57 protein-coding genes and 2 tRNA genes (1 of these 59 running past the window's edge) are annotated in these 54317 nt (G+C 64.7%); 35 read left to right on the top strand and 24 right to left on the bottom strand.

Going from position 1 to position 54317, the window contains the following annotated elements; all coding sequences use genetic code 11:
- From QUV25_RS02755 to QUV25_RS02725, 7 genes are all read right to left on the bottom strand, one after another.
- Nucleotides 1–1055, bottom strand: partial view of an integrase arm-type DNA-binding domain-containing protein gene (locus tag QUV25_RS02755; protein WP_300861121.1) — the 5' portion only. It extends 169 nt beyond the left edge of the window; the window shows 1055 of its 1224 coding nt (coding positions 1–1055); its start codon is at nucleotides 1053–1055; its stop codon lies beyond the left edge, outside the window.
- Nucleotides 1056–1229: 174 nt separating this feature from the next.
- A tRNA-Arg gene (locus QUV25_RS02750) sits at nucleotides 1230–1304 on the bottom strand.
- Nucleotides 1305–1365: 61 nt separating this feature from the next.
- Nucleotides 1366–5610 (bottom strand): translocation/assembly module TamB domain-containing protein, encoded by a 4245-nt coding sequence (locus QUV25_RS02745; protein ID WP_300861119.1) that lies wholly within the window; start codon nucleotides 5608–5610, stop codon nucleotides 1366–1368.
- Nucleotides 5610–7589: a BamA/TamA family outer membrane protein gene (locus QUV25_RS02740; RefSeq protein WP_300861118.1), complete on the bottom strand. Its 1980-nt coding sequence runs from the start codon at nucleotides 7587–7589 to the stop codon at nucleotides 5610–5612. The genes QUV25_RS02745 and QUV25_RS02740 overlap by 1 nt, the downstream gene beginning before the upstream one ends.
- 7 nt (nucleotides 7590–7596) lie before the next feature.
- Nucleotides 7597–8784, bottom strand: coding sequence for a VWA domain-containing protein (locus tag QUV25_RS02735; protein WP_300861117.1), 1188 nt, complete (start codon nucleotides 8782–8784; stop codon nucleotides 7597–7599).
- 22 nt (nucleotides 8785–8806) lie between these two features.
- The gene (locus QUV25_RS02730) at nucleotides 8807–9400 is read right to left on the bottom strand and encodes a GNAT family protein (RefSeq protein WP_300861116.1); all 594 of its coding nucleotides are present in this window, start codon (nucleotides 9398–9400) and stop codon (nucleotides 8807–8809) included.
- Nucleotides 9397–10239, bottom strand: a complete 843-nt coding sequence (locus tag QUV25_RS02725; RefSeq protein WP_300861115.1) for a MoxR family ATPase — start codon at nucleotides 10237–10239, stop codon at nucleotides 9397–9399. The genes QUV25_RS02730 and QUV25_RS02725 overlap by 4 nt, the downstream gene beginning before the upstream one ends.
- Nucleotides 10240–10435: 196 nt before the next feature.
- Between QUV25_RS02725 and QUV25_RS02720 the strand changes: the two genes are divergently transcribed.
- On the top strand, nucleotides 10436–11047 hold the full coding sequence (locus QUV25_RS02720; protein WP_300861113.1) for a c-type cytochrome: 612 nt from the start codon (nucleotides 10436–10438) through the stop codon (nucleotides 11045–11047).
- Nucleotides 11048–11208: 161 nt separating this feature from the next.
- Here QUV25_RS02720 and QUV25_RS02715 read toward each other — a convergent pair whose 3' ends face one another.
- Nucleotides 11209–11643 carry a DUF1841 family protein gene (locus QUV25_RS02715; protein ID WP_300861111.1) on the bottom strand — a complete coding sequence of 145 codons (435 nt, stop codon included), beginning with the start codon at nucleotides 11641–11643 and terminating at the stop codon, nucleotides 11209–11211.
- Between the two features lie 73 nt (nucleotides 11644–11716).
- On the opposite strand from QUV25_RS02715, the gene QUV25_RS02710 reads away from it, so the two are divergent.
- The 3 genes from QUV25_RS02710 to QUV25_RS02700 all read left to right on the top strand — a co-directional run bounded on the left by QUV25_RS02710 (nucleotide 11717) and on the right by QUV25_RS02700 (nucleotide 13671).
- Nucleotides 11717–12466 carry a sulfite exporter TauE/SafE family protein gene (locus tag QUV25_RS02710; protein ID WP_300861997.1) on the top strand — a complete coding sequence of 250 codons (750 nt, stop codon included), beginning with the start codon at nucleotides 11717–11719 and terminating at the stop codon, nucleotides 12464–12466.
- Between the two features lie 50 nt (nucleotides 12467–12516).
- Nucleotides 12517–13134, top strand: coding sequence for a ParA family protein (locus QUV25_RS02705; protein WP_300861109.1), 618 nt, complete (start codon nucleotides 12517–12519; stop codon nucleotides 13132–13134).
- Between the two features lie 81 nt (nucleotides 13135–13215).
- Nucleotides 13216–13671 carry a MaoC family dehydratase gene (locus QUV25_RS02700; RefSeq protein WP_300861107.1) on the top strand — a complete coding sequence of 152 codons (456 nt, stop codon included), beginning with the start codon at nucleotides 13216–13218 and terminating at the stop codon, nucleotides 13669–13671.
- Nucleotides 13672–13684: 13 nt separating this feature from the next.
- Here QUV25_RS02700 and QUV25_RS02695 read toward each other — a convergent pair whose 3' ends face one another.
- From QUV25_RS02695 to QUV25_RS02685, 3 genes are all read right to left on the bottom strand, one after another.
- On the bottom strand, nucleotides 13685–14008 hold the full coding sequence (locus QUV25_RS02695; RefSeq protein WP_300861105.1) for a hypothetical protein: 324 nt from the start codon (nucleotides 14006–14008) through the stop codon (nucleotides 13685–13687).
- A 148-nt stretch (nucleotides 14009–14156) separates the two neighbouring features.
- Nucleotides 14157–14630, bottom strand: coding sequence for a tRNA (uridine(34)/cytosine(34)/5-carboxymethylaminomethyluridine(34)-2'-O)-methyltransferase TrmL (gene trmL, locus QUV25_RS02690; protein WP_300861103.1), 474 nt, complete (start codon nucleotides 14628–14630; stop codon nucleotides 14157–14159).
- 170 nt (nucleotides 14631–14800) lie between these two features.
- Entirely contained in the window at nucleotides 14801–15403 is a 603-nt protein-coding gene (locus QUV25_RS02685; protein ID WP_300861101.1) for a ComF family protein, read from the bottom strand.
- 312 nt (nucleotides 15404–15715) lie between these two features.
- On the opposite strand from QUV25_RS02685, the gene QUV25_RS02680 reads away from it, so the two are divergent.
- From QUV25_RS02680 to QUV25_RS02645, 8 genes are all read left to right on the top strand, one after another.
- Complete coding sequence (locus QUV25_RS02680; RefSeq protein ID WP_300861099.1) at nucleotides 15716–16510, top strand: biotin synthase; 795 nt, start codon at nucleotides 15716–15718, stop codon at nucleotides 16508–16510.
- A gap of 166 nt (nucleotides 16511–16676) precedes the next feature.
- Nucleotides 16677–17159, top strand: a complete 483-nt coding sequence (locus QUV25_RS02675) for a DUF2244 domain-containing protein (RefSeq protein WP_366945623.1) — start codon at nucleotides 16677–16679, stop codon at nucleotides 17157–17159.
- Between the two features lie 106 nt (nucleotides 17160–17265).
- Nucleotides 17266–18471, top strand: coding sequence for a cytochrome c oxidase subunit II (gene coxB, locus QUV25_RS02670; RefSeq protein ID WP_300861097.1), 1206 nt, complete (start codon nucleotides 17266–17268; stop codon nucleotides 18469–18471).
- A gap of 44 nt (nucleotides 18472–18515) precedes the next feature.
- Nucleotides 18516–20135: a cytochrome c oxidase subunit I gene (ctaD, locus tag QUV25_RS02665; RefSeq protein WP_300861095.1), complete on the top strand. Its 1620-nt coding sequence runs from the start codon at nucleotides 18516–18518 to the stop codon at nucleotides 20133–20135.
- Nucleotides 20136–20150: 15 nt separating this feature from the next.
- Nucleotides 20151–20264 carry a cytochrome oxidase small assembly protein gene (locus tag QUV25_RS02660; RefSeq protein WP_300861094.1) on the top strand — a complete coding sequence of 38 codons (114 nt, stop codon included), beginning with the start codon at nucleotides 20151–20153 and terminating at the stop codon, nucleotides 20262–20264.
- Nucleotides 20265–20298: 34 nt separating this feature from the next.
- Nucleotides 20299–20907 carry a cytochrome c oxidase assembly protein gene (locus QUV25_RS02655; RefSeq protein WP_300861093.1) on the top strand — a complete coding sequence of 203 codons (609 nt, stop codon included), beginning with the start codon at nucleotides 20299–20301 and terminating at the stop codon, nucleotides 20905–20907.
- A complete protein-coding gene (locus QUV25_RS02650; RefSeq protein ID WP_300861092.1) occupies nucleotides 20904–21113 on the top strand; it encodes a DUF2970 domain-containing protein in 210 nt (69 codons plus the stop codon). Before QUV25_RS02655 ends, QUV25_RS02650 begins: the two co-directional genes overlap by 4 nt.
- Nucleotides 21114–21176: 63 nt before the next feature.
- Nucleotides 21177–22058, top strand: coding sequence for a cytochrome c oxidase subunit 3 (locus QUV25_RS02645; protein ID WP_300861091.1), 882 nt, complete (start codon nucleotides 21177–21179; stop codon nucleotides 22056–22058).
- Nucleotides 22059–22143: 85 nt separating this feature from the next.
- Here the strand turns inward: QUV25_RS02645 and QUV25_RS02640 are convergent, their stop codons facing one another.
- Complete coding sequence (locus QUV25_RS02640; protein WP_300861090.1) at nucleotides 22144–22386, bottom strand: twin transmembrane helix small protein; 243 nt, start codon at nucleotides 22384–22386, stop codon at nucleotides 22144–22146.
- A gap of 45 nt (nucleotides 22387–22431) precedes the next feature.
- Between QUV25_RS02640 and QUV25_RS02635 the strand changes: the two genes are divergently transcribed.
- From QUV25_RS02635 to QUV25_RS02615, 5 genes are all read left to right on the top strand, one after another.
- Nucleotides 22432–23169 (top strand): SURF1 family protein, encoded by a 738-nt coding sequence (locus QUV25_RS02635; RefSeq protein WP_300861089.1) that lies wholly within the window; start codon nucleotides 22432–22434, stop codon nucleotides 23167–23169.
- Nucleotides 23153–23833, top strand: coding sequence for a hypothetical protein (locus QUV25_RS02630; protein WP_300861088.1), 681 nt, complete (start codon nucleotides 23153–23155; stop codon nucleotides 23831–23833). Before QUV25_RS02635 ends, QUV25_RS02630 begins: the two co-directional genes overlap by 17 nt.
- Before the next feature lie 59 nt (nucleotides 23834–23892).
- Entirely contained in the window at nucleotides 23893–25047 is a 1155-nt protein-coding gene (locus tag QUV25_RS02625) for a heme A synthase (RefSeq protein WP_300861087.1), read from the top strand.
- Nucleotides 25044–25943 carry a heme o synthase gene (gene cyoE / locus QUV25_RS02620; protein ID WP_300861086.1) on the top strand — a complete coding sequence of 300 codons (900 nt, stop codon included), beginning with the start codon at nucleotides 25044–25046 and terminating at the stop codon, nucleotides 25941–25943. Before QUV25_RS02625 ends, cyoE begins: the two co-directional genes overlap by 4 nt.
- Before the next feature lie 101 nt (nucleotides 25944–26044).
- A complete protein-coding gene (locus tag QUV25_RS02615; RefSeq protein ID WP_300861085.1) occupies nucleotides 26045–26647 on the top strand; it encodes an SCO family protein in 603 nt (200 codons plus the stop codon).
- A 73-nt stretch (nucleotides 26648–26720) separates the two neighbouring features.
- Here QUV25_RS02615 and QUV25_RS02610 read toward each other — a convergent pair whose 3' ends face one another.
- Entirely contained in the window at nucleotides 26721–27686 is a 966-nt protein-coding gene (locus tag QUV25_RS02610; protein WP_300861084.1) for a tripartite tricarboxylate transporter substrate binding protein, read from the bottom strand.
- 175 nt (nucleotides 27687–27861) lie between these two features.
- The gene (locus tag QUV25_RS02605; RefSeq protein WP_300861083.1) at nucleotides 27862–28893 is read right to left on the bottom strand and encodes a CDP-6-deoxy-delta-3,4-glucoseen reductase; all 1032 of its coding nucleotides are present in this window, start codon (nucleotides 28891–28893) and stop codon (nucleotides 27862–27864) included.
- Nucleotides 28894–29002: 109 nt separating this feature from the next.
- Here QUV25_RS02605 and QUV25_RS02600 point away from each other — a divergent pair, with 109 nt between their 5' ends.
- Nucleotides 29003–29923: an NAD-dependent epimerase/dehydratase family protein gene (locus QUV25_RS02600; protein WP_300861082.1), complete on the top strand. Its 921-nt coding sequence runs from the start codon at nucleotides 29003–29005 to the stop codon at nucleotides 29921–29923.
- Between the two features lie 4 nt (nucleotides 29924–29927).
- On the opposite strand, the gene QUV25_RS02595 is transcribed toward QUV25_RS02600, so the two are convergent.
- Nucleotides 29928–30902, bottom strand: a complete 975-nt coding sequence (locus QUV25_RS02595) for a calcium/sodium antiporter (protein WP_300861081.1) — start codon at nucleotides 30900–30902, stop codon at nucleotides 29928–29930.
- 103 nt (nucleotides 30903–31005) lie between these two features.
- On the opposite strand from QUV25_RS02595, the gene QUV25_RS02590 reads away from it, so the two are divergent.
- Nucleotides 31006–31743 carry a glycoside hydrolase family protein gene (locus QUV25_RS02590; RefSeq protein ID WP_300861080.1) on the top strand — a complete coding sequence of 246 codons (738 nt, stop codon included), beginning with the start codon at nucleotides 31006–31008 and terminating at the stop codon, nucleotides 31741–31743.
- A gap of 21 nt (nucleotides 31744–31764) precedes the next feature.
- Here QUV25_RS02590 and QUV25_RS02585 read toward each other — a convergent pair.
- A tRNA-Leu gene (locus QUV25_RS02585) sits at nucleotides 31765–31849 on the bottom strand.
- Nucleotides 31850–31889: 40 nt separating this feature from the next.
- Between QUV25_RS02585 and cysM the strand changes: the two genes are divergently transcribed.
- The 4 genes from cysM to QUV25_RS02565 all read left to right on the top strand — a co-directional run bounded on the left by cysM (nucleotide 31890) and on the right by QUV25_RS02565 (nucleotide 34888).
- Complete coding sequence (gene cysM / locus QUV25_RS02580) at nucleotides 31890–32792, top strand: cysteine synthase CysM (RefSeq protein WP_300861079.1); 903 nt, start codon at nucleotides 31890–31892, stop codon at nucleotides 32790–32792.
- A gap of 146 nt (nucleotides 32793–32938) precedes the next feature.
- Entirely contained in the window at nucleotides 32939–33547 is a 609-nt protein-coding gene (locus QUV25_RS02575; protein WP_300861078.1) for an NUDIX hydrolase, read from the top strand.
- A gap of 24 nt (nucleotides 33548–33571) precedes the next feature.
- On the top strand, nucleotides 33572–33799 hold the full coding sequence (locus QUV25_RS02570) for a sulfurtransferase TusA family protein (RefSeq protein WP_300861077.1): 228 nt from the start codon (nucleotides 33572–33574) through the stop codon (nucleotides 33797–33799).
- Nucleotides 33800–33847: 48 nt separating this feature from the next.
- Nucleotides 33848–34888 (top strand): NAD(P)-dependent oxidoreductase, encoded by a 1041-nt coding sequence (locus QUV25_RS02565; protein WP_300861075.1) that lies wholly within the window; start codon nucleotides 33848–33850, stop codon nucleotides 34886–34888.
- Between the two features lie 21 nt (nucleotides 34889–34909).
- Here QUV25_RS02565 and QUV25_RS02560 read toward each other — a convergent pair whose 3' ends face one another.
- Nucleotides 34910–37795 (bottom strand): valine--tRNA ligase, encoded by a 2886-nt coding sequence (locus QUV25_RS02560; RefSeq protein WP_300861074.1) that lies wholly within the window; start codon nucleotides 37793–37795, stop codon nucleotides 34910–34912.
- A gap of 139 nt (nucleotides 37796–37934) precedes the next feature.
- On the opposite strand from QUV25_RS02560, the gene QUV25_RS02555 reads away from it, so the two are divergent.
- The 7 genes from QUV25_RS02555 to queF all read left to right on the top strand — a co-directional run bounded on the left by QUV25_RS02555 (nucleotide 37935) and on the right by queF (nucleotide 44812).
- Nucleotides 37935–39062 carry an SMP-30/gluconolactonase/LRE family protein gene (locus QUV25_RS02555; protein ID WP_300861072.1) on the top strand — a complete coding sequence of 376 codons (1128 nt, stop codon included), beginning with the start codon at nucleotides 37935–37937 and terminating at the stop codon, nucleotides 39060–39062.
- A 462-nt stretch (nucleotides 39063–39524) separates the two neighbouring features.
- Nucleotides 39525–39947: a rubrerythrin family protein gene (locus tag QUV25_RS02550; RefSeq protein ID WP_300861071.1), complete on the top strand. Its 423-nt coding sequence runs from the start codon at nucleotides 39525–39527 to the stop codon at nucleotides 39945–39947.
- A gap of 183 nt (nucleotides 39948–40130) precedes the next feature.
- The gene (locus QUV25_RS02545) at nucleotides 40131–41480 is read left to right on the top strand and encodes a heterodisulfide reductase-related iron-sulfur binding cluster (protein ID WP_300861069.1); all 1350 of its coding nucleotides are present in this window, start codon (nucleotides 40131–40133) and stop codon (nucleotides 41478–41480) included.
- Nucleotides 41481–41595: 115 nt separating this feature from the next.
- A complete protein-coding gene (locus QUV25_RS02540; protein WP_300861067.1) occupies nucleotides 41596–42186 on the top strand; it encodes a DUF3501 family protein in 591 nt (196 codons plus the stop codon).
- Between the two features lie 84 nt (nucleotides 42187–42270).
- Entirely contained in the window at nucleotides 42271–43047 is a 777-nt protein-coding gene (gene yaaA, locus QUV25_RS02535) for a peroxide stress protein YaaA (protein WP_300861066.1), read from the top strand.
- Between the two features lie 29 nt (nucleotides 43048–43076).
- A complete protein-coding gene (locus QUV25_RS02530; RefSeq protein WP_300861065.1) occupies nucleotides 43077–43958 on the top strand; it encodes a 2OG-Fe(II) oxygenase in 882 nt (293 codons plus the stop codon).
- A gap of 8 nt (nucleotides 43959–43966) precedes the next feature.
- On the top strand, nucleotides 43967–44812 hold the full coding sequence (gene queF / locus QUV25_RS02525; RefSeq protein WP_300861995.1) for an NADPH-dependent 7-cyano-7-deazaguanine reductase QueF: 846 nt from the start codon (nucleotides 43967–43969) through the stop codon (nucleotides 44810–44812).
- Nucleotides 44813–44814: 2 nt separating this feature from the next.
- Here the strand turns inward: queF and QUV25_RS02520 are convergent, their stop codons facing one another.
- The gene (locus QUV25_RS02520) at nucleotides 44815–45498 is read right to left on the bottom strand and encodes a Crp/Fnr family transcriptional regulator (protein WP_300861063.1); all 684 of its coding nucleotides are present in this window, start codon (nucleotides 45496–45498) and stop codon (nucleotides 44815–44817) included.
- A 128-nt stretch (nucleotides 45499–45626) separates the two neighbouring features.
- On the opposite strand from QUV25_RS02520, the gene QUV25_RS02515 reads away from it, so the two are divergent.
- On the top strand, nucleotides 45627–46157 hold the full coding sequence (locus QUV25_RS02515) for an Mpo1-like protein (RefSeq protein ID WP_300861993.1): 531 nt from the start codon (nucleotides 45627–45629) through the stop codon (nucleotides 46155–46157).
- Between the two features lie 9 nt (nucleotides 46158–46166).
- On the opposite strand, the gene QUV25_RS02510 is transcribed toward QUV25_RS02515, so the two are convergent.
- From QUV25_RS02510 to QUV25_RS02490, 5 genes are all read right to left on the bottom strand, one after another.
- Complete coding sequence (locus QUV25_RS02510) at nucleotides 46167–46946, bottom strand: anti-sigma factor (RefSeq protein WP_300861062.1); 780 nt, start codon at nucleotides 46944–46946, stop codon at nucleotides 46167–46169.
- 10 nt (nucleotides 46947–46956) lie between these two features.
- Nucleotides 46957–47529, bottom strand: coding sequence for a sigma-70 family RNA polymerase sigma factor (locus tag QUV25_RS02505; RefSeq protein ID WP_300861060.1), 573 nt, complete (start codon nucleotides 47527–47529; stop codon nucleotides 46957–46959).
- A 68-nt stretch (nucleotides 47530–47597) separates the two neighbouring features.
- The gene (locus QUV25_RS02500; protein WP_300861058.1) at nucleotides 47598–48269 is read right to left on the bottom strand and encodes a plastocyanin; all 672 of its coding nucleotides are present in this window, start codon (nucleotides 48267–48269) and stop codon (nucleotides 47598–47600) included.
- Nucleotides 48266–48745, bottom strand: a complete 480-nt coding sequence (locus tag QUV25_RS02495; protein WP_300861057.1) for a group 1 truncated hemoglobin — start codon at nucleotides 48743–48745, stop codon at nucleotides 48266–48268. The genes QUV25_RS02500 and QUV25_RS02495 overlap by 4 nt, the downstream gene beginning before the upstream one ends.
- A 28-nt stretch (nucleotides 48746–48773) precedes the next feature.
- Nucleotides 48774–49724, bottom strand: a complete 951-nt coding sequence (locus tag QUV25_RS02490; protein WP_300861056.1) for a DUF3034 family protein — start codon at nucleotides 49722–49724, stop codon at nucleotides 48774–48776.
- 261 nt (nucleotides 49725–49985) lie between these two features.
- Between QUV25_RS02490 and QUV25_RS02485 the strand changes: the two genes are divergently transcribed.
- Together QUV25_RS02485 and QUV25_RS02480 are read left to right on the top strand one after the other, a co-directional pair.
- On the top strand, nucleotides 49986–50585 hold the full coding sequence (locus tag QUV25_RS02485; RefSeq protein ID WP_300861054.1) for a ferritin-like domain-containing protein: 600 nt from the start codon (nucleotides 49986–49988) through the stop codon (nucleotides 50583–50585).
- Nucleotides 50586–50654: 69 nt separating this feature from the next.
- Entirely contained in the window at nucleotides 50655–51212 is a 558-nt protein-coding gene (locus QUV25_RS02480; protein WP_300861053.1) for a DUF3455 domain-containing protein, read from the top strand.
- Nucleotides 51213–51364: 152 nt separating this feature from the next.
- Here QUV25_RS02480 and QUV25_RS02475 read toward each other — a convergent pair whose 3' ends face one another.
- On the bottom strand, nucleotides 51365–52426 hold the full coding sequence (locus QUV25_RS02475; RefSeq protein ID WP_300861052.1) for a histone deacetylase family protein: 1062 nt from the start codon (nucleotides 52424–52426) through the stop codon (nucleotides 51365–51367).
- A gap of 199 nt (nucleotides 52427–52625) precedes the next feature.
- Between QUV25_RS02475 and QUV25_RS02470 the strand changes: the two genes are divergently transcribed.
- The gene (locus tag QUV25_RS02470; RefSeq protein ID WP_300861051.1) at nucleotides 52626–53843 is read left to right on the top strand and encodes a 6-phosphofructokinase; all 1218 of its coding nucleotides are present in this window, start codon (nucleotides 52626–52628) and stop codon (nucleotides 53841–53843) included.
- Between the two features lie 15 nt (nucleotides 53844–53858).
- Nucleotides 53859–54257, top strand: a complete 399-nt coding sequence (locus QUV25_RS02465) for a DUF1161 domain-containing protein (protein ID WP_300861050.1) — start codon at nucleotides 53859–53861, stop codon at nucleotides 54255–54257.
- Nucleotides 54258–54317 lie beyond the last annotated feature (60 nt).

Below are 54317 nucleotides of genomic sequence, written 5' to 3'. Positions count from 1 at the left end.
ACACGTTCGTTCAACACCTCGTCCATGATCGTGCGGGCGGTCGCGCGAAAGCCGTGGCCTGTGTGGGTCTCGGCGCTGTAGCCCATGGCGCGCAATGCGGCGTTCACCGTGTTCTCGCTCATTGGGCGCTCGCCAGTGCGCAGGCTTGGGAACACGTAGCGACCATGCCCGGTGACTGGTTGCACGCCACGCAGAATTTCAACAGCCTGGCGGGACAGTGGCACGATGTGATCGTGTTTCATTTTCATTTTGGCACCGGGCATGCGCCACTCGGCGGCATCGAGGTCGATTCCGGCCCACTCCGCCGTGCGCAGTTCTCCGGGCCGCACGAACACCAGCGGGGACAGCTTCAAGGCGGCCAGAGTGCATGGATGGCCCTTGAAGTCCTGGATGGAGCGCAAGAGCTCGCCCAGCAGTCTGGGGTCGGTGATGGCGGCGTGGTTGGACTTGGTCTTGGCGGTCAGCGCGTCGCGCAAGTCGGCTGTGACGTCGCGCTCCGTAAGCCCGGTGACCACGGCGTAGCGGAACACCTGGCCGCACAGCTGTTTCAGACGGTGCGCGGTGTCGATCGCGCCGCGAGCTTCGAGCTTGCGCACTACTCGCTCCAGCACGTCGCGCGGGCCGATGGTGGCGATGGGCATGTTGCCGATGAAGGGGAAGGCGTCCTTCTCCAGCCAGGTCTGGACCTTCACCTGGGTGATTTCCGCGCGCTTGGCCGATGTGCGCGCCAGCCAGTCCCGAGCCACGGCCTCAAATGTGTTCGCTGCCTCGGCGATCTTGGCCTGTTTTTCCTGGCGCTTCGCAGTGCTCGGGTCGACGCCGTCGGCCAGCAAGGCTCTGGCCTTGTCGCGCCGCTGTCTGGCCTGGGCCAGTGTGACGGCGGGGTAGACGCCCAGCGCAAGCGTTTTGCGCGCCCCAGCGAAGCGGTAGTTCATGCGCCAGTACTTTCCGCTGGCCTTGACCAGCAGGTACATAGCCCCGCCATCCGTGTGTTTGTCGCCCGCAGCCGCACCGCTGTGTTTGGCGGCTCTGACGAAAGTGTCGGTGAGTCCCATACAACCCCCTTGGCGGTATCTCCGCTGGCCAAGTTTTTCGATACCGCCAGAAGTGCCACTTTTTGGGCGGTATGTAATGGTATGTCCTGGCACCCAGTGAGACAAGAAAAAACCCGCAATGCCAGTGAAGATGCGGGTTTCAAGAGCTTTCTGGGACTTTCTGGGATCTTGATCTGGTACCACCAACAGGAATCGAACCTGTATCTAGCGCTTAGGAGGCGCTCGTTCTATCCATTGAACTATGGCGGCGAAAGCAGCGGGGGATTGTAAGGCGGGGGCTCATCGAACGCAGCGCGCGTTGCCAGCGCGCTCAGTCGTACCGGAGCGTGAAGATCAGATCGATCGCGTTTTCCTCACCCGCCCGTGCGCGCAGCGTCAGGCGCCGTGAGACGTCGTAAAAGATGGAGACGGTGCCCAGCGTGCTGATGACGCTGCGCTCGTAGCTCAGGTAGAGCTTGTTCGAGATCTGCTTGCCCAGCGTGAGGGCGGCGGCGCTGGTGCTGCCGTCGGCGTTGGTGCCTTCACCGCGGAAACCGAGCTCATCCAGACCCAGGGCGCTGGCCAGTCCGCCGTCGAGCTGGCCCCCATTGCGTGCCAGCAGCGCCAGCGCGGCCTGTTGCAACACCGCAGCTTCAGCGCCAGCGCCGGTGGCGGGCCTGCCCAGCACCAGCCAGGCCAGCTTTTCGCTGTCGGGCAGCTCGGGGTCGGAGAACAGGCGCACGCGCGGCGCCTGGGCGCTTCCGGTGATTTGCACACCCACGCGCTGACCCTCGCCGATCTGCGGACGGATGGCGGTGATGTCCAGCGTGGGATCGTCGTAGGGGCCGGTGAAGCGCAACACCCCGGTTTCGATGATGAGGTTCTGACCGTAGGCGCGGTAGGTGCCGCTGACGGTGCGCACCTCGCCGAGCACGCGAGGTGTGGGCTGCAGGGGCGTGGCCCGCACCGTGACCTCGCCCCTCAGCCGGGTCTTGAGTCCGCGTCCGCGGACCTCGAACTGCCGTCCGAGGTTGAGCACGACTTCGATGTCGGGCTGCACCTGCACCGTGCCCGTTCCCTGCGGCAGGTTGCGCCCGCCGCGCACGATCACGTCGGCTCCCAGTGTGGGGGCGAGTTCGTCGGGCAGGATGATGAGGGCCGAGTCGGTGGTGAGCTGGCCGCGCAGCTGCAGGCGCGGACCCGCCAGCTGGGCCTTGACCGTGCCCGAGAGGGTGAGGCGCCGGTCGGGCCGGTTGGACACGCGCAACTGATCAGCGCTCACCTCCAGGTCGATCAGCGGCTCGCGGGGTGCGCCTGGTGTCGGGGCCCGCCACTGGGCTTGGCCCTTGGCCTGCAGTTGGCCGCCTGATTCGCGCCCGCCGGGACCCTCGAGGGTGAGCTGCTCGATGGTGATGCGCTCCTCTTGCAGCGTCGCGCGCAACCGGCCGTTCGAAAATTCAAAGCCGTCGACCACCGAGCGCAAAGCCAGCTCTTCGGCTTGTAGACTGCCGCGCCAATTGGGCTGACCGCGTGTGCCGCTGATGGCGGCCTCGGCCTTGAGCGTGCCGCGCATGCGCCAACCTGGCGGCGCCAGCGCCGACCACACGCCCACTTGCGGCAGCTCGGCCTGGAGCGTGCCACTGATCGGCGTGCTGGCGGGCCACCAGGCGTCCAGCGGGGAGGTACCGGGCGCCGGCTGTGCGTTGGCGTTGAAGCTGGTGCGGACATCGGCACGGGCCTGACCCAGCCGCTCGCTGTCCCAGCGCAGGCTGGCTTCGACCTGATTGCCTTGCGCGCTGATCGCCAGCTGCGCTGTTTTCACGCCAGCACTCAGCGACTCGCGCGCACCACCGTTCGCAGAGGCGCCAGTTGCGGTGTCGGTTTGCACGGAAAGGTCGCCTGTGCGCCGCTGCAGCTGCGCGGTCAAGCGAAGGGGTGCGGCATCAGCGGCACCGGGCTCGGGCAGCAACACATCCCAGTCGCCGTCGAACACCAACTCGCCCCGCACGCCAGCCAGAGCCAACGGTCCGGCCGATGCGCCCGGGGCGGTGGCCAGCGCGTCGATCCACGACAGCGGCAGGCCGCGCAGCTGGCCTCGCGTCTGCAGCGCCTTGGCTTGCCAGCGCAGTGTGTCCCAGGCCAGCGTCATCGGGCTGGTGGCGGGTGGGTTGGGCGCGATGCGGCTGGCTGCGCGGCCGGCAGGCGCGGCAGCGGGCGAGAACGTGGGCAGCAGACTCAGCCGACCGGGCCCGGCCAGCACGCTGGGCCCGGTGGCCGCGGTGGACCAGGTGATCGAGACCGCCTGTTCGCTGCGCAGCAGCCAGTCCACCGGGCGCAGGGGTTGGGAGGCATCTTGCAGCTGCAGTTCCAGCTGGGTGAGGTCGATGCCGCTGCTGTCGCTGCCGCGAGGACTGGGCCCCTGTCCGCTCATCCCCGCGAGCGCATTCTTCAGACGCGCCGCGGTCGAAAACTGTGCGCGCCAGGGGGCCAGCGCGGCTTCGCCTTGCAAATTGAGCGCGAGGTCGGCCAGGCGGCCGTCCGCCTTCAGTCGCAGATCGCGCACAGACCAGGCGCTGGTGCCTGCTGCGCTCACGCTGGTGGCAGGCGTGCTGGCGGTGGACGCCTTGGAGACCGCGGGCAGGCGGCCCTCCAGGCGCGCCACGGTCAGGCTCACCTGCAGCTGCAAAGGCTTGCCACGGGCTGGCGGCGCGCTCGCCGGGCTCGGCGCGGGAAAGCCCAGCTCGCCCAGGCCGCCTTGCCAGGTGGCGCTGAGCTGGGCACTCCCTTGGGCCTGCAGGTCGCGCAGCGCGGGCTGCGCCTGCAGCCAGGTTTGTAGGGCGGGGCCTGCCACTGGCAAGGCTTCAAGACTGCGCACCCAGGCCAGCACCTGCGCAGCGTTGTCGACTTTGAGTGAAAGCTCACCCGAGCCTTGTGCGTGCGCCACCTCGCCCTTGAACGCGCCCTGGGCGCCGGGCAGTTGCAAAGCCACCGCTCCGTTGAATGCTTTGCTCGCCACGTCCAGGCGCCCCTGGCTGTTCAGGCTCAGGTCAGTGGCTTTCAGCAAAGCCTCTTGCCACGCAAATACACCGGCTTGCCCGGTGTTGGCCAGCCATTGGCCTTCCATCCGCACTTCGCGCAGGCGAATACCCGCCTGCGCTCGAGAAGGCTGCGAGGCCGATGGCACGATGCGCGCCCGTAGGGCGATGGTGTCGGTCTGGCTGGTGGTGCTGGCGCTGAGGTCGGCGTCCAGCGCCAGCGGCGCCAGCGTGCTCCAGAGCAACTCGGGGTTCAGGCCCGCTGCTTTGAGCGTGCCATTCCAGGTGGCCGTCTTTTGCGTGGTGGCCGGATCGAAGTCGCCCTGGGCCACCAGCTCGGCCCCTCCCACACGCGCTGTCAGGCTGGGCACCAGCCAGCGGCTGCCGCGCTGCTCCAGCTCGACTTGCAGGCGGTCGATCGGCAGACGTTTGAGGTCCCAGGGCCCGCTGGCACGGTTGCTGAGCTGGGCTCGGGCGATCCAGGCACCGTCCTGGGGCGCGGCTTGCACATCGCCCGAGAGCGCGGTGACCGGCGCCTGTGGCCAGAGCTGGGACAGGTCCAGCTGGTGCGCCACCGCGTTGACCTGAACGACGGGCTGCGCAGCCCAGGGCGAGATGCGCGCAGTGGCCTGCAGGGTGGGGCTGGCCTGGGCAGCGCGGGTGTCCCGCACCTGGGCGCTCACGTCCAGCGAGGCGCTGGCCCCGGCCAGGATGCCCGTTGCCTCGGCTGTGGCGGACAGGGTCAGGGCTTCGCCGCCGGGCACCGTGGCGCTCACTTCACCTTGGGCGCTGAGCTTGATTGGCATGGGCGCGGCGGCGCCGAGCACGAGCTGGGCGCGGTAGCGGCCTTGGGCCAGTTGCAGCGAGTCGAGTGTGAGCTGGTGCGCTGCGTCCACACCAGGCATCAGACCCTGGCTGGGGGGACTGTCCGGGGTCAGCAGGCCGTAGTGGTACAGGCCTTTGAGTTCGCTCAGTATCAGGGTCGAGTTGCCTGCCAGCTCGAAACGACCCACCGACCACGGCAGGGTGATGTCGATGGGCAAGCTCAGCGACTGCAAAGGCTCGGTGGGCTTGGGCGCCCGCTCATCCCGGACCAGCAGGCTACCGATGGCCAGTTCCTGCAACGCCACGCCTTGACCTCGCAGCGCGGCGAGCCAGACGCCCTTGCCCCAGCGCAGGCGGACCGCGTCGGCCTCCACCGTCAGCCCCGGCTGGGTCCAGCGCAGGCGCTCGATCTGCCCACCTTCGCGCAGCGTGCCTTGCACGCCCTGGGTATCGAGCCGGCCTGCCTCGGCGGGCTGCTCCTGCATCCAGTCCTGGGTCCAGGCCAGCGCCTGCGCCAGTGAGCCAGATGTGCCGCTCCAGACCCAGAGCACGATCAGGGCCGCCAGCAGCAGGGCCAGCAGGGCCCCGGGTAACCACACCAGCAGCCAGCCCAGGCCTCGGGCGCCGCCGAGCGCGTGACGGCCGAGGGCTCCGCGCTTGACCTGCGCTGGAGCCGGGTCTGCCGCTGGGCGCGGTTCGTTGGAGGCGGGTGTCATCAGAACGTGAAACCCACGCTCAGGTGCAGGCGCAGGCGCTTGTCATCGAGGCCGTAGGCCAGGTCGACCTGCAGCGGACCGACCGGACTTTTGTAGCGCAGGCCGGTGCCCACGCTCCAGCTCGGACGCAGATCTCCCGGCTGGTCGGCCACCGCGCCGCCGTCGACAAACAGCACCGACTCCCAAGGCGTGCGCACGCCCTGGCGGACCAGCGGTCGCTGCCACTCCAGACTGGCCACAGCGAGGTATCGACCCGGCCGCACGCCGCCATCGGCTTGTGCGATGCCGATGTCGCGCAGGCCGTATCCGCGCACCGTGCCGTCTCCGCCAGTCAGAAACAGCTGGGTTTCGGGCACGGGTGCGTCTTTCTGCGCCCAGACCGCACCCCCCTCCAGGCGCAGCGCGAGGCGACCCGCGTTGCTGGAAGAGGGTGCGGGCCGGGCTTCTCCCAACGCCACTTCGGCCGTCTGAATCGTGTCATCGCTGGCCGAGCCGAGTGGCCAGTAGCCGAGCCAGCGCAGATGGCTGCGCACAAACGGCCGGCGAATGGGCGACAACGTGGTACCCACACCCAGGTCGATGCCCAGGCCATGGCCGCTGTTGGGCTGCACCAGATCGTCGAAGCGCCGACGCGTCCAGGCATAGTTGCCGGTGAGTGAGGACTCCGCCACACCCGGCCCGAGCGAACGGATCAGCGAGTTTTTCGAGATGGCCCGGTCGTACTGCAGGAAAAAGCTGCGGTCGAGCGCCAGGTTGTCTTGCGCCTGGCCCAGGCGCAGACGCTGGCTGGTGGTGGTGTCGAAGCCATCGATCTGGCGCGCGACCTGGGCGCCAGCGATCCAGCGCCAGCCCCGACGGTCGACCGGCGAGGTCCAGTCGGTGGCGATCAGCTGGTCATCGCGCTCGATCAGCAGCCTGTTCATCACCCGCCAGTCGATGCCTGGAACACGATGGTGGGTGTGCTCGATGGACAGGCGAGCGCCGTTGTCGGTGCTGGCGCCGATGCCGAACACCAGTTTCTGGCGCGGGCTTTCCCGCACCTGCACCCGCACCGGCGCCACCTGTTGGTCAGCACTGGGCTCGACGTAGACGAACACCGAGTCGTAGTAGCCGGTCTCGGCGATGCGCCGCTGGGCTTCCTGCAACTGGCGCAGGTCGTAGTCGCTGCCCTCGACCAGTCCCGAGAGGCGAACCAGGTTTTCTGCCGCTTCGCTGTCGTAGCGCTCAGCGCCTTCCATGCGCACCTCGCCAATGCGCACCGGCTCCCCCGAGTCGAGCTCCAGGGCCAGGCGCACGGTCTGGCTGCTCGGGTCGATATCGGCTAGGCTGCCGTCGATGCGGCCAGCAGGGTAGCGGGTGGCGGTGAGGGCGCGCAGGGCGGCGGCCTTGGCGCTGTCCCAGTCGGCCTGGGTGAAGCGGTCACCGGCCTTCATGGAAAACGCGTTTCGAATCGCGGCGCGCTGCTCGGCGGCCTGTGGCGAATCAGCGATCTCGCCCCGAAACGCGATCAGCACCGATTCGACCCGGGTCAAGGGGCCGGGCTCGACCTGGATCACCACGCGCCCCAGCGGCGCGGTCACCTCGCCACCCGACGGGAAGGCCTGCACCGCCACCACAGGGTTGAAGTGGCCCAGCGTGCCCAGCAGGTCGCCGAGGTTGTCGGGCACCTGATCGACCAGGCGACTCAGTTCGCTGTCGTCGAGGTCGGGCAGCTCACGAAAGCGCTGCAACTCGATGTGACGCAGGAGAAAGTCGCGCAGCTCATCGGACTCGGTCTGGACTTCGATGTCGAAACGCGCCGTCGTGCCCGTGGCCGCGGCGTTTGAGATGGTTGAAGCCGTTGCGGTGTGGGCAGTCGAGCTGCTGACGCTCGCAGCCGTTGGCGGGGCCTGGGCAAAAGCCAGCACCGGCAGGCAAAGAGCGCACCCCAGCAGGTACCGCCGCGCCCGCAGGACGCGGCGCAGAAGGAAAGAGTTCATGCAACAGCTATTTCGAGAGCATTCGCATCGCGTCCTCCAGCCCTTTGAGGGTCAGCGGGAACATGCGCTGACTCACCAACTGCTGGATGATGCTGATGCTCTGTCGATACTGCCACACGCCTTGTGGTTCCGGGTTGATCCAGGCAAATCTCGGAAACGCGTGGGTGAGGCGCTGCATCCACTCTGCGCCAGCCTCTTCGTTGTTGTATTCCACGCTGCCGCCGGGCTGCAGGATCTCGTAGGGGCTCATGGTGGCGTCGCCCACGAAGATCAGCTTGTAGTCCTTGTTGTACTTGCGGATGATGTCCCAGGTGGGAAACTTCTCGGCGTAGCGGCGCCGATTGTTCTTCCACATGAAGTCGTAGACGCAGTTGTGGAAGTAATAAAACTCCAGGTGCTTGAACTCGCTCTTGACGGCAGAAAAAAGCTCTTCGACGCGCTGGATGTGCTCGTCCATGGTGCCGCCCACGTCCATCAGCAGCAGCACCTTCACGTTGTTGTGCCGCTCCGGAATCATCTTGATGTCCAGCCAGCCCGCGTTGGCCGCGGTGCTGCGGATGGTGTCGGGCAGGTCGAGCTCCAGCTCATTGCCCTCGCGCGCGAACTTGCGCAACCGACGCAGCGCCACCTTGATGTTGCGCGTGCCCAGCTCCTGCGTGTCGTCGTAGTCGCGGTAGGCGCGCTGCTCCCAGACCTTCACCGCGCTCTTGTTGCCGCCCTTGCCGCCGATGCGCACGCCTTGCGGGTTCTGGCCGCTGTTGCCAAAGGGCGATGTGCCGCCGGTGCCGATCCACTTGCTGCCGCCTTCGTGGCGCTCTTTCTGCTCTTCCAGCCGCTTCTTGAGCGTTTCCATGAGCTCGTCCCAGTCCATCTTGGGCGCGTTGGCCTTCTGCTCTTCGGACAGGATGCGTTCGATTTCCTGGCGCAGCCAGTCGGCCGGAATGGGCTTGGTGAAGTCCGCGACCATCTCCACGCCCTTGAAGTAGGCGGCGAATGCGCGGTCGAATTTGTCAAAGTGCTTCTCGTCCTTGACCAGCGCGGTGCGGCTCAGAAAGTAGAAGTCGTCCATGCTGCAGGCATCGGGGTTGCGCGGCCCGACCACATCGGCCTGCAAGGCCTCCAGCAGCATCAGGTATTCCTTGACCGAAACCGGCAACTTGGCAGAGCGCAGGGTGTAGAAAAAATCGATCAGCATGGTGATCTCCTGTTGCGCTGGGTCAGGCGTGGCGCGCGCGCCGGTACAGCAACTGGGCCTTGGCCTCGGGCCACTCGCCCGCGGTCATGCTGTACATGACGGTGTCACGGATGGTGCCGTCGCGCCGCAAAGCATGACCCCGGATTACGCCGTCTTTGCGCGCGCCCAGGCGCTCGATCGCCTGCTGCGAAGCGAAGTTGAAGTTGTCGGTGCGCCAGCCCACGGTTCGGCAGTCCAGGGTGTCGAAGGCGTGGCCCATCATGAGCAGCTTGCAGGTGGTGTTGACATGGCTGCGCTGCATGCGCTTGGCGTACCACGTGTAGCCAATCTCCACCCGCTTCACCGCCGGCAGGATGTCGTGGTAGCTGGTGCTGCCCAGGACGTTGCCCGAGGCCTCGTCGATCACAGCGAAGGCGAAGCGCTCTGCGGCTTCGCGCATCGCCAAGGCGGTTTGGATGTAGGCACGGGTTTCGTCAGGCGCAGGCACCGAGGTGATGCGCAAGTTCCACAACTCGCCGTCGGCCGCCGCCTCGCTCAGACCCGCTTCGTGCGACAGGGTCAACGGCTCCAGGCGGATACCGTCATCACTCAGAACAATCGGTTGAACGAAGCTCACCGGTTTCTCTGGTTCATGAACACCAGCTTCTCGAACAGCGAGGTGTCCTGCTCGTTTTTCAACAGGGCGCCCACGAGCGGCGGGATGCTGACTTTGCTGTCGGCACTCTGCAGCGCCTCGAGGGGAATGTCTTCGGCCATCAGCAGCTTGAGCCAGTCGAGCAGTTCGCTGGTGCTGGGCTTCTTTTTCAGACCCGGCAGATTGCGCACATCGAAGAAGGTCTTCATGGCGGCGGCCAGCAATTCCTTTTTCAGTTTGGGGAAGTGCACGTCGACGATGCGCTGCATGGTCTCGGCGTCGGGGAACTTGATGTAGTGGAAAAAGCAGCGGCGCAAGAAGGCGTCGGGCAGCTCTTTTTCGTTGTTGGAGGTGATGAACACCAGCGGACGGTGTTTGGCGCGCACCAGCTCGCGGGTTTCATAGCAGTAGAACTCCATGCGGTCGAGTTCGCGCAGCAAGTCGTTTGGAAACTCGATGTCGGCCTTGTCGATCTCGTCGATCAGCAGCGCCACGGGCTGGTCTGCGGTGAAGGCCTGCCACAGCACGCCCTTGACAATGTAGTTGTGGATGTCCTTGACTTTCTCGTCGCCCAGCTGCGAGTCGCGCAGGCGGCTCACCGCGTCGTATTCGTAAAGGCCTTGCTGGGCTTTGGTCGTGCTTTTGATGTGCCACTGCAGCAGCGGCATGTCCAGCGCCTGCGCCACCTCCTCGGCCAGCATGGTCTTTCCGGTGCCGGGCTCACCCTTGACCAGCAACGGACGCTTGAGGGTGATGGCGGCGTTCACAGCCAGCATCAGGTCCTGGGTGGCGATGTAGTTCTCGGAGCCTTGGAATTTCATGGTGGGTGTGCGGTGAGGTCAACTGGGTGGGGCGGCGGCCGCCGGTGCCCGTGGCGGGGGCATTGCGGGGAGACTCCGGAACGGGTCTATATAATCACAGATTGATTTTTATCAACGTCCATCCCATTGTGCTAGCAAAATGATCCACCTGTTGACTGCCACCGTTCGTACCCTTGTCACAGCCGCGACGCTCGCGATGATGGGCACTTCCGCCATGGCCCAGGGCGCAACGGGCGACGTGCAGGCCGGCAAGCAGAAAGCCGAGATGTGCATCGGCTGCCATGGCATCCCGGGCTACCAGAACAGCTTTCCGGAAATTCACAAAGTGCCCAAAATTTCGGGCCAGTCGGACAAGTACATCGTGGCCTCGCTGGTGGCCTACAAGAAGGGCGATCGCAAGCACCCGACCATGCGCGGCATAGCCGCCGCACTGTCTGAGCAGGACATGGCCGACCTCGCCGCGTTCTACGCATCTCACGCCGACAAGACTGCGCCTGAGACACCGAAGGCCGCCAGTGTGAAGACGGCGGCGCTGCTCGAAAAGGGTGCTTGCGCTTCCTGCCATGGAGCCAACTTCAGCAAGCCGATCGACCCGAGTTATCCCAAGATTGCGGGCCAGCACGCCGACTATTTGTACGTGGCGCTCAAGGCCTACACGGTCGAAGGCAACCAGGTGGTGGGTCGCAACAACGCCATCATGGCCGGCATTGCCAAGCAGTATTCCCATGCCGAGATGCGCGAGATGGCCAAGTACCTGTCCACCCTGGAGACCGAGCTTTCGGTGGTGCCTCAGTCGCGTTTCCGCTGATAGCTCTAGCCTGAAATAAAAAGCCGCTCTTTGAGCGGCTTTTTTCTTGGGAGGAATGGCGCTTTTCCGGACCCAGATGTCATGACCCGGATCACCGCTGATCCGTCGCCGTCGGACCGCAGGTGATGCCTCCTGGGGGTGCCGAGAAGCGGCGCGGAGGGTTAGTCTTTGGTGGCGCGCTGGCGCACCTGTTCGATGTAGGACTCGCCGTCCGGGGGGCGACCTGCGCGCTGGCTTTCCCACAGCATGCGGCCCAGGCACTCCATCACCTCGTGGTGGGCGGCGTGCAGATCGCCGCGCCGCGCCGCCAGCAGCTCCACCGCCTGGCGGATGCCGGGCGGCTGATCGATGCTGCATTGCTCGCTGATCGACAAGTGCATGGACAGATGCAGGAACGGGTTGTCGGAGGCGGTCTGGGCCTCGCCCACGCGCTCGAGAGCAGAGGCCTCGTCGGCCAGTTCGGGGTGGTAGGCAGGGTGTTCGGCGATCCATTGGCCTGCCAGGGTTTCGATGGCCTGCATGGGCTCGGCGCCGATTTGCTTGCGGTAAACGCCGCAGAAGAAACGCCGGACGTCGGCCTGGGACGGATTGAACATGGCCAGTATTGTGGTCCATGGGGCGTACCCGGTGGGCTACGCGACGCGCCTGGCCCGCTATGCTCGCGCCACGATGCTGATCAACACCGATCCGTTTTTCTACGCCGTGGCAGTCCCTGCGGTGCTGCTGCTGGGCATCAGCAAGAGCGGCTTTGGCGCGGGTTTTGGCTCGCTCGCCGTGCCCATGATGGCCATTGCGGTCACGGTGCCGCAGGCGGCGGCGATCCTGATGCCGGTGCTGTTGCTCATGGATCTGCTTGGCATGGCAGCTTTCCGCAACAACGTGGACCGTGAGTTGCTGAAGTTCCTGTTGCCTTACGGCCTGGTCGGCATCGTGATCGGTGCTGGACTGTTCAAGTTGCTGGAGCCGAGTTGGGTGGCAGGCATCGTGGGCGTGTTCACGCTGCTCTTTCTGGCGCAGCGTCTTCTGTTTCCGCCTCAGTCGGATGCGCCGCCGCCTCCGAAATGGCTTGGCCGCCTGCTGAGCGTCACCTCGGGCTTCACCAGCTTCATCGCCCACGCTGGCGGACCGCCGCTCAATGCCTACGTGATTCCGCTCAAGCTCTCGCCGCTGCTGTTCACCGGCACCATGGCCTTCTTCTACTTCTTCATCAACCTGGCCAAGTGGATTCCCTATGCCTGGCTGGGTTTGCTCGACATGCAGAATATGCTGACTTCGCTGGTTTTGCTGCCGCTGGCGCCACTGGGTGTGTGGCTGGGGGTGCGGATCGCTCACCGAATCCAGCCCCGCCTGTTCTACCGGCTGCTGTACCTGGGCATGTTCCTCACCGGCCTCAAGCTGATCTGGGACGCGTTTCGCTGAGGCACAAGGCGTAACATCACGCTTCATTCCCAGTTTCCGAGGAGCTTGATATGCCGGTGGTGGTGGTGGCCAATCCCAAGGGAGGCGTGGGCAAGTCCACGCTGTCGACCAACGTGGCGGGTTACTTTGCCAGCCAGGGTCACGCGGTGATGCTGGGCGATGCCGACCGGCAGCAGTCCTCGGCCCTGTGGCTCAAGCTGCGTCCGCCGCAGGCGCGATCGATCAACACCTGGGCGGTTTCGGCCGATCTGATTGCCCGCCCGCCCAGAGATACCACCCATGTGGTGCTGGATACCCCGGCTGGCCTGCACGGTTGGCGCTTCAAGGACGTGCTCAAGCTGGCCGACAAGATCCTGGTGCCGCTGCAGCCCAGCATCTTTGACATCTACGCCACGCGCGCCTTTCTGGACGAGTTGGCTGAATCACGACATGCCGACAAGCTGAAGGTCGGTATCGTGGGCATGCGGGTCGATGCGCGCACCATCGCGGCCGACAAGCTGCACGAGTTTGTGGACAGCCTGGGCCTGCCCGTGCTGGGCTACCTGAGAGACACGCAAAACTACATCCATCTCGCCGCACGTGGGCTCACCTTGTTCGATGTGGCGCCGAGCCGGGTCGAGAAGGATTTGCTGCAGTGGCAGGGCATTCGAGAGTGGCTGGACACATAGGGCCCTCATGGTCCACCGCTTCGCGGGTCGCTGTCCCGACCCAGACAGGCCGGTGCTCCAACCGCCACTAGAGTTGGGCCCATGAAAACCTTTGAAACCCTGGCCGATCTGGCCGCGTGTGTCGGTCAGGAAGTGGCGGTGAGCGACTGGGTCACGATCACTCAGGAGCAGGTCAACCAGTTTGCCCAGGCCACAGGTGATCACCAGTGGATCCATGTGGACGTGGCGCGGGCGCAGCAAGGACCTTTCGGCGCGCCGATCGCGCACGGCTTTCTGACGCTCTCGCTCTTGCCTGTGTTTTTTGAATCGGCGCTGACGGTGCGTCAGTCCGCCTTGGGCGTGAACTACGGGCTCAACAAGGTGCGGTTCACCGCCCCGGTGCCGGTGGGCAGCCGCTTGCGCGCGCGCATGACGCTGTTGACGGCTCAGCCCATTGAGGGCGACGGGATTCAGATGACGTGGGGCGTGGCGGTGGAGCGTGAAGGCGTGGACAAGCCGGTTTGCGTGGCCGAGTCGCTGGTGCGTCGTTACCCCTGAGCGGGTCCGCGCATTAGCCGATGCGCACCAGCTGTTTCGGATCGACCCAGCCTTCGAAGTGCTCAATAAGCGCGTTGATGCGCTCGGCCGCAACGGTCTGGTTGTGTCGCTGGGAGATCAGCTGGTAAGCATCGTTGCGCAGCATCCAGAGTTCTTGCGGCGTCTGGGTGTGGTCGATCTTGTGGCGAAGGCGTGAGGAGGCGGTGGTGTCGCAGTCGCTGATGCAAGTCAACATGGCTTGCCGGATTGCAAGCAAGTTCTTCAGGCTGGGCGCACTGCGCAATGGTGGCTGGGCGTTGGGCTGAATGCCGAGCATTCGGGCAAGGGTAGCGATCAAGACAGTCTCCGCGCGGCTGGGTAAACCGCTGTTGGGTGGGTATCGTCCGTGGGTTGTGACGGACGGCACGCCGTGAATTCAACTCGTATTTTCGGGCCGGATGTGTTCGGATGGTTGGGCGAGCTCCCCAGTGCAACAGTGTGTTTTCTCACGCTTTACCCTCTTGGAAGCGTTGTTGGCGCCACGCTTCAAATGCCGTGACCGCCACGGCATTGGACAGGTTGAGGCTGCGCTGTCCCGCGCGCATGGGCAGGCGCAGGCGCTGTTCGGCAGGGAACTGCTCACGCACCGAGTCGGGCAGGCCCTGGGTTTCGGATCCGAAGACCAGCCAGTCACCTGCCTGGAAGCGGATGTCAAAGAGGTTTTGGCTGCCGCGGGTGGTGAGCGCAAAGCGCCGCTGCGGATCGGGCTGTTCGGTCGCGAGCAGCGCATCCCAGCTGCTGTGCCGCCTGATCTCGGCGTACTCGTGGTAGTCGAGGCCTGCGCGGCGCATCTGTTTGTCGTCCATCGAGAAGCCCAGCGGCTCCACGAGGTGCAGCGTGCAGCCAATGTTGGCGCACAAGCGGATCACATTGCCCGTATTGGGCGGGATCTCGGGTGCAACAAGGACGATGTGGAACATCGGGCAGGGCGGTGGCGGGCCGGTGGCCCGTGGTCAGCGCGGATCCGTCATCGGAACTTCTTGGCTCTCCCTGTGAAAAGAATGATACCGCCGGATGTATGGCCCAGGCGGCCCTTGTGGCGTCAGATCTGACAGGGTGTCGGTTCGACCCTGCGCGGGGCGTCCTGGTGTCAATGGGGCAGGGTGCGCGCGATCACCAGGGCCTGGACCTGTGCGGCGCCGGCCTGGCGCAAGGCAAAGGCGGCGCTGCGCAGCGTGGCGCCGGTGGTGCTCACGTCATCGACCAGCAGCACTTTGCGGCCAAGCAGGCGGGCGACATGGTCGGGATGTGCCGCGAACGCGCCGCGCAGGTTGCGCAGCCGCTGCTCGCGCGGCAGGCTGTGTTGGTCTGGTGCGTCACCGAGTCGCACCAGTGCATTGGCCAATCCAGGTGGCGAATCAGGCTGCAGGGCTCGCAAGGCCTTGACCAGTTCCCAGGCCTGGTTGTAGCCGCGGCTGGCGAGTCGACCGGGGCTCAAGGGCACTGGCACCAGCCAGTCGCTGGAGCGCAACAAGGCCGGCGTGTCCGATGCCTGCGACATCAGTTGAGCCAGGGGTCTGGCCCAGCCGGGCCCGTCGCGAAACTTGAAGCGAGCGATCAGGTTGTCCCACGGGTACGCGTAATCCATTGCCGCCACGCAGCGACACAGCGCGAGCGATGGGTCGCGCGTCTGGCAGGCGCCGCAAAGCGTCTCGGTCCGGCTCAGCGGGGCGGCGCAGGTGATGCAGCGCATGCGCGGCGTGCCGAACCGGCGCACGCAGCCATCGCAAATGGGCTGCGCCGGCCAGCGGCCACACACCTGACAAATCCCTGGTCCCATGCCTGCCGCTTGCCACAAGGTCTTTAACATCGGACCAACAATAGCGGTCAGCTCGCTCTCAAGCGTGTTGCACGCCCCATCTCATACCCCATCCGGATAGTCCGCTTGCCCTCGCCCACCGAAATCGAACCGCCAGTCCCGGATCTCGACGTATTGGCCGCGCGCCGATGGCGCTGCTTGCCGCGCACGCGAAGTCCCTGGTTGCATGAAGAGGTGGCCTCACGCATGGCCGATCGGCTGCAGTGGTTCCGCCAGTCACCTGAAAGCTGGTTGCACTGGGAGCCGCTGCTGGGCGGTATCGAGGCGCATCAGCGCCTGCTTGATTTGTATCCCGGCGCTGCCTGTTGGATCGCGGCGGACGCCGCGCCGGCTGCTCTGAAAGCCTTGCAGACGGGGGGGCGCCGCTCATGGAACCCGCTGGAGTGGGGTCGGCGCCGGGCGCCGGCACTCGCCAAAGCAGAGACCCGGGTCGACATGTTGTGGGCCAATATGGTTTTGCACCTTGAGCCGCACCCCCAGCGGCTGTTGCGTCAATGGAACAGTCACATCCGGACCGACGGATTTCTGATGTTCTCGTGCTTAGGGCCTGACACCTTGCGCGAGTTGAGAACGGTGTTCAGCCAGCAGGGTTGGCCGATGCCCCACCACCCGTTCACCGACATGCACGACTGGGGCGACATGCTGGTGCACAGCGGGTTTGCCGAGCCAGTGATGGATATGGAGCGGCTGACGCTCACCTACAGCACGGGCCAGGCGGTGCTGGACGATCTGCGCGAGCTCGGGCGCAACCTGCATGCCGCCCGCCATCCGGGCCTGAGGCCGCGCTGCTGGCGCCAGGCGCTGGTGATTGCCCTCGAAACCGGTTTGCCGCGCGATGCCGATGGCCGGCTGGTGCTGACGGTGGAACTGATCTACGGTCATGCCTTCAAGGCTGCTCCCAAACCGTCCAGAGGCCCGGCGGGTGAAGCGGCGGTGACGATGGAAGAGATGCGCGCGATGTTGCGATCGGGCCGGCGCTGAGCGGGCGTTTTGCGACATCTCACCTTGTCCTACTCGGGAGTGGAGCCTTTGCGGTCCGGCTGGTCGATGACGCTCGCTACAATTGTCGGAAATCAACGCAGATGGGGCATCTTCCCTGATCAACGCCGTCCGCCCATTCAGGTGCGAGGCGCCTTGACTGGAGTCGGTGGTGGTTCAAGCCAGCAATTCGTTCCGATTGGCAACAGCATCTGCAGACGGCTTGCACTGGATCCTGAGACGCAACTGTTCAGTCAGCCCAGCCCAGCTGGGCTTGACCTTCGGGTTGCTGAGCACCTTGTCGCTGTCGGTGGCACTGTTCTTCTGGTTTCAGGGGGCGGTGTTGGTGCTGCCCTTTGCGGCGCTGGAGCTGATGGCACTTGCCACTGCGTTTCTGGTTTACGCGCGCCACGCGGCCGACGGAGAGCGCATCAGCGTTCACGGAGGCCGGCTGGTCGTGGAACTGGAGACTGCCGGGCGCACCGAGCGTTGTGAGTTCGCGCGTGACTGGGTTCGCGTCGAGCCATGCACCGGGCACGGCCTGGTGGAACTGCACGCTGGAGGTCGCTCGGTGCGGGTCGGTCGCTACTTGCGGTCTGACCTGCGCCCTGTGCTGGCGAGGGAGATCCGGCAGGCGTTGAGAATGGGGTGAGGTTGGGGAAACGCGTTCGGCGCTGGCGGGTTTGGCTGGGCGAGGGCAGAAAAATTTGTTCTAATCGGTGTTGATATAAATCAATACTTATATTGAGGCGGAAAACGTGAGCAAGACCATGAAGACGGTGGTGAACCCAGGGAATCAAGGCGCGACTTGGCGCTCGGCAGGCATCGCGCTGGCGGCCACACTTGGCGCCTGGGGCACTGCCCTGGCGCAGAAGGTCAATGACCTGCCAGGCGGTCCGGCCGTCAACCAGCTCAACTTTGCTCCAGCGGTGACCAAGATCGCCGAAGAACAGCACTGGCTGCACTGGTTCATGATGGTCATTTGCGCTGTGATCTTTGTGGTCGTTTTCGGCGTGATGTTTTATTCCATCCTGAAACACCGCAAGTCGGTAGGTCACAAGTCTCAAGTGCTGGCCGAGCCGATCTGGGTCGAGCTGGGCTGGACCATCGTGCCGCTGTTGATCGTCATCGGCATGGCGTTGCCCGCGACCAAGGTGCTTGTAGCCCAGAAGGACACCACCAACAGCGACCTGACCATCAAGGCCACGGGCATGCAGTGGAAGTGGGGTTACGACTACATCAAGGGCGAAGGCGAGGGCATTGGTTTTCTCTCCACCCTGGACAACAGCCACCGCCTGATGTCGAGCAGCGGCAAGCCACCGCCTACCGACGACTACCTGCTCAAGGTGGACAATCCGATGGTGGTGCCCGTGGACAAGAAGGTTCGCATCATCACCACCGCCAACGATGTGATCCACGCTTGGATGGTGCCAGCCTTTGGCGTCAAGCAAGACGCGATCCCCGGCTTTGTGCGCGACACTTGGTTCCGCGCCGAAAAGACCGGCGACTACTATGGTCAGTGCGCCGAGCTGTGCGGCAAGGAGCATGCCTACATGCCCATCCACGTCAAAGTGGTGACGGCGGAGGAATACACCGCCTGGGTCGACGCCCAGAAGAAAGCCATGGCCGCTGCCGCGGACGACCCGACCAAGGTCTGGAACCTGGCCGACCTGGTGCAGCGTGGCGAGTCGGTGTATGCCGCCAACTGCCTGGCCTGCCACGGTGCACAAGGCAAAGGCGCCGGCCCAATCAAGGCGCTGGACGGCTCGGCCCTGGTGGTCAATATGGACAAGTCCCCAATGATCAACGTATTGCTCAATGGTCAAAACAACGGCGCCATGCCGGCCTGGAAACAGCTGTCCGACACCGAGCTGGCGGCCGTGATGACCTACACCAAGAACAGCTGGTCGAACCAGACCCAGCGGCTCGTGCAACCGGCCGAGGTGCTGGCTGCTCGCCAGTGATCCGTCGACAGCACAACACATACTGAGCATCAAAGGAATCGATCATGAGTGCAGTTCTCGACCACCACGACGCCCACGGCCATGACCACGATCACCATGCCCCCGCGGGCTGGCGTCGCTGGGTCTATGCGACCAACCACAAAGATATCGGTACGCTGTATCTGCTGTTCGCCTTCACCATGCTCATGGTGGGCGGTGTGCTGGCGCTGGGCATCCGTGCCGAGCTGTTCCAGCCTGGCCTGCAACTGGTGAACCCAGGGCTGTTCAACCAGCTGACCACGATGCACGGCCTGATCATGGTGTTCGGCGCCATCATGCCGGCCTTCGTGGGCTTCGCGAACTGGATGGTGCCGCTGCAGATCGGCGCGTCCGACATGGCGTTTGCGCGCATGAACAACTTCAGCTTCTGGCTGATGATCCCCGCCGCGCTGATGCTGGTGTCCTCGTTTTTCATGCCCGGTGGTGCACCCGCTGCAGGCTGGACGCTGTATGCACCGCTGACGCTGCAAATGGGTCCGTCGATGGACGTGGCCATTTTCGCGCTTCACATCCTGGGCGCGAGTTCCATCATGGGCTCGATCAACATCATCGTGACCATCCTGAACATGCGTGCCCCCGGCATGACGCTGATGAAAATGCCGATGTTCTGCTGGACCTGGCTCATCACCGCCTACCTGCTGATCGCCGTCATGCCGGTGCTGGCCGGCGCCATCACCATGACGCTGACCGATCGCCATTTTGGCACCAGCTTCTTCAATCCCGCTGGCGGCGGCGACCCGGTGATGTACCAGCACATCTTCTGGTTCTTTGGTCACCCCGAGGTCTACATCATGATCCTGCCGGCCTTCGGCATCGTGAGCCAGGTGATCCCGGCGTTTGCCCGCAAGAAGCTCTTCGGCTACGCCTCCATGGTCTACGCCACCGGTTCGATCGCCATCCTGTCTTTTGTCGTGTGGGCGCACCACATGTTCACCACCGGCATGCCGGTGACCGGTCAGCTGTTCTTCATGTACTCGACCATGCTGATCGCGGTGCCCACGGGCGTGAAGATTTTCAATTGGATCGCGACCATGTGGAAAGGCTCGATGACTTTCGAGACCCCCATGCTCTGGGCCGTGGGTTTCATCTTCGTGTTCACGCTGGGCGGCTTCACCGGTCTGATCCTCGCGGTGGCTCCGATCGACATCCAGATGCAGGACACCTACTACGTGGTGGCCCACTTCCACTACGTGCTGGTGGCAGGCTCGTTGTTTGCCATGTTCGCTGGCATCTATTACTGGCTGCCCAAGTGGACCGGTGTGATGTACAGCGAGACCCGCGGAAAAATCCACTTCTGGGTGTCGATGATTTCGTTCAACATCACCTTCTTCCCGATGCACTTCCTGGGTCTGGCCGGCATGCCCCGCCGCTACGCCGACTACCCGATGCAGTTCGCCGATTTCAATGCGATCGCGTCGGTGGGCAGTTTCGTCTTCGGCATTGCCCAGGTCTATTTCTTTGTCGCCGTGATCATTCCCGCCATGCGTGGCAAGGGTGAAAAAGCGCCTCAGAGCCCGTGGGAAGGTGCCGAAGGTCTGGAGTGGGAAGTGCCCTCGCCAGCGCCGTTCCACACCTTTGAGAACCCGCCGAAACTCAACGCAGCCGCTACCAAAGTGGTGGGTTGATTGGCATCGACAACCATGAAACCGAACGAGCAGAAGAAGCACAACCTGCGCCTGGCGCTGATCCTGGCTTCGGTGGCCGCAGCTTTTTTTCTTGGTTTCGTGAGCAAGATGACCCTGTTCGGCGGCTGAAGTCCGGCGAGCCCTTTTAACCAGAGCATTGACCATGGGATTGAAACGCGAGAATTTCAAAATGGTGGGCAAGCTCGGCGTGATCACGCTGGGCATGTTCGCCTTCGGTTATGCGCTGGTCCCAATCTACCGCGCCATCTGCGAGGTGACGGGCATCAACATCCTGGCCTTGTCCGAGCGTGATGTGCCCGGCCGTTCCAAGGCGCCCGCCAACACCCAGGTGGACCGCTCGCGCACCATCACGGTGGAGTTCGACGTCAATGTGCGTGGACCCTGGCACTTCAAGCCCGAAGTGCGTTCTTTGCAGGTGCATCCGGGTGAGCTGACCACGGTGCTTTACGAGTTCCAGAACATCCAGAACCGCACCATGGCGGCGCAGGCTATTCCCAGCTACGCGCCCAAACAGGCCATGGCGCATTTCAACAAGCTCGAGTGCTTCTGCTTCACGCAGTACACCCTGGCACCTGGCGAAAAGAAAGAGTGGCCGGTTGCATTCGTGATCGACCCCAAGCTGTCCAAGGACGTGTCGACCATCACGCTCTCGTACACCTTCTTTGAAGTCGGTGGCAAGGTGCCAGCGGCGCCTCAGGAAGTGGCGGTCACACCCGTACAGTTGCCCAAAGCGGTGGAGGGGGCGGTGTGAGCGATCTGCCGATCCACCTTCGCAAGGGCTCGATTGTGGGCACGGTCAAGGCCGTGCTCTGGGGGTTTCTCGGTGTGCGTCGCCAAGCAGACTACCAAAAAGACATCGCCAGCCTGAACCCGATTCACATCATCGTGGTTGGCGTGGTCATGGCCTTGTTGTTTGTGGGCGGGCTGATCGCGCTGGTCAACTGGGTGGTTCGCTGATTGCGGATCATCGCAACTCTCGGTATTTTTAATCTAACAAGCGACAAGCGTTTAGGAGTGAGCATGTCTTCAGCCGCACACGGCACCACGCCGTACTACTTCGTCCCGGGCCCTTCGCGCCATCCGGTGATGGCAGCCATCGGCCTGTTTTTCGTCATCATGGGGGCGGGGCAGTGGGTGAACGGGGTGGGTTGGGGCGCCTACTCGGTCGCTTTTGGCCTGGCGTTCTGGTCAGTGGTGACCTACCAGTGGTTCCGCGATTCGGTCAGCGAAAGCCAGAGCGGTCTCTACGGCCGCAAGATTGACCTGTCCTATCGCTGGAGCATGAGCTGGTTCATCTTCTCCGAGGTGATGTTCTTTGGCGCCTTCTTCACCGCACTTTGGTGGGCTCGCACCCACTCGGTACCGGCCCTTGGCAACATCGAGAACGCGCTGCTCTGGCCCGACTTCAGCTCAGTCTGGCCCAGCGTTCAGGCGGGTGCCACGGCTTCACCGGCCGGCATCGTTGACCCGTTCCAGACCATGGGTCCGTTCTGGCTGCCCACGATCAACACCGCGTTGCTGCTCACCTCGGGCGTGACGCTGACCATTGCGCATCACGCCCTGCAGGCCGGCCAACGCGCCAAGACCATTGGCTTCATGTGGATCACGGTGTTGCTGGGCATCGTGTTCCTGGGCGTACAGGGCTACGAGTACTACCACGCCTACACCGACCTGAACCTCAAACTCAGCTCAGGCATCTTCGGCTCCACGTTCTTCATGCTGACCGGCTTCCATGGGTTCCATGTGTTTGTGGGCATGTTGATGCTGCTGTTCATCACCCTGCGCCTGCAAAAAGGCCACTTCACCGCCAAGAGCCATTTTGGCTTCGAAGGCGCAGCCTGGTACTGGCACTTTGTGGACGTGGTGTGGCTGGGGCTTTACATCCTGGTCTACTGGATGTGATGACCGGGGCGCCCCGGCGTCCTCTTGGCCCAGGAAAAAAAGCGCCGACCGGCGCTTTTTTCTTGAGATGGGCCCGAACGCCAGTTCAGGGCTGTACCGGCAATCCGGTGGGCTGGATCCAGCCCATCCAGTAACTGATGAGCACGACCACAAACAGCAGCACCGAAAGCCCGACTCGAAACGCCAGGGCGCGCGCCATGCCGTTGCGGGGAGGGGTCTGGGTGTCGGCGTTTTCGTCATCGTGCTGGCCACCCCGCATCATGAAGACCAGCGCCGCGCCCAGACTGCCGATAATGGCCACGAAGCTGGCGATAACAAAGTATTTCATGACCACCATTATCGGTGCCGTGCCCGTTCGCATGGGGACGTGGTCATGAGTCACCGAGGGCGGCGCTTCTGGATCGTCACCGCAGCCACCGTGATCACCCTGGCGATCACCGCTTCGCTGGGTCGCTGGCAACTGGACCGGGCGGCGCAGAAGGAAGCGCTGCAGGCCACGGTAGATCAGCGATCCGCTCTCCCAGCCCTCAATGAGCAGGCCGTGCTTGCTTCGAGTGACTTGCAGGATGAGATTCACCGGGCTGTGCGCTTGCGCGGCCATTGGCTGCCGCAAGCCAGCGTGTTCCTAGACAACCGCCAGATGAATGGCCGCACCGGCTTTTTCCTCATCACGCCGCTGCAGCTGACCGGCAGCGATCAGGCCGTACTGGTGCAGCGGGGCTGGGCACCGCGAGACTTCACCGACCGCAGCCGGGTACCCACCGTGCACACGCCCACTGGCGAAGTGGTCATCGAAGGCCGTTTGGCCCCGCCACCAGCCAAGCTATACGAGCTCGGCGAGGCCACGCCGGGACCGATCCGGCAAAATATCGAAGTGGCGGCGATGGCCGAGTCCTTTGGTTTGCGCCTGCTGGAGGTCTCGGTCGTGCAGACCGGTGACACCGCAGACGGCCTCTTGCGCGAGTGGCCTCGAGTGAATGCAGGCGTGCAAAAGCATTATGGATACGCCGTGCAGTGGTTTGCTCTGTGTGCACTGGCCGCTCTGCTGTACCTCTGGTTCCAGTTCATTTCCCCCCGCCGAAAGCCCGATCCCCATGGCCCAGTTGCCTGACGAACCCCTCACCCTGACCGTGCACAGTCTGCCGCAGCTGGACCAGGCGAGCTCGCGTTCAGCCGCCGCCACGCGATCAGGCCGCTGGAAGATGCTGGCGCTCTTCCTGGTGTGTGCGGCGCCGGTGATTGCGTCTTACTTCACTTACTACGTTATCCGGCCCGAAGGCCGGCGCAACTACGGTGAGCTGATCCAGCCGCAGCGCCCGATTCCCGGCCTCACGGGCGTGAATGCTGCGGGGCAGACGGTGCCGCTGTCCAGCCTGAAAGACCAGTGGCTGCTGATCAGCGTGGCCGACAGTGCGTGCGACAACGCGTGTCAGGACCACCTCCTGCTGCAGCGCCAGCTGCGCGAGACCCTGGGTCGGGAGAAAGGCCGGCTCGACTGGGTCTGGCTGCGCACCGGCGACGCTGCACTCACCGAGCCGCTGCAACAAGCCACCGCCGCCGCCGATGTATTGCGGGTCGACGCCTCCGAGCTCGCCAGCTGGCTGGAGCCCGCGCCCGGTCAGCGCCTGGAAGACCACCTGTACGTGGTCGACCCTCTGGGCAACTGGATGATGCGTTTTCCCGCCAACCTTGACCCCAAGCAAGCCAAACGAGACCTGGATCGTCTGCTGCGCGCCTCGGCGTTCTGGGACACGCCAGGTCGCAAACTGCCCTGACATGAAACTGCTGCACGCACCCGAGATCGCCGCTCCCGCCGGAGCCGGGCATCCCTGACATGGACATCCAGCCACTCTACGACCTCGCTCCCATCGCTCGCATCATGCTGCTGGGCGTGGTGATTGCACTCGGACCTCTGGCCTGGGTCTGGCTTCGCAACCGCGATGCGGCGCCCGCGCAGCGCCTGCGCGTGCTGACCCTGGTCACGCTGTTCCTCACCTTCGACCTCGTTTTGTTCGGGGCCTTCACCCGGCTCACTGACTCCGGACTGGGGTGCCCCGACTGGCCGGGCTGCTACGGCAGCGTGAGCCCGGTCGGTGCCAAGGAATCGATTGCGGCAGCCCAGGCCGCCATGCCCACCGGACCGGTCACCTTCTCCAAAGCCTGGATCGAGATGATTCACCGCTACCTCGCCACTGGCGTGGGTGTGCTCATCCTGGTCCTGGCGGCGGTGAGCTGGGTCGAGCGGCGCAGGCTCACGGTGTCGTTCTGGTGGCCCATGGTGACCCTGGTCTGGGTCTGCCTGCAGGGTGCTTTTGGTGCGCTCACCGTGACCATGAAGCTGTTTCCCGCCATCGTCACGCTGCACCTGCTCGGGGGCATGGCCTTGCTGGCCCTGTTGCGCGCGCAGTCCGTGGCCTACGAGTTGTCCGCGCCCGACAGCGTGGGACTTATCGGCGTTCCTGCACTGGCCCGCCGGGTGCTGGTGGGCGTGGTCGCGTTGCTCTGGGTCCAGATTGCGCTGGGCGGCTGGGTGAGCACCAACTACGCCGTGCTTGCCTGCAGCGACTTCCCGACCTGTCAGGGCAGCTGGTGGCCAGAAATGGACTTCGCACACGGCTTCACCCTGTGGCGCGAACTGGGCATGACACAGGCCGGCTACGGTCTGCCTTTTGCCGCCCTCACGGCTATTCACTATGTTCACCGCCTTAGCGCCTATCTGGTGTTTGCTGGCATGGGCTGGCTGGCCTGGTTGCTGTGGTCAACGCCGCAAACCCGTCGCATCGCCAAGGGACTGCTGCTGCTGGCTGCCTGGCAATTCGCCAGCGGACTGACCAATGTGGTGCTGGACTGGCCCTTGCTGGCTGCGCTGGCGCACATCGCGGGCGCCGCTGCCCTGGTGATTCTCACGACCAGCGCGCTCATGAGCACCCGCAGCGCCGACCAAACCAGCGCTGCGCCCGCCCTGAACCTGTCACGATCGACTCCATGAGCACCGTCTCCTCCTCTGCTGTCGCCCTGCCTTCGGCCTGGCGCCAGTACCACGCGCTGACCAAGCCGCGCGTGATCCAGCTCATCGTGTTCTGCGCGCTGATCGGCATGGTGCTGGCGGTGCCGGGAGTGCCGGGCTGGGCCGACGTGCAACTGGCCGCCATTGCCTGTTTCGGCATCTGGCTGGTGGCTGGCGCGGCCGCGGCGTTCAACTGCGTCGTCGAACAGCACATCGATGCCAGGATGAAGCGCACTTCGTGGCGGCCGACCGCCAAGGGAGAGCTGAGCAATACGCGCACGCTGAGCTTCTCGGCCGTGTTGTGCGCTGCCGGTTCGGCCATTTTGTACTTCTGGGTCAACCCGCTGACCATGTGGCTGACCTTCGCGACATTCGTGGGCTACGCAGTGATCTACACCGTGATCTTGAAGCCACTGACGCCGCAGAACATCGTGATCGGCGGCGCCTCAGGCGCCATGCCGCCGGTGCTGGGCTGGGCTGCGATGACAGGTGTGGTCGCACCCGAGGCGCTGATCCTGTTCCTCATCATCTTCCTCTGGACCCCGCCGCATTTCTGGGCGCTGGCCCTGTACCGGGTGGAGGATTACCGCAAGTCCGGTCTGCCGATGCTGCCAGTCACGCACGGTTCGGAGTTCACCCGGTTGCAAATCCTGCTCTACACAGTGGTGCTTTTTGCCGCCTGCCTCATGCCCTTCATCATGCGGATGAGTGGCTGGTTTTATCTGCTGTCGGCCGTGATCCTGAGCATCGGCTTCTGTACCTATGCGTTCGTGTTGTGGCGCGATTACTCCGATGCGCTCGCGCGCAAGACTTTTCGCTTCTCGCTCATCCATTTGTCGTTGTTGTTTGCGGCACTGCTGATCGATCATTACATTTGATCTCCCTGCACCGCGCTGCGCGCGTCGCCCCCCAGGGGGTGGCCCGCTAACCCGGTTCCGCGGTGCCTGGGAACCAAGCACCTCACCCCGGTCTAATCACGATGAAACTCCTCTCTGTCTCCCGTCGTCGTTGCTTGTTGGCTGGCGCTGCGGCGTTGGCGCTTTCGGCTTGCGGTGAAACCAAGGTCCCGTTCACCGGCATCGACATCACGGGTGCCGACTACGCCACCGGGTTCTCGCTGACCGATCACAACGGACAGCCGCGCACCCTGGCCGACTTCAAGGGCAAGGCGGTGGTCATCTTCTTCGGCTTCACCCAGTGCCCCGATGTCTGCCCGACTTCGATGACCGAAATGGCACAGGTCAAACAGATGCTGGGTGCTGACGGCGAGCGTTTTCAGGGGCTCTTTGTCAGCATCGACCCCGAACGCGACACGCCCGAGATCATGAAGGCCTACATGGCCGCCTTCGACCCCACCTTTCTCGCGCTCTACGCCAAGCCAGAGGAACTGCCCGAGGTGGCCAAGAGCTTCAAGATTTACTACAAGAAGGTGGTGGGCAGCTCGCCCGAGACCTACACGATGGACCACTCGGCGGGCAGCTACGTGTACGACCCGCAGGGTCGCGTGCGCCTCTACCACCGCTACGGCACGGGTGCGCAGGCACTGGCCGACGACTTGAAGAAGCTGCTGGCCGGCGGCTGATCGCCCGCTGCTCGCATTCAAAAAGACGGCACCCTTGGGTGCCGTTTTCTTTTGGGTTGCTTGCTCTGGCGAATCAGTCGACGCGCGCGCCGCTGATCTTGACCACACGCTCGTACTTGGTGCGCTCGCTCTTCATGAAGGCGTCGAAAGCCTCTGGCGTGCTGGGTGCAGGTTCGGCCATGAGGGTGGCGAAGCGGGCCTTGACTTCAGGCGTTCGCAGCGCCTCGGTGAAAGCGGCGTTGAGCTTGCGCACGGTCTCTGGCGGCGTGCCAGCCGGTGCAAACAGGCCCCACCAGGTGTCGATTTCGAACCCGGGCAGAGTCTCGGCCAGGGTCGGCACATCGGGCATCACCGCGCTCCGCTGTGCTGTGGTGACCGCCAGGGCCTTGATGCGGCCAGCTCGGATGTTGGCCGCGGCGGTGGCGAGGTTGTCGATGTTGAAGTCGACTTGGCCACCGAGCAGTGCGGTCTGCGCAGGGTTGCCGCCGTTGAAGGGGATGTGCACCGCGAAGAACCCGGCTTGGTTCTTGAACAGCTCGCCAGCGAGGTGACCCGCGCTGCCGTTGCCGCCCGAGCCGTAGTTGAGCTTGCCTGGATTGACTTTGGCGTACGCGATCAGGTCGGCCACCGAGTTGATGTTGAGCCGCTTGGCCGCATCGGCATTGATGACCAGCACGTTGGGCACACGCAGCATCTGGGTGATGGGCACCGTGTCCTTCACCGGGTCGTATGGCAGGGTCTTGAACAGCCAAGGGTTGATGCCATGCGAAGCGGTGGTGGCCACGCCGATGGTGAGGCCGTCGGGCGCGGCCTTGGCCGCAGCAGCCACGCCGATGTTGCCGCCTGCTCCGGCCCGGTTCTCGATGATCACTGTGCCCAGCGAGCCCTTGACGGCTTCGGCGAGCACGCGCGTGGTTACATCAATGGGACCACCAGCGCCGAACGGCACGATGATGCGCGTGGTGGTCTGCGCCATGCCGATGGCGGGCCAGACCAGGGCGGCTGCGAGTGCGGTGTTGAGGATGCGGCGGTGGATCATGGATTGGTCTCTTTCGCTTCTGTGCCATCGCGAGGTGGCTGTGAGTGGAAGGGTGAAGTGGGAGTCTAAAGGGCCTGTGCGCGCGACGGGTCTTCTCCAATCAACACCGCGGAACCGGCTTTGCCGGGCCGCAGGTGTTGCCCTTTGAGGGACGGAGCGCAGCGACGGGGGTGGGTCAAATTTTGTCCGCCGCACTCGTGAACGAGTCGGCAAAGAATTCTTCGGCTGGCAGCCCAGCCAGCGCGCTGAAGTCGGTGCGGGCCGACTCGATCACGATGGGTGCGCCGCAGGCGTAGACCTGATGACCGGACAGATCGGGAAAGTCTTCCAGCACCGCGCGGTGAACAAAGCCGGTGCGGCCGGTCCAGGCGTCTTCGGGTTGCGCGTCCGACACCACCGGCACGTAGCGCAGCTGCGGCATCTCGGCTAGGCGCGCTTCGATCCAGGCTTGTTGGTACAGGTCGGCCGGGCGGCGGCCGCCCCAGTACAAGGTGGCGGGCCGGCTGATGCCCTTGAACTGCATGTGTTCGATCAGCGCCTTGATCGGTGCAAAGCCGGTGCCCGACGCCAGCAGCACCATGGGCTTGGGGCTGTCTTCTCGCAGGTAAAAGCTGCCGTAAGGCCCTTCGATGCGCAGGATGTCTTTTTCCTTCATCGCACCAAACACGTGGTCGGTGAACTTGCCACCTGGCATGTGTCGCAGGTGCAGCTCCATCTGCGGTGCGGCGCTCTGGGTATGTGGCGCGTTCGCCATCGAATAGCTGCGGCGCTCGCCATCGCGCAGGAGAAACTCGACGTACTGACCTGCGTGGTACTGAAACGTGTCACTCGCGGGCAGCTGCAGGCGCAGCACCATCACGTCGGGCGAGGCGCGCTCCAAAGCGCTCACGCGCACCGGCATCTTCTTGATGGCATAGGCGCCAGCTTCCGTGACTTGGCGCGACTCCAGCACCACATCGCTGTGCGCCACACCGCAGCAGGTCAGCACAAAGCCGGCTTCTTCTTCCTCGGCGCTCAGCGCCTTGGACTGGTGAGGTCCGTGGACCACGCTGCCACTGAGCTTCTTGCACTTGCAAGATCCGCAGGCGCCGTCCTTGCAGCCGTAGGGCAAGCCGATGCCCTGGCGAATGCCGGCGGCCAAGATGGCTTCATCCGGGCCGGCGCTGAAACTGCGCCCGCTGGGCTCGATGGTGATGGTGAATGTCATACTGATTGTCAGGAGAGCGCACACCTGCACGCTGCGGTGTGGCAATGGCAAACCGCCATTCTCGCAAATTCGACAAAGGCCGCGATGCGGCAATGGCTTGGGGACTGGCATGGGCTTGATGGGCGCATTGCCCGCGCGCTTTCGGCGCGAGCGGGTGTTGATCGTGGGCTGTGGTGATGTGGGGCAGCGGGCGGCAGCAGTGCTGGGCGCAGGCCGGCGCCTCACGCTGCGCGCCCTCACCTCGTCACCCGATCGCCGCGCCGAACTGCGCGCGCGGGGCATCACGCCGCTGTTGGGCAACCTGGACGATGCGCGCGGCCTGGCGCGCCTGGCTGGTCTGGCTACGCGCGTGCTGCACCTGGCGCCTCCGCCCTCGGGCGAGCCGGTCGACTGGCGATTGGATCCGCGCACGCGAGGCTTGGTGCGTGCGCTGATGCTGCGCTCGCTGCCGAGCACCCTGGTCTATGGGTCCACCAGCGGTGTGTATGGCGATCAGCAAGGGCGTTGGGTTTCGGAAGCCACACCCGTGGCGCCGCTCACGCCTCGGGCCTGGCGGCGCGTGGATGCAGAGGCGACGGTGCATTGGCTGGGTCGTGCCAGCGGCGTGCGCACCACGGCGCTGCGCATTCCTGGCATCTACGCCGTTGACCGCGATGGTGGCACGCCGCGCGCGCGCCTGATGCGCGGCACTCCGGTGCTGCAGACCGAAGACGATGTGTTCACCAACCACATCCATGCCGACGATCTGGCGCGGGCCTGTGCGCTGGCGCTGTGGCGTGCCCGTCCCCAGCGCAACGTGAATGTGAGCGACGACACCGAGATGAAGATGGGCGACTATTTCGACTTCGCCGCCGACCTCTACGGTCTGCCGCGCCCGCCGCGCGTGCCGCGCGCTGAAGCAAGCGAGCGCTTGCAGCCCATGGCACTGAGCTTCATGAGCGAGTCGCGCCGCCTGCACAATCAGCGCATGAAGCACGAACTGGGCTTGCGCCTGCGCTATCCCACCGTGCGCGAGGGGCTGGAGGCGTGAAGGCTCAAGCGGTCGGCGCCAGGGTGCTGAGCAGCCAAGCGGTGTAGCCCAGGTAGATCGCCACCAGCAATCCGCCCTCGAAGCGGTTGATCCGGCCTGGGCCGCGAAATCCCCAGCCCAGAACAAACAGCAACACCGTCAGACCCGCCATCACCGGCAGGTCGCGCGTGAGCAGCGTGGGCTCGATGTCCATCGGCGCGATCACCGCTGCCAGTCCCACGACCGCCAGGGTGTTGAACAGGCTGGAGCCGAGCACATTGCCCAACGCAATGTCGTCTTCCCCCTTGCGCGCCGCGACCACACACGAGGCCAGCTCGGGCAGCGAGGTGCCGATGGCCACCACCGTGAGGCCAATCACCACGTCGCTCACGCCCAGCGTCTGTGCGATCGTTACGGCGCCCCACACCATCAGGCGCGAGCTGCCCACCAACACCAGCAAGCCCAGTCCCAGCCACAACAGGGCGCGGTTCAGCGGCATCGCGCCGGCGCTCAGCTCGGTGGCGGTCTCCAACGCCAGCGAGTCGCGGCCCTGCCCGCGCGCGGCCACGATCGACCAGGCGATCAACCCGCCAAACACGGCAAGCAGCAACACGGCGTCCCATCGCGTGAGCAGACCGTCCCAGACCAGCAGCGCGGAGAGCGCCGTCACTGCGATCAATATCGGCAGCTCCTTGCGGAGGATCACCGACTGCACCGCGATCGGCGTGATCAGCGCGGTGATGCCCAGGATGAGTGCCATGTTCAGGATGTTGGAGCCCCAGGCATTGCCCAGCGCCAGGCCGGGGCTGCCCTGTGAGGCCGCGAGTACCGACACCACCATTTCCGGGGCCGAGGTGCCAAAGCCAACGATCAGCATGCCCACCAGCAGCGGCGGCATGGCGAAGTGGTGGGCGGTGGCTGATGCACCGTCCACGAATCGGTCGGCGCTCCACACCAGCAGGACAAGGCCTGCCAGCACGGCGAGGGATGGCAAAAGCATGAAGAAAACCTGAAAGCGGGCTGAGCCGGTGAATGACAATGCCCATTGTCTCAGCACAATTTCGGCCTCCCGACTTGGCGCGCCACGCCTGTTCCATCCCACCATGCATTTGCCCGACGCCGAAACGTCTGCCTTCGATTCGTCCGCCACGCAGGCGCGGCGCTGGGGGCGGCGTCTGCTGCATTCGCGCTGGGCCCTGATGGCACTGGCGGTGGCGCTCATGCTGCTGCTGTTGTGGGTCTGGCGCCCGCTGATGCTGATCCCGGGTACGCAGCAACTGGTGATGCCCGGAGGTGACCCGCACTTGCGCGCGCTCATGCGCACCATCTCGGCAGCCGAGTCCAATGTGATGCGGCCGTACCACGTGTTGCACGGCGGTGGTGCGGTGGGTACGCTGGAGCGCCACCCGAACCGCTGTGAGGCCATCGGCCAGGGGCCCAACCGAGGCAACTGCTCGACCGCCGCGGGCCGATATCAGCTGCTCTACAGAACCTGGCTGGAGCTCGCGGCGCGTTACCACCCCGATCGAACAGACGACGCGCTCGACGCCGTGAGCCTGAGCTTTTCGGCGCTGAATCAGGACGTCGTGGTGCACGCCTGGCTGGCCGACCCGCGGCCGTGGCGAACCGACCTTTCAGCGCAGTTGCGCCAGGGGCGCGTGGTGCCGGTGCTCCGCCGGCTCTCTGGCACCTGGACCAGCCTGGGTTACGGCATCGAGACCAACAGCATGAGCCGCGAACTGCCAGGTCTGTACCGTCGACTGCTGAGCGACGAACTGGACCGTGCCGAGCGTGGCGAGGCCGCTGGGGACGGCGGCAAAAAAAAAGCCGCACAGCGCTGAAGCGCTGTGCGGCCTGTAAGGTGGTGCCCGGGGCCGGAATCGAACCGGCACGCCTTGCGGCGGGGGATTTTGAGTCCCCTGCGTCTACCAATTTCACCACCCGGGCTGAAACTCGTGCAGCCCGAAATTATGGCACAGTGCCATCCATGAACTACCCAACGATTGAAGACGCGATCGGTCAGACGCCCCTGGTCGCACTGCAGCGGATCGGTGCTGCGGAGAACCGCGCGAAAGGCAATGTGCTGCTGGGCAAACTCGAGGGCAACAATCCCGCCGGCTCGGTCAAGGACCGGCCCGCGGTCTCGATGATTCGGCGCGCCGAGGAACGCGGTGACATCCACCCGGGCGACACGCTCATTGAAGCCACCTCGGGCAACACCGGTATTGCGCTGGCGATGGCCGCGGCCATCAAGGGCTACCGCATGGTGCTCATCATGCCGGAGGACCTGTCCATCGAGCGGGCGCAGACCATGAAGGCGTTTGGTGCCGAGCTTATCCTCACGCCCAAAAGCGGAGGCATGGAATCGGCGCGCGACCTGGCCGAGCGCATGCAGGCCGAGGGCAAAGGTCGAGTGCTGGATCAGTTCGCCAACGAAGACAACCCGCGCATTCATTACGAGACCACTGGCCCCGAGCTGTGGGCACAGACGCACGGGCGCATCACCCACTTCGTGAGTGCCATGGGCACCACCGGCACCATCACCGGCGTCTCGCGGTTCCTCAAGGAAAAGAACCCGGCCGTGCGAATCGTGGGCGCGCAACCGCAGGAGGGCTCGCGCATTCCGGGCATCCGCAAATGGCCGGTGGAATACCTGCCCAAGATTTACGATCCCAGCCGCGTTGACGAAATGGTTTACGTGAGCCAGTCGGATGCCGAGGACATGTGCCGGCGCCTGGCACGCGAAGAAGGCATCTTCGCCGGCATCTCGGCTGCCGGCGCTTGCTGGGTGGCTATGCAGGTGGCGCAGCAAGTGGAAAATGCCACCATTGCCTTCATCGTCTGCGACCGGGGTGACCGCTACCTGTCGACTGGCGTGTTCCCGGCATGAGGATGACCACCCCCGCGCCGCTGTGCGTCACCCCCCCACGGGCTGATACCTGCGGCTCGGCGGAGCCGGTTCTGCGGTATCCCTGAGAAGGACTCCCCTTCATCCTCAGCATTTCTGGCCCCGAGAAGTGCACCTCTTCGAATCCGATGATCACTGAGTACCGGTTTTGTCCGATTTGTGCCTCGCCGCTGGCCTTGCGAAGCGAGCTGGAAGACGCGGGCCTGACCGAACGGCTGCGCTGCCCCGCATGCGACTTCACGCACTGGAACAACCCCACGCCAGTGTTGGCGGCCATCGTCGAGCTCGACGGCCATGTGCTGCTCGCGCGCAATGCGGCGTGGCAACATCGCATGATGGGGCTCATCACCGGATTCATGGAGGCGGGCGAGACGCCAGAGCAGGGCATCGCGCGCGAAATCGGCGAGGAGACCGGGCTCAGCGTGAGTGCACTCGCTCTGGTGGGGGTTCATGATTTTCAGCGCATGAACCAGGTCATCATCACTTACCACGCGGTTGCCCACGGAGAAGTGCGGCTCTCGCCTGAGCTGGCCGAGTACCGGCTTCTGAGACCCGAGCAGGTGAAGTGCTGGCGAGCAGGTACCGGTCTGGCGCTTGCCGACTGGTTGCGCAGTCGAGGCCACGAACCGGTGTTCATGGAATGGGCCTCCGCCGCGGAGCCGAGTGCCCCCGCGCCGGACGATGGCGCCGGCCAGCCAGGTTTGCATCCGTCGGCACCGCCCGGTCAGGCCGCTTAGAATCGGGTCTCCCAAGGATTGACCATGAACGCAGACAAAGAACTTGATGCACGCGGCCTCAACTGCCCATTGCCCATTCTCAAGGCCAAGAAAGCCCTGGCCGAAATGACCAGCGGTCAGACGCTGCGCGTGGTGTCCACCGATGCCGGCTCGGTGCGCGATTTTCAAGCCTTTGCCAAGCAGACCGGCAACGAGCTGCTGGAGCAGCAGACCCAGGGCAACGAACACATTTCGGTGCTCAAGCGCCGCTGAATTCACCATCCACCGGCGGATCTGAACCGTTCCTGCTCTTCACCGGCCATGGAAGTCCTGCTGATTGATCCCCTGGTGCCCGAGGCGCTGGCCTGGTTGCAGGAGCGACATGAGGTGAGTTTTCGTCCCGAGTGGGGTGACGATCCGATCGAGCTGCGCAAGAACGCCTACAAGACCCGCGCCCTGGTGCTGCCGCCGCACGTGGTGGTGTCACAGGAATTCCTCGATTTTTCGCCCAAGCTGCAGGTGATTGCCCGCATGCAGATCTCCAGCGACAACACCGATCTGGAAGCCTGCGCGCGGCGCCGGGTGCGGGTGGTGCAGGCGCGCAGTGCGACGGTGCGCTCCAACGCCGAGTACCTGTTGTACGGCCTGCTCATGCTGTACCGGCGCGGCATGATCAGCGCGCTGTTGGGCCGCAAGATTTCTCAGGTGCGCATGGGCCGCGAGCTCGCGGGCAGCACCGTGGGCCTGCTTGGTCTGGCGCCAGTGGCGCACACCCTGGCTCCCATGCTCAAGAGCCTTGGCGTTCGCCTGCTGGGCTACGACCCCGCGGTCCACCACGCTGCGCCTCTCTGGGACAAGCTGGGTGTGGAGCCGGTGACGATCAACGAGCTGCTCGCGCGCTCGGATGCGGTTTCGCTGCAGGTGGTTTACGCCTCGCGTTTTCGTGGCTGGATCAACGAGCGCCTGCTGAGCCACTGCAAACCTGGCCAGCTCTGGGTGGGCGTGAGTCGCAGCTCGCTGTTTGATATCGAGGCCCTGGCCCTGGCCCTGAGCGACGGGCGCATCGACGCCTGCCTGCTCGACGGTGCCAACCCCTCTTTCGCGGCCGCCGGCACGCCTTTGTACGACCTGCCCAACCTGCACCTCACGCCGCGGCTGGGCTCACACACCCGCGAGGCCAAGCTGCGCGCAAGCTGGTACGTGGCGCACCGCATTCACGAAACCCTGTCACCCTCGGTGGCCAAGGAAGAAAGCCGTCACAGCGACTTCTCCGTGCTCGACAGCCTGGATTACGCCGAGCAGGAAGATCCGCAGTCGGTCACGCCGTCGCAGTGGGACTCGATCGAGTCTCACCAGCGCTGAGGTCTGGTGCCTGGTGCGCGCTCACAGGCGTGCGATCTGCTCGCGCAGCTTGGTGAGTGTGGCGCCGAAGTCGGCCACACGCTGCTTCTCCTGATCAATCACCGCCGCTGGCGCCTTGGCCACGAAGGCCTCGTTCGACAGCTTTGCGTTGGCCTTGGTGACTTCGCCCTCCAGCCGGGTCACTTCCTTGGTCAGGCGGGCCTTCTCGGCGACCACGTCAATTTCCATGAACAGGCACAGGCGCGCAGCCCCGACCATCGCCACCGGAGCAGCCTGCGCCGCAGCCGACCAGCGAGCTTCGTCGGCAAACACCTGAACCTCGCTCAGCTTGGCCAGTGCTTGCAACACAGGTGCCACGGCGGTCATGAACTCGGCATCGCCCAGTACGTAGAGCGGTAGCCGGGTCGCGGGCGAGACGTTCATCTCGCCGCGCAGCGTGCGGCAGGCATCGACCAGGCTCTTGAGCCTGTTCACATGCGCCTCGGCCTCTGCGTCGATGCGTTCTGGCTGGCTCACCGGGTAGGCGGCGATGCTCACCGATTCGCCCGCGCGCCCGGCCACGGGCGCCACCGTCTGCCACAGCGCCTCGGTGATGAAGGGGATGACCGGGTGAGCCAGCCGCAAAATGGTTTCCAGCGTGCGGATCAGCGTGCGCCGTGTGGCGCGTTGCTGCGCTTCGCTGCCGGTGTGGATCTGCACCTTGGCGATTTCCAGGTACCAGTCGCAGAACTCGTTCCAGACGAATTCGTAGATGGTGTTGGCCACGTTGTCGAGGCGGTACTCGGCAAAGCCCTGTGCCACCTCGGCCTCCACCCGCTGCAGAGTCGAGACGATCCAGCGGTCGGCCTGGCTGAACTCCAGGTAGCCGCCCGGCAGGCATTCGGCCGCGCCATGCTCCTTCAGTCCGCAGTCCTGACCCTCGCAGTTCATCAGCGTGAAGCGGGTGGCGTTCCAGAGCTTGTTGCAGAAGTTGCGGTAACCCTCGCAGCGCTTGCTGTCGAAGTTGATGCTGCGACCTAGCGAGGCCAGTGCAGCGAAGGTGAAACGAAGCGCGTCGGCACCGTAGGCCGGGATGCCGTCTGGGAATTCTTTCTCGGTCTGCTTGCGCACCTTGGGCGCGGTCTCGGGCTTGCGCAGTCCGGTGGTGCGCTTGTCCAGCAAAGGGGCGAGCGAGATGCCGTCGATGAGGTCCACCGGGTCGAGCACGTTGCCTTCGCTCTTGCTCATTTTCTGGCCCTGCGCATCTCGCACCAGGCCGTGGATGTAGACGTGCTTGAACGGCACTCGGCCGGTGAAGTGCGTGGTCATCATGATCATCCGGGCGACCCAGAAGAAGATGATGTCGTAGCCGGTGACCAGCACGCTGCTGGGCAGGTAGAGGTTGTAGTCGTCGGTAACGGCATCGCCTTGCTCGGGCCAACCCATGGTTGAAAACGGCACCAGCGCTGACGAATACCAGGTGTCGAGCACGTCGTCGTCGCGCCGCAGCTTTTTGCCGGGTGCCTGGGCCTGCGCTTCGGCCTCGTTGCGCGCCACGTAGACCTGGCCTTGCTCGTCGTACCAGGCCGGAATCTGATGACCCCACCAGAGCTGGCGGGAAATGCACCAGTCCTGGATGTTGTTCATCCACTGGTCGTAGGTGTTGACCCAGTTTTCTGGAACGAACTTCACCTCGCCCGATTTCACGGCCGCAATGGCTTTGTCTGCGATCGAGGTGCCGCTGGTGTTTTTCTCGTTGCCCTTGGACTGCATGGAGACGAACCACTGGTCGGTCAGCATGGGCTCGATCACCTGGCCGGTGCGCGCACAGCGCGGCACCATGAGCTTGTGTTTTTTGGTCTCGACCAGCAGGCCGGCGGCTTCCAGGTCGGCGACCACCGCCTTGCGTGCCACAAACCGGTCCATGCCGCGGTATTTGTCGGGCGCGTGTTCGTTGATGGTGGCGTCGAGTGCCAGCACGCCGATGATGGGCAGCTGGTGGCGCTGGCCCACGGCGTAGTCGTTGGCATCGTGTGCCGGCGTGACCTTGACCACGCCGGTGCCGAATGCGCGGTCCACGTACTCATCGGCGATCACCGGGATTTCGCGATCGCACAGCGGCAGCCTCACGTACTGACCAATCAGCGCGCTGTAGCGTTCGTCTTCCGGGTGCACCATCACGGCCACATCGCCCAGCAGGGTTTCCGGGCGGGTGGTGGCCACGGTCAGCGAACCGCTGCCGCTGGACAGCAGGTAAGCGATGTGCCACATGAAGCCGTCTTCTTCCTCACTCTCCACCTCCAGATCGGAGACCGCGCTCATCAGCACTGGGTCCCAGTTGACCAGGCGCTTGCCGCGGTAGATCAGGCCCTGCTCATACAGACGAACAAAGGTCTCGGTCACCACGGTCGAGAGCTTGGGATCCATGGTGAAGTACTCGCGGCTCCAGTCCACCGAGTCGCCCATGCGGCGCATCTGCGTGGTGATGGTGTGGCCGCTTTGCTCCTTCCACTCCCAGACCTTGGCCACGAAGTTCTTGCGCGCTTCAAGCGGCGTGGGTCCCATGTCGTGGCGGCTGATGCCCCGTTCCTGCAACTGGCGCTCGACCACAATCTGGGTCGCGATGCCCGCGTGGTCGGTGCCAGGTACCCAGACGCTGTTGAAACCCATCATGCGGTGGTATCGCGTCAACGAGTCCATGATGGTCTGGTTGAAAGCGTGCCCCATGTGCAGTGTGCCGGTCACGTTGGGGGGCGGCAACTGGATGGCGAACGCTGGGGCTCCCGCCTTGGGCTTGCCCGTGCCTCGAAAGCCCGCGACGCCGTAACCGCGCCGTTCCCACTCCGGGCCCCAGTGGGCTTCCAGGGCGGCGGGTTCGAAAGACTTCGACAGGCTGTTGAGGCCGGGCTGTTCGGATGGGCTGGACATGCTGTGATCGGGATTGGATGACTGGCCCGAGGCGCTGCGGGGTGCGCGCGGGCGAAGCGTCGATTTTACGGGGCTGCCTGTGCGACAGGCGCGGGCCGCTCCGCGCCGGGACAATGGCTGATCCTTGAGGAGATGCCCCATGAGACGCTGGTTGGTCGCGCTGTTGCCCGTGGTGGGCGTGCTGGCAGCCTACCTGCTGGCCTGGCCGGTGCCGATCGAGGCCCGGGTCTGGGTGGCGCAAGCGGATGCTGGCCACACGGGCCCGCACGCGGTCAACACGGCGCTGGCGGACCTGCAGACCTTGGACCTGGGTGGAGAAGAGGGCCCGGAACACGTTCAGGTGGGGCCGGATGGCTGGCTGTACGTGGCGGTGGCCAGCGGCAAGCTGCTGCGCATGCGGCCAGACGGATCTGAGCGCCAGGTGTTTGCCGATACCGGGGGGCGCGTGCTCGGTTTTGATGTGGACCGCGCCGGCCACCTGATCGCCGCCGATGCGGTGCGAGGTCTGTTGCGCATCGACCCGGCAGGGCAGGTCACGGTGCTGGTGGACCTGGTGGAAGGCGTGCCGATGCTGTACGCCGACGCGGTGGCGGTGAGTCGCGCTGAAGGGTCTGCGGAACGGTTCTATGTGTCGGACGCTTCGCAGCGCTTCGGAGCCCGCGACTGGGGAGGTACCTTCGAGGCCAGCTTGCTTGACATCATTGAACAGTCGGCCACCGGCCGGGTGCTCGTGCATGAGCCGGCCACAGGCCAGACGGCGGTGGTGGTGGAGGGCCTGTCGTTCGCCAACGGCGTGACACTGTCGGCCGACGAGCAGACGCTGTTCGTGGCGGAGACTGGGCGCTATCGCATCTGGGCCGTACCGGCGTCCGCGCGCAATCTCGACCTGTCCCAGGGACCAGCGGGCGGCGCGCGCATCGTGTTCGACAACCTGCCTGGCTATCCGGACAATCTCATGCGCGGTCTGGACGGTCGGATCTGGGTCGGCCTGACCAAACCCCGCAGCCCGTTGGTGGACCGCATGGCCGCGCACCCGCTGCTGCGTGAGATGACGCTGCGCTTGCCGCGTGCGCTGTGGCCCATTCCCCGGGCCTACGGTCACGTGTTTGCGTTCACCGAAGACGGGCGGGTGGTCGCCGACTGGCAGGATCCGAGCGGGGCTTACCCGGAAACCACCGCGATCACCGAGACGCCAGACCGGCTCTATGTGCAGAGCCTGCACGCGCGGGCGCTGGGCTGGCTGCCTCGGCCCGAGAGCTTGCGCTGAATCAGCCGTTCAGCGAAGGCGTGCTGAGCGGGGGCGATGCAGTCGCCTAGCGGCGCAGCGAACCCGTCAGCGGTAGAGCTCGGCGATCCCCTTTCACGATCACCACGGCATGGCGCATCGCGGGCACGCCTTGCAGTTTGGATTTTGGCTCCAACGGGTTTTCAAGTGGCCCACAACCAGCACGCGTGCTCAATCCGTGGCCCCTCCGTTTCCCGGTGGCGGTGTCCGCGGCTTCACCAGCGCTTCGGGGTGACGGGTCTGAGGAGGATTCTGTGGTGCACTTGTTGATGGCGATGAGAACGGTTATCAGTTGAGCACACCCGATAGTCCTGAGCAATTTGTCACATAGGGCAGAACAATTAGACGCAGTGCGCCCAGGCGCGTAAGGTCATTTTCGTCTCAGGGGCTGCCCATCCCGGCTGGCCCATTGAGCGTTTCTTCAACCCCAACCAGGAGATATCCATGGCCGCATTGAAAGGCTCGAAAACCGAGCAGTGCCTGAAAGACGCCTTCGCCGGCGAATCCCAGGCCAACCGCCGCTACCTGTACTTCGCGAACAAGGCCGACATCGAAGGCCAGAACGACGTGGCAGCCCTGTTCCGTTCCACCGCCGAAGGCGAGACCGGACACGCCCACGGCCACCTGGAGTTCCTGGAGCAATCGGGTGATCCCGCCACCGGCATGCCGATCGGCTCGACTCGCGACAACCTGGCCTCCGCTGTGGCCGGCGAGACGCATGAGTACACCGACATGTACCCAGGCATGGCCAAGACCGCCCGCGAAGAGGGTTTCGACGAAGTCGCCGACTGGTTCGAGACGCTGGCCAAGGCCGAGCGCTCGCACGCCAACCGTTACCAGAAAGCTCTTTCAGAGCTGGTGGACTGAAGTCCTCCCTTCTCCGCTGACGCGGCTTCCCCTCAGGGGAACGACACCTGCGGCCCGGCAAAGCCGGGTCCGCGGGGTCAGCTGAATTTCCCCTTCGCTGGTGTGTTCTTGCAAGTGCTTTGAGACCTTTCAGAGTGCTTCCAAAAGTCCGCGACAACATCCCCCTCAAGAGGAGTTTTTCCCATGGCCACCGAAGGCAACCTTGAAGCCCCCACCCGGCACGCGCTGGACTGGAAGAACCCCGATTTCTACAACGAGGAAAAGTGCTTCGACGAGCTGGAGCGCATCTTCGACATCTGCCACGGCTGCCGCCGCTGCGTGAGCCTGTGCGGCTCGTTTCCCACGCTGTTCGATCTGGTTGACGAGAGCAAGACGATGGAGGTCGACGGGGTCGACAAAAAGGACTATTGGAAGGTTGTCGACCAGTGCTACATGTGCGACCTGTGCTACATGACCAAGTGTCCGTACACGCCGCCGCACGAGTGGAACCTGGACTTCCCGCACACCATGTTGCGCGCCAAGGCGATCAAGTTCAAGAAGGGCGAGGTCGGCACCGCTGAGAAGCTGCTTGCCTCCACCGATGTGCACGGCCAGTTCGCCGGCATTCCCATCGTCGTGCAGGCAGTCAACGCCATCAACAAGACCCAGACGGCGCGCGGCCTGATGGAGAAGTTTGCCGGTGTAGACAAAGATGCCTGGCTGCCTGAGCTGGCAACCAAGAAATTTCGCTCGGCTGCGCCCGATGCACAGGCGAAGCAAGTGGTCGACGGCGAGAAGACGCCGGGCAAGGTGGCGATCTTCTCCACCTGCTACATCAACTACAACGAACCTGGCATCGGCTTGGATCTGCTCAAAATCCTGGATCACAACGACATACCGTACACCCTGGTCGAGAAAGAAAAATGCTGCGGCATGCCCAAGCTGGAGCTGGGCGACCTGGAGTCGGTGCAGGCGAGCAAGGAGGCCAACATCCCGGTGCTGGCGAAGTACGCCAAAGACGGCTATGCCATCCTCGCGGCTGTGCCCAGCTGCGCGCTGATGTTCAAGCAGGAAATTCCGCTGATGTTTCCCGACGACGCAGATACCCAGCTCGTCAAGGAACACATGTGGGACCCGTTCGAGTACTTCATGGCGCGCAAGCGCGATGGCCTGCTCAAGACCGAGTTCCCTCAAAAGCTGGGCAACATCAGCTACCAGATCCCTTGCCACGGCCGCGTGCAGAACATCGGCCGCAAGACCGAAGAGATGCTCAAGATGATTCCGGAGACCACGATCAACACGATCGAACGCTGCTCTGGCCATGCCGGTACCTTCGGCGTCAAGAAGGCCACCCACCAGCAGGCGATGAAGATTGGCAAGCCGGTGTTCCAGGCCATGGCCACCATGAAAGACGGTGCCAAGCCCGACTACATCAGCTCGGACTGCCCACTTGGCGGCCACCACATCGCGCAGGGTTTTGAAGTCAATGGCCATGGAGCACCCGAGCTGCAGCACCCGCTGAGTCTGGTGGCCAAAGCCTACGGGTTGAAATGACGCCCGCGCTCTTTCGCTGCGGGAGATGCGTTTTGCCTTGGGACGGCCCGGCGGCAACTTGGTATTTCTTGGGCGAAATCAACCATTCGGCCCAAATCGCACAGGAGTGATCTACATGCAACTCACCGGACACATCACCGCCGACAGCCTCATGACGCTGGAGGCTTACACCAAGTGGCGCAAGCTGCACAAAGCCGACGTCATCGCGCACCGCAAGCTGCGCAGTGTGACGCTGGGCGAACACATCAACCTGCAATTCGAAAGCGAAACCACCATCCGATACCAGATCCAGGAAATGCTGCGCATCGAAAAGGTGTTTGAGGAAGAGGGCATCCAGCAAGAGATCGAGGCTTATGCGCCGCTCGTGCCGGACGGCAGCAACTGGAAAGCCACGATGATGATCGAGTACACCGACATCAACGAACGCAAGCGCGAGCTGGCTCGGCTGATCGGCGTGGAAGACCGGCTGTTTGTCGAGGTCGAAGGCATGCAACGCGTGTACGCGATCGCCGATGAAGACCTGGACCGCGAGAACGACGAGAAGACCAGCGCGGTGCACTTCGTGCGTTTCGAGTTCACGCCGCCCATGAAGGCCGCAATCCAGGCGGGCGCAGCCGTCAAGCTCGGTTGTGACCACACGCATTACCCGGCCCATGTACAGATCGGACCCGAAACCCTGGCCAGCCTGGCGGGTGATCTCAAGTAAAGCGCCGCTTTGGCCATAATCAAGGCTTCCTGCGGGAGGCCTTTTTTTCGGCCCGATCTGCCGGCACGCCGAGCCCACTCCACCATGCTGTTCCTCATTTCTCCCGCCAAAGCGCTGGACTACACCACGCCGCCACCCGTCAAGACGCACACCCAACCGCTTTTCGCTGGCGATGCCGCGGAGCTGATTTCGGTGCTGCGCGAAAAATCGCCGCAGCAGGTGGCTGAGCTCATGAACTTGTCGGATGCGCTCTCGGGCCTCAATGTGGCGCGTTACCAGGCCTGGTCGCCCAAGTTCACCGCGCGCAACAGCAAGCAGGCCGTGCTCGCCTTCGATGGTGATGTGTATGGCGGCCTGGACGCCAAGAGCCTGTGCGCTGAAGACCTCGACTGGTTGCAGCAGCACCTGTGCATCCTGAGCGGCCTCTATGGCGTTTTGCGGCCGCTGGACCAGATGCAGCCCTACCGGCTGGAGATGGGTACGCGCCTGGCCACATCACGAGGCAAGAACCTGTACCAGTTCTGGGGCCGGCAGATCGCCGACTACCTGAACGAGCGCGCCCTGGCCGACAAGTCGCCGGTGGTGGTCAACCTGGCGAGCGAAGAGTATTTCAAGTCGGTGAACCTGAAGGCGCTCAAGCCGCGTGTGGTCACCTGTGTGTTCGAGGAAAGCAAGGCTGGGCAGCACAAGGTGGTGAGTTTCTTCGCCAAGCGGGCGCGCGGCCTGATGGTGCGGTTCGCGGTGCAACACCGGGTTTCCACACCCGCGCAACTGCAGGCTTTCGATGCGGAAGGCTACCGTTTCACACCCGGCGCATCGGGCCCTGACCGACTGGTGTTTCGGCGCCAGTCGACCAGCTGAACTGGCGCGCCACCTCAGGAGCAGCGCACATGAGCCAGAGCGTCACCCCCGAACTGCGGCAATGGATCGTTGAGCAGGCGTTGGCGGGCCACCAGCCCGAAGCGGTGCTGGACGCCATGGTGAAGGCCGGCTGGACCGAGGACGTCGCGGCGATCGCGCTGGAAGAAACCTTGCGTGATCACCTGCGCCAGCGCGCTGCAGGCAAGCCGGTGGCGCAGGTGGTGGCCCCCGCCCAGGCGACGACCGCGCAGGGCGTGCGGGTGCCTGATGTGGACTTGTCGGTCTCATCAGGTGAGGTGGATGTGGGTGATCGCCGGGTGCAGGTGGTGGCCAGCCTGCAGTCGCCGCGCGTGCTGGTGCTCGGTGGTCTGTTGTCGGGCGAAGAATGCGATGCATTGATTGCCGCTGCGCGACCGCGCCTGGCGCGCTCGCTCACGGTGCAGACGAAGACCGGCGGTGAAGAGCTCAACCCGGACCGCACCAGCAATGGCATGTTTTTCAACCGCGGCGAAAGCGAGCTGTTGAGGAACATCGAAAGGCGCATCGCGCGCTTGCTGAACTGGCCGGTGGAAAACGGCGAAGGGCTGCAGGTGCTGCACTACCGCCCAGGCGCCGAGTACAAGCCGCATTACGACTACTTCGATCCAGCCGAGCCCGGCACGCCCACCATTCTCAAGCGCGGCGGCCAGCGAGTGGCCACACTGGTCATGTACCTCAATCAGCCCGAGCAGGGCGGTGGCACGACCTTTCCCGATGCCGGTCTGGAAGTCGCGCCACAGCGTGGCAACGCGGTGTTTTTCAGCTACGACCGTCCCTCGCCTGCCACGCGCACGCTGCATGGCGGCGCGCCCGTGATCGCCGGCGAAAAATGGGTGGCGACCAAATGGCTGCGCGAAGGCGAATTCACGTGACCTCTCGTTTGACCACACCAGAAGACTCCCAGCTCGGCAAGGTCTCGGCTTATGTCGACCAGTACGACGCGTCCTTGCTTTTTCCCTTGCCGCGCGAGACCAAACGCCTTGAGATTGGCATCCAGGGCAGCCTGCCTTTTCTCGGGGCTGACCTCTGGACCGCGTTTGAGCTTTCTTGGCTCAACCTGCGCGGCAAACCCCAGGTGGCGCTGGCTCACATCACCGTGCCTTGCGAGAGCACCCACATTGTCGAGAGCAAGTCGTTCAAGCTCTACCTCAACAGCTTCAACAACAGTCGCTTCGCCAGTGCCGAGGCGGTGCGTGATCGATTGCGAGAAGACCTGAGCGCCGCCATCTGGCACGGTGGGCCGATGCTGGCGTCCACCGGGGTCCGGCTGTTGCTGCCGGAGCAGTTTGGCAGCGAATCGGTGCGTGAGCTTGACGGTCTGTTGATCGACCGGCTGGATGTGGAGTGCGAGCTGTACCAGCCTGCACCGCAGTTGTTGAGCGCGGCGCTGCACGAGCAGCCGGTGGAGGAGACGCTGGTGAGCCACCTGCTCAAGAGCAATTGCCTGGTGACGGGCCAGCCAGACTGGGGCAGCGTGCAGATCCGCTACAGCGGGCCGCAGATCGATCAGGCCGGCCTGCTGCAGTACATCGTGAGCTTTCGCAACCACAACGAATTTCACGAGCAGTGCGTCGAGCGCATCTACATGGACATCATGGCGCGCTGCAAACCAACCAAGCTCAGTGTGTATGCGCGCTACACCCGGCGCGGTGGACTCGACATCAATCCCTGGCGCAGCAGCCACCCACAGCTGCCACCCGCCAACGTGCGCACTGCGCGACAGTAGTGCTACTTTGACAGCGCACGCAGCGCGTCGATGTCCAGGATTTCCAGTTCGCCGCGTTGCAGCGCAATCAGGCCCTGGTCTTTCATCGCCTGCAGGATCTGGTTGGTGGTCTGGCGCGAGATTCCCAGCATGCGCGCCAGGTCGTCCTGGGTCACGCTGATGTGGCGGCGAAATCCGCCTTGGGTGGCAATGGGCTGCGTACCTTGGGCCAGCACCAGCAGGCGCTGCGCCAGCCGCTGGCTGGGTGGCAGCAGCATCTGCGCCTCCATGCTCACCAGAGCGAGCCGCAGCTTGTTGGCCATCAGCAGCCCGAGCTCGCGCCAGTGTGTCGGGTGCTCGTGCAGCCAGTCGCGCAGCGCCGCCTGCGGGATGTGCCACAAGGTGGTGGTCTCGGCAGCATGGGCGTTGTGTGTGCGCGGTGCATCGTCGAACAGACCGATTTCGCCAAACCATTCGGGTGGCGTGAGCACAGTCAGCACCGCCTCTCGAGCGGACTCGCTGCCTCCGCCGTGGCCGGAGAAGCGCATCGCGCCGGACACCAGGCCATACAGGCCGCAGGGCGCACCTTCGCGCAGAAAGAGCGCTTCGCCTGCCTGGAGCGTGCGCAGCCGACCAAGGCTCAGCAAGGCCTGGGCGAACTCAATCGGCAGGCGCTGGAACCAGCGCCCCTGCGTGAGTGGGTTCAAGTCGGCTGAAGCGGGCGGCGGGAGCACGGATGAGGGTTTTCCAGTAGAGCTTGTGTCGGCAGGCTGACAGACGCGCAGGCAGCGGGCGAGCGACCATCATGCGTCACGAACACCGCTTGTCCAGCATCATGAAAACCCTGACCGACCACCTGTCTCAGTACGCGGCCTACCACCAGGACCCTCGCAACGTCGCGACCCATGTGGTGGGTATCCCGCTCATTGTGCTCGCCATTGCCACGCTGCTGTCGCGCCCGAGCGTGTTGGTCGGCGAGTGGCCGATGTCGATCGCAACCTTGGTCGGCGTGGGCACCATCGTGTTCCACCTGCGGCTCGATCTGCGTTTTGGCGCGGTGATGGCACTGCTGATCGGCGCTGCGCTGTGGACCGGTCAGGTGCTGGCGGTGCAGACCACTGCCGTGTGGCTGAGCGCGGGTCTGGGCATGTTCATCCTTGGCTGGGCGATCCAGTTTCTGGGCCACTGGTACGAAGGCAAGAAGCCCGCTTTCGTCGACGACATCGTGGGTCTGTTTGTGGGACCGCTGTTTCTGGTGGCCGAAGGAGCGTTTGCGCTGGGTATGCGTCGGGAAGTCCAGGCAGCAATTCACGAGCGGCTCCAGGACCAGCCCGCCGCGCGCGCTGCCAGCCTGGCGCGCGCCTGATGGCCGGTCTCAGAGCATTTTCTGAATCAACGCGCCCTTGAACAGCACCGGGCCGGTCGGGCCAGTCTCGCTCGGCACACCGCCCTTGGGTTCCAGACTGATCGCCAGGGCGGGCACTTCGCGCACGTCGGCCTCGCCGGCAGTCAGCTGCAACAGCCGTTCCTGGCTCAGCACACCCAGTGAGCGCGGACCGCCCGAAGGTGGCAAGGCCCAGAGCTGCAGCGACTTGTCGGCGGCCTCCTGAAAACCTCCTACCCGTTGCAGCGTGAGCTTGTTGTTCTTCGGATCGAAGGTCACCAGCATGGAGGCGCTGGCCTGATCGTCGTTCAGCACCGCCACATACTCCACCGCGGGCGTGCTCGCCAGGCGCGCCTGCAGCTCGCCGATCTGTGACCCGAGGTCATCGCGCAGGCCCACGGCGGTCACCACCGCGAGCACCGTGGCCAGCGCGCCGGCCGCACTGGCGCTGCGCCACAGCGCCAGGTTGCGCCACCAGCCCCGTGTTTCGGGCCTGGACGGCTCGACGCGCGCTGCGGCCATGGTCGCGATGTCCTGATCGGCACGCACCAGGTTGTCGATGCGTGACCAGACCGCAGCAGCCGGCTCGTGCGGCGTCTGCAGCTCGTTCATGCCGGCCACGCGGCCTTGCCAGACCAGCGCGGCGGCGCGCACCACAGGCTGCTGGCGCGCCAGGGTTTCAAAGCGGCGCCGTGCGCCGCCGCGCAGCGTGCCCAGTGCGTAGGCACTGGCCAGCCTGTCCATGAGTTCGGGGTGTTGGCTGAGGTTCATGGCTGACACCTCACGCGAAGCGCGCCATGCAGGTGCGCAACTGGTCCAGGCCGCGCCGGATCCAGGTCTTCACTGTGCCCAGCGGCAGTTTGAGCTGCTGGGCCAGCTCGCCGTGGCTGAGGTCGCGCAGGTAAGCCAGGCTCACCACCTCGCGCTGCTTGTTGTCCAACTGGCTCAGGCACTTTTGCAGCGCGCGGGCTTGCTGGCTGGCCAGGCTGGTGTCCATCGGGTTGGGTGAGTCGCCTTCGAGCGTTTCGGCCATGGCCTCGTCGATCTCGTCGGTCAGGTGTTCGCGCTCGGTCTTGCGCTTGCGCAAGAGGTCGAGCGAGCGGCTGCGCACCATCAGGCCGAGCCAGGCCATCGGCGGGCTCAGCGAGGCGCGGTAGTCAGGAGCAGTGCGCCAGACTTGCAGAAAGGTGTCTTGCAGCGCGTCTTCGGCCCATTCGTGGCTGCGCACCACCCGCAGGGCCAGACCGTAGAGCTTGCCCGAGGTCAATCCGTACAAGGTCTTGAGGGCGGTCTGGTCTTGCGCGGCCACGCGTTCGATCAAGGCCATCAGCTCAGCGTCTTGGATGTCTGCCATGGCTGCATTGTGCGACAGCTCGCACACGGGGCTTGTCGATGCTGTGTGCCCGGTGCGCGGCGCCTCCATCAGGACCGCCGCCGGCGCGGCTGGATGCGCGTTTCCAGGCTCACTGCGGTGACCGGTGTGACGGTGATCGCCGTGGGTACCGCGTCCAGCAGCTGGTCGGCGTGCCAGACCCGCAGGCGAGCGGCGCCTTCGGGCACGTCGGGCAGGGTGGCCACGCCCTGGGCGTTGGTCTTCACCGCCCAGGGCGTGTCGGTGACGTAGATGCTGCCGCGCATGGAGCCGTGCAAGTGGCAGCCCAGCTGCATCGGGCCAGGCCGGTCGAGCGTGAGCGTGCTGCTTTCGGCGGCCTTGCCCTCGGCCTTACCGCCCAAGCGCAGCTCGAAGCCTCCCGTGGCCGTGCCAGCGAGCGCCGCCAGGCCGGCGGGCAGGCCTCGCACATGGTGCTCCCAGCGGTCGAGGTTGGTGAAGGTGATCCGCGAGCCCGCTGGCACCAGGCTGAGGGCGGGCACAAACTGCATCTTCTGCTGGGCGATCACCGCATCGACGGGAGTCGGTGCCTTGGGGCGGGAGACACTGTCCATCGGCTCCAGGATCACGACCGCGTCGGACAGGGGCTGGCCATCTCGCGCGAGCACGGTCACTTGCAGGGTGGCGGCCGGTGCGGCGCCAGCAGCCAATAGGCAGAGGGCCAGCGCGAAGGCCCATGGTCGGGTGCGGGCAGACGGGTTCATCGCGTGTTCGCCACGTCGCGGTGCATCGGGGCGAGCAAGGCCAGCATCTGGTTTTGTCGCTGGAAGGTAATGCCGCGCGCGTCCATGCTTTGCTGCAGCACCTCGACCAGCGCGCTGAAGTGGCTGCGCTTCACGTCCATGTTGGCGTGTGCCTCTTTCATGTCGGGACCCTGGTAGATGCAGGGCCCGCCGGACAACTGGCAAAGCTGGTCGGTCAGTGACTTCGCCAGGTTGTCCAAGTTGGTCTCCTTGAACTGGTCACCGATACGGGCATCGGCGCGCAGCCGTTTTACGAAGTCGTCCATCAGCGAGCGGATGCCCGCCTGTTCACCAAAGGCCTTGTACAGACCCGCAGCGGGTGCGACCGGATAAGCCGAGGCGGGTGAGGGCGTCGGCGCACTCATGGCCTGGGCGATGGCGTGACCACTGGCCATGGCCGTGGCGGTGAGGGTGATGGCAAGAAGCAGTTGTTTCATGGTGGTGGGAAAAAAATGGACAGGAGGGTCAGAACGCGAGCTGGGCCGAGAGGTAGGCGCCGGATTGTTTGCGCTGGTTGGTGGTGGCCGGCACGATGCGGCCGAGATCGACGTAGGCGAGGACCAGCGACAGGTTCTTGCTCGGCGCCCATGCGATGAACAGGTCTTTCCAGTCGTCGGCCGCCAGGCCATCGCCCAGGCCAGCGACGTTGCCGGCGCGCTGCAGCCGGTTGGGCATGGCGCGGTACTCGAAGCCGACTGCGAGGTTCTTGCGCAGCAGCCAGGCCACCGACAGCTCGGGCTGCACGCGGTAGCCGTTTTCCGAGCCGCCGAGCGTGGCACCGAAACCGAGCAGGCCGTTCTGGTTGGCGTTGGTGGCGCGCAGCGTCCCGTTGACCAGAATGCCTTGCGCGAGAAAGAGTTTGCTTGCACTCACATACAGATCGGTCCCGCTGCGTTTTGCGCCCAGCGCGGCCAGCGTGCCGTCCAGGCCGCTGGACTGCAGGCGTTTGTGTTGTGCACCGATGGCGATCTGCGGCATGAGCGTGTCGCTGTCGAGCACGGCATCGCCAGCCAGTCGCAGCTTGGCGCCAAAGACGTTCTGGCGCAGGTGCAGGCCGGGGAGACCGAGCAGGGTGCCGGTGATGCCGGTGTTGAAGTCCTGGCGGGCCACGGACAGCTCGACGCGGTCCTGGATGCCCACCGCGGCGCCCACCACGCTCAGACCGTAGTCGCGGGTGACTGCGCGGCTCACGAAGGCGGAGGCGCCGGTTTCGCCCTCGGCGGCCTGGGTACCGATCACGGCCCAGGGGGACAGGCCGCCGCCGGCCGCCCCTTCAATGGTGGAGACACCGCCGGTGAGCAGCAGTTTGCCGGTGTCGGCATGGGCTGGTAGGGCCGCGGCCAGGAAGCCAGACGCTGCGAGTAGGACCAGAGAGGATGCCCGTCGGTGGGGTAGAGAGGTGTGGGTCTTGGACATGGCGAAAGGAGTTCGAGAGGAGTGAAAGGGTGGAGGTGTGAGGGGTGGACCGGTGAGCGGCCAGTGCAGAACCTTCTGACCGGCTCACCCACTACGGGCGAGGGGGCTCACTGGATTCACTCGCGCTCAATTCCCGGTTTGAGATGGGGGTTTTCTGAATCCGGGTCGGGGATCGCTGCGTACCCAGGGTGTCGGCCACGCCAAAGCCTGCGCCGGCATCTGCTTCACCCCTTCGACTTCCCTCGATCCACAGGAAACCCCATGAACCTCACTGCTTCTACCCGTTCGAACCTCATCGCCGTGCCCGCCTCGCGCCGCAATTTCCTGCGCGCTGGCGGCGCCCTGTCTGCCACCGCCGTGGCTTTGCTTGCTGGCCGCGAAGCGCTGGCCGCCGGTGCAAAGGGCGACATGAGCCAGGACGTGTCCATCCTCAACGTGGCGCTCGGCCTGGAGCACGAGGCCATCAACGCCTACCAGCTCGGCGCTGGAAGCGGCCTGCTGCAAAAGCCGGCGCTCGACATCGCGGTGCAGTTCCAGGGTCACCACAAGGCGCACCGCGACGCGCTCATCGCCACCATCCAGAAGCTGGGCGGCCAGCCGGTGGCCGAGCAGAAGATCGAGGCCTATGCGCAGTCGCTCAACGCCGCGTCGCTGAAGAGCCAGGCCGACGTGTTGAGCCTGGCCGCTCGCCTGGAGCTGGGTGCGACCAATGCCTACCTGGGTGTGATCCCAGCGTTTGGCAACCGCGAGCTGGCGCAGGTCGCAGCTCGACTGGCCGCTGACGAAACCATGCACTTCACCATCCTGAACAACGCGCTGGGCCGGCAGCTGCCCGCGGGTGCGCTGTCGTTTGGCGCCTGAGCGTTGCACCGCGCGATCCTTTTCCCACCGCCCAGCCTTTCCGTTTCCGTTCAAGCCAGGAGAATTTTCATGATCATCAAAACCACGCTCGCCACCGCTGCCCTGGTGGCCCTGTCCGCCTGCGCTTCCAGCATGAGCGCCGGGCCCATGTCGGGCATGGCATCTGCTCAGGACGGCCTGCCCGACACCATGAAGGTACCCGCTGGCCAAAAGGTGGCCCTGGAGACCGTGGGTGTCGGCCAGATCACCTACGAATGCCGTGCTAAGAAGGACATGGCCGGTCAGTTCGAATGGGTCTTTGCCGGCCCCGACGCCCGGCTGCTCGACCGCAGCGGTAAGCCGGTGGGCAAGTACTACGGTCCGCCCGCGACCTGGGAAGCCATGGACGGCTCCAAGATCACCGGCAAGCAACTGGCGGTGGCGCCGGGCGGCGCGGGCAACATCCCGCTGCAGCTGGTGCAGGCCAGTCCGGCCATGGGCGCGGGCGCCATGAGCGGCACGACCTACATCCAGCGCCTGAAAACACGAGGCGGCGTGGCACCGGGCAGCGCCTGCGCAGCCACCAACATGGGTGCGAAGCAGATCGTGAACTACCAGGCCGACTACATCTTCTGGAAAGCGGTCTGATCAGGCAGTGCCCTCCGCGCCATTTCGCATCACCAACCCCTCAAGGGCGGCCGCACTGGCGTGCTGGCAAAGCGGGCCCGATGGCGTCTGTGGGTGTGCATTGAATCGGGCTCGGGGGGCTTGCGCTGAAGCCATGCAGAACATAGGCCCCTTCAGGCGGCGCGCTCAAATCCTTCGAGCAGGTTGACTGCGTTCACGCCCACCGCGTCCACTGCGTAACCGCCCTCGAAGGTGAAGACGGTGGGCAGGCCGGCGCTGGCCAGCGCTTCGCCGACGGCGAGGTAGTCCTCTGTCTTGAGCGTGAAGCCCGAGATCGGATCGCCTTCAAAGGTGTCCAGGCCCATGGGCACCACAAGGGCGCCGGCACCAAAGTCCTTCACCGCTTGCAGCCCCTGATCGAGCGCGGCGCGCCAGGCGGCAAAGCCGGTGCCGCGGGGCAGCGGCAGGTTGAGGTTGAAGCCCGTGCCCGGGCCAGCGCCCCGTTCATCGGCATGACCGAGGAAAAAAGGGTACTCGGTCATGGGGTCACCGTGGACAGAGACGGTGAGCACATCGGCGCGTTCGTAAAAGATGGTTTGCGTGCCGTTGCCATGGTGGTAGTCCACGTCGAGCACCGCCACGCGCGACTCGCCGCCATCCACTAAAGCCTGTGCGGCTATGGCGGCGTTGTTCAGAAAGCAGTAGCCGCCCAAGAAGTCGGGGCCGGCATGGTGGCCCGGTGGACGGGTGAGGGCAAACGCCGAGCGCGCACCGCCCAACACCTCGCGCGCCGCCGCCACCGCACAGGCTGCGCCCCCGCGCGCGGCCATCCAGGTACCTGCCATCAGGGGCGAACCGGCGTCAAAGGCAAACAGACCCAGGCGAGCTGCGAAATTGGTGGGCAGGACGTCGGCACGGAAGGCGTGCTGGTTGCTCAAGGGCCAGACCGAAGGCAAGACGTCGCGCTGCGCGTTCGCTGGATCCATCGCCACCCAATGGTCCCAGGCGCTGGCCAGAAAGTCTGTGTAGCGCTGGGTGTGCACGCGGGCGATCGCGGCTTCCAGTTCGGTGTCAGCGACCATTGGGATCTCCAGCGCGCCCAGCGGCCGGCGCTGCAGCTCATTCAGCACGAAGTCGAGCCGTGCAGGCACTTCGTGGCAGGGCACCAGACGCCCTCGGAACATTTCCTGCTGGCCTTGGTGCAGCGCTTGGTGGGGGTTGTGGAAGGTCTTCATGGACAAGAGTGTCGCACCGGCATGAGAGGGGCGTTGTCCAGGGTTTCGATGAGGCTCTCGCGCCCCACTTGTTTTGAGCAGTAGACCGATTCGGTACCGTCCTGGTGCTAGGCGTGCGCCGCGGTTTCGGACGTGACCGTTGAAGGGTGGGTGCAATTGGGCTCACACTTGGCCAACCAGCATTGAAGGAGTCCGTTCCATGTCATCCGGAAAAATCCTCGTCGCCCAGGGTGGCGGCCCCACCGCCGTCATCAACCAGTCCATGGTGGGCGTGGCGCTGGAGGCGCGGCGCTTTCGCAACGTGAGGCTGGTCTACGGCGCGCGCCATGGCGTGCGCGGCATCGTGGATGAGGACTTTGTCGACCTCACCCAGGAGACCAGCCACAACCTGGAGGCGGTGGCGAGCACGCCGTCGTCCGCGCTGGGCTCCACACGCGACAAGCCCGACCTGAAATATTGCCAGGAAATCTTCAAGGTGTTGCGCGCGCACGAGATCGAGCACTTCTTCTACATCGGCGGTAACGACTCTTCAGACACGGTGCGCATCGTGAGCGAAGAAGCGCACAAGGCCAACTACCCGCTGCGCAGCATCCACATTCCCAAAACGATCGACAACGACCTGGTGGGCAGCGACCACACACCGGGCTTTCCCTCAGCAGCGCGTTTCGTGGCCCAGGCCTTTGCTGGCGCCAACCTCGACAACGCGGCGCTGCCGGGCGTGTATGTGGGCGTGGTCATGGGGCGGCACGCGGGTTTTCTCACGGCAGCGTCGGCGCTGGGCAAGAAGTTTGACGACGATGGTCCGCATCTGATTTACATGCCCGAGCGGGTGTTCGACATCCCGACCTTCCTGGCCGACGTGAAAGCGGTGTACGAGCGCCATGGGCGCTGCGTGATCGCGGTGAGCGAGGGCATCCACGATGCGTCGGGCCAGCCCATCATCACGCAGCTGGCAAAAGACATCGAAAAGGATGCGCATGGCAATGTGCAGCTTTCCGGCACAGGTGCCCTGGCCGATCTGCTGTGCGAAGAGATCAAGCTCAAGCTCGGCATCAAACGTGTGCGCGGCGACACCTTTGGCTACCTGCAGCGCAGCTTCATCGGCTGCGTGAGCGATGTGGACCAGCGCGAAGCGCGTGAAGTGGGTGAGAAGGCGGTTCAGTACGCGATGTGGGGCAAAGTGGACGGCTCGGTGGCGATCAAGCGCACAGGTTTTTATTCGGCCGACTACGAGCTGCTGCCGCTCTCCGCAGTCGCGGGCAAGACGCGCGTGATGGAAGACGAGTTCATAGCGGCGAACGGCACCGACGTGACGGACGCCTTTCGCCTGTACTTGCGTCCGCTGCTGGGTTCGCGCATGCCCGACGCCTTCCGGCTTCGGCCCAATGCGGTGCCCAAGGTGCTCAAGCCTCGGTGAAACTACACTGAGCCCATGTTGTTTCGATACCGCATCCTGCCTGTCTTGGTGTTGCTCGCCCAGGTCGGCGCAGCCCATGCCGACAACTGCGAGCCGATCCGCGCCAGGATCGAAGCCCAGATCCGCGACGCTGGCGTGGCGCGCTTCAGCGTGACCGTGGTGCCGAACGACATGCCGGTCACAGGCGAGGTGGTCGGCTCGTGTGGCAACGGGAAGCAGAAGATCGTCTACACGCGCGGCGTTGGCGCGGACGTGCCAGCGATCCCCTCGCCTCTCACCGCCCAGCCTGCCCCAGTGGGCAGCCCGCCGCAGGTGCGACCGGTGCGGCGGCCCACGCCCGAGACCGAGATCCTGACCGAGTGCAGGGATGGTTCGGTGTCGCGCGGCGGGAGCTGTCCGTCGGCAGCGCGCTGAAGACCTGATGGCATGTGTGGCGGCCTGGCGGTCGCCGGGATGATGACGCAAAGCCCAGTT

Source organism: Hydrogenophaga sp. (genome assembly GCF_030373245.1).
In the GTDB taxonomy this organism is placed as follows: domain Bacteria; phylum Pseudomonadota; class Gammaproteobacteria; order Burkholderiales; family Burkholderiaceae_C; genus Hydrogenophaga.
Note: the sequence above shows the minus strand (reverse complement) of the source record. Positions and strands in the feature narration are given on the sequence as shown.

What these genes read in the sequence shown, in the direction of transcription:
- QUV25_RS02745 (WP_300861119.1), bottom strand. Translation starts at nt 5,610, where the DNA reads ATGACACCCGCCTCCAACGAACCGCGCCCAGCGGCAGACCCGGCTCCA.
- QUV25_RS02740 (WP_300861118.1), bottom strand. Translation starts at nt 7,589, where the DNA reads ATGAACTCTTTCCTTCTGCGCCGCGTCCTGCGGGCGCGGCGGTACCTG.
- QUV25_RS02735 (WP_300861117.1), bottom strand. Translation starts at nt 8,784, where the DNA reads ATGCTGATCGATTTTTTCTACACCCTGCGCTCTGCCAAGTTGCCGGTT.
- QUV25_RS02725 (WP_300861115.1), bottom strand. Translation starts at nt 10,239, where the DNA reads ATGAAATTCCAAGGCTCCGAGAACTACATCGCCACCCAGGACCTGATG.
- QUV25_RS02720 (WP_300861113.1), top strand. Translation starts at nt 10,436, where the DNA reads ATGATGGGCACTTCCGCCATGGCCCAGGGCGCAACGGGCGACGTGCAG.
- QUV25_RS02715 (WP_300861111.1), bottom strand. Translation starts at nt 11,643, where the DNA reads ATGTTCAATCCGTCCCAGGCCGACGTCCGGCGTTTCTTCTGCGGCGTT.
- QUV25_RS02710 (WP_300861997.1), top strand. Translation starts at nt 11,717, where the DNA reads ATGCTGATCAACACCGATCCGTTTTTCTACGCCGTGGCAGTCCCTGCG.
- QUV25_RS02705 (WP_300861109.1), top strand. Translation starts at nt 12,517, where the DNA reads ATGCCGGTGGTGGTGGTGGCCAATCCCAAGGGAGGCGTGGGCAAGTCC.
- QUV25_RS02700 (WP_300861107.1), top strand. Translation starts at nt 13,216, where the DNA reads ATGAAAACCTTTGAAACCCTGGCCGATCTGGCCGCGTGTGTCGGTCAG.
- trmL (WP_300861103.1), bottom strand. Translation starts at nt 14,630, where the DNA reads ATGTTCCACATCGTCCTTGTTGCACCCGAGATCCCGCCCAATACGGGC.
- QUV25_RS02685 (WP_300861101.1), bottom strand. Translation starts at nt 15,403, where the DNA reads ATGCGCTGCATCACCTGCGCCGCCCCGCTGAGCCGGACCGAGACGCTT.
- QUV25_RS02680 (WP_300861099.1), top strand. Translation starts at nt 15,716, where the DNA reads ATGGCCGATCGGCTGCAGTGGTTCCGCCAGTCACCTGAAAGCTGGTTG.
- ctaD (WP_300861095.1), top strand. Translation starts at nt 18,516, where the DNA reads ATGAGTGCAGTTCTCGACCACCACGACGCCCACGGCCATGACCACGAT.
- QUV25_RS02660 (WP_300861094.1), top strand. Translation starts at nt 20,151, where the DNA reads ATGAAACCGAACGAGCAGAAGAAGCACAACCTGCGCCTGGCGCTGATC.
- QUV25_RS02655 (WP_300861093.1), top strand. Translation starts at nt 20,299, where the DNA reads ATGGGATTGAAACGCGAGAATTTCAAAATGGTGGGCAAGCTCGGCGTG.
- QUV25_RS02645 (WP_300861091.1), top strand. Translation starts at nt 21,177, where the DNA reads ATGTCTTCAGCCGCACACGGCACCACGCCGTACTACTTCGTCCCGGGC.
- QUV25_RS02640 (WP_300861090.1), bottom strand. Translation starts at nt 22,386, where the DNA reads ATGAAATACTTTGTTATCGCCAGCTTCGTGGCCATTATCGGCAGTCTG.
- QUV25_RS02635 (WP_300861089.1), top strand. Translation starts at nt 22,432, where the DNA reads ATGAGTCACCGAGGGCGGCGCTTCTGGATCGTCACCGCAGCCACCGTG.
- QUV25_RS02630 (WP_300861088.1), top strand. Translation starts at nt 23,153, where the DNA reads ATGGCCCAGTTGCCTGACGAACCCCTCACCCTGACCGTGCACAGTCTG.
- QUV25_RS02625 (WP_300861087.1), top strand. Translation starts at nt 23,893, where the DNA reads ATGGACATCCAGCCACTCTACGACCTCGCTCCCATCGCTCGCATCATG.
- cyoE (WP_300861086.1), top strand. Translation starts at nt 25,044, where the DNA reads ATGAGCACCGTCTCCTCCTCTGCTGTCGCCCTGCCTTCGGCCTGGCGC.
- QUV25_RS02615 (WP_300861085.1), top strand. Translation starts at nt 26,045, where the DNA reads ATGAAACTCCTCTCTGTCTCCCGTCGTCGTTGCTTGTTGGCTGGCGCT.
- QUV25_RS02610 (WP_300861084.1), bottom strand. Translation starts at nt 27,686, where the DNA reads ATGATCCACCGCCGCATCCTCAACACCGCACTCGCAGCCGCCCTGGTC.
- QUV25_RS02605 (WP_300861083.1), bottom strand. Translation starts at nt 28,893, where the DNA reads ATGACATTCACCATCACCATCGAGCCCAGCGGGCGCAGTTTCAGCGCC.
- QUV25_RS02600 (WP_300861082.1), top strand. Translation starts at nt 29,003, where the DNA reads ATGGGCTTGATGGGCGCATTGCCCGCGCGCTTTCGGCGCGAGCGGGTG.
- QUV25_RS02595 (WP_300861081.1), bottom strand. Translation starts at nt 30,902, where the DNA reads ATGCTTTTGCCATCCCTCGCCGTGCTGGCAGGCCTTGTCCTGCTGGTG.
- QUV25_RS02590 (WP_300861080.1), top strand. Translation starts at nt 31,006, where the DNA reads ATGCATTTGCCCGACGCCGAAACGTCTGCCTTCGATTCGTCCGCCACG.
- cysM (WP_300861079.1), top strand. Translation starts at nt 31,890, where the DNA reads ATGAACTACCCAACGATTGAAGACGCGATCGGTCAGACGCCCCTGGTC.
- QUV25_RS02575 (WP_300861078.1), top strand. Translation starts at nt 32,939, where the DNA reads ATGATCACTGAGTACCGGTTTTGTCCGATTTGTGCCTCGCCGCTGGCC.
- QUV25_RS02570 (WP_300861077.1), top strand. Translation starts at nt 33,572, where the DNA reads ATGAACGCAGACAAAGAACTTGATGCACGCGGCCTCAACTGCCCATTG.
- QUV25_RS02565 (WP_300861075.1), top strand. Translation starts at nt 33,848, where the DNA reads ATGGAAGTCCTGCTGATTGATCCCCTGGTGCCCGAGGCGCTGGCCTGG.
- QUV25_RS02560 (WP_300861074.1), bottom strand. Translation starts at nt 37,795, where the DNA reads ATGTCCAGCCCATCCGAACAGCCCGGCCTCAACAGCCTGTCGAAGTCT.
- QUV25_RS02555 (WP_300861072.1), top strand. Translation starts at nt 37,935, where the DNA reads ATGAGACGCTGGTTGGTCGCGCTGTTGCCCGTGGTGGGCGTGCTGGCA.
- QUV25_RS02550 (WP_300861071.1), top strand. Translation starts at nt 39,525, where the DNA reads ATGGCCGCATTGAAAGGCTCGAAAACCGAGCAGTGCCTGAAAGACGCC.
- QUV25_RS02545 (WP_300861069.1), top strand. Translation starts at nt 40,131, where the DNA reads ATGGCCACCGAAGGCAACCTTGAAGCCCCCACCCGGCACGCGCTGGAC.
- QUV25_RS02540 (WP_300861067.1), top strand. Translation starts at nt 41,596, where the DNA reads ATGCAACTCACCGGACACATCACCGCCGACAGCCTCATGACGCTGGAG.
- yaaA (WP_300861066.1), top strand. Translation starts at nt 42,271, where the DNA reads ATGCTGTTCCTCATTTCTCCCGCCAAAGCGCTGGACTACACCACGCCG.
- QUV25_RS02530 (WP_300861065.1), top strand. Translation starts at nt 43,077, where the DNA reads ATGAGCCAGAGCGTCACCCCCGAACTGCGGCAATGGATCGTTGAGCAG.
- QUV25_RS02515 (WP_300861993.1), top strand. Translation starts at nt 45,627, where the DNA reads ATGAAAACCCTGACCGACCACCTGTCTCAGTACGCGGCCTACCACCAG.
- QUV25_RS02510 (WP_300861062.1), bottom strand. Translation starts at nt 46,946, where the DNA reads ATGAACCTCAGCCAACACCCCGAACTCATGGACAGGCTGGCCAGTGCC.
- QUV25_RS02505 (WP_300861060.1), bottom strand. Translation starts at nt 47,529, where the DNA reads ATGGCAGACATCCAAGACGCTGAGCTGATGGCCTTGATCGAACGCGTG.
- QUV25_RS02500 (WP_300861058.1), bottom strand. Translation starts at nt 48,269, where the DNA reads ATGAACCCGTCTGCCCGCACCCGACCATGGGCCTTCGCGCTGGCCCTC.
- QUV25_RS02495 (WP_300861057.1), bottom strand. Translation starts at nt 48,745, where the DNA reads ATGAAACAACTGCTTCTTGCCATCACCCTCACCGCCACGGCCATGGCC.
- QUV25_RS02490 (WP_300861056.1), bottom strand. Translation starts at nt 49,724, where the DNA reads ATGTCCAAGACCCACACCTCTCTACCCCACCGACGGGCATCCTCTCTG.
- QUV25_RS02485 (WP_300861054.1), top strand. Translation starts at nt 49,986, where the DNA reads ATGAACCTCACTGCTTCTACCCGTTCGAACCTCATCGCCGTGCCCGCC.
- QUV25_RS02480 (WP_300861053.1), top strand. Translation starts at nt 50,655, where the DNA reads ATGATCATCAAAACCACGCTCGCCACCGCTGCCCTGGTGGCCCTGTCC.
- QUV25_RS02475 (WP_300861052.1), bottom strand. Translation starts at nt 52,426, where the DNA reads ATGAAGACCTTCCACAACCCCCACCAAGCGCTGCACCAAGGCCAGCAG.
- QUV25_RS02470 (WP_300861051.1), top strand. Translation starts at nt 52,626, where the DNA reads ATGTCATCCGGAAAAATCCTCGTCGCCCAGGGTGGCGGCCCCACCGCC.
- QUV25_RS02465 (WP_300861050.1), top strand. Translation starts at nt 53,859, where the DNA reads ATGTTGTTTCGATACCGCATCCTGCCTGTCTTGGTGTTGCTCGCCCAG.